Annotated in this window: 57 protein-coding genes (2 of these 57 running past the window's edge); 18 read left to right on the plus strand and 39 right to left on the minus strand. The window is 69.0% G+C overall.

Annotation, left to right across the window (positions count from 1 at the left end):
* The 9 genes from mgtE to SLW55_RS17360 all read right to left on the minus strand — a co-directional run.
* Positions 1-235, minus strand: partial view of a magnesium transporter gene (gene mgtE / locus SLW55_RS17320; RefSeq protein WP_017913818.1) — the 5' portion only. It extends 1124 nt beyond the left edge of the window; only the first 235 of its 1359 coding nucleotides appear in the window; it begins with the start codon at positions 233-235; its stop codon lies off the left edge, out of view.
* Positions 236-712: 477 nt separating this feature from the next.
* On the minus strand, positions 713-2431 hold the full coding sequence (gene ptsP, locus SLW55_RS17325) for a phosphoenolpyruvate--protein phosphotransferase (RefSeq protein ID WP_267092552.1): 1719 nt from the start codon (positions 2429-2431) through the stop codon (positions 713-715).
* Positions 2432-2489: 58 nt separating this feature from the next.
* On the minus strand, positions 2490-2759 hold the full coding sequence (locus SLW55_RS17330; protein ID WP_010344110.1) for an HPr family phosphocarrier protein: 270 nt from the start codon (positions 2757-2759) through the stop codon (positions 2490-2492).
* Positions 2752-3144, minus strand: coding sequence for a PTS sugar transporter subunit IIA (locus tag SLW55_RS17335; protein WP_017910659.1), 393 nt, complete (start codon positions 3142-3144; stop codon positions 2752-2754). Before SLW55_RS17335 ends, SLW55_RS17330 begins: the two co-directional genes overlap by 8 nt.
* 144 nt (positions 3145-3288) lie before the next feature.
* Positions 3289-4167: an RNase adapter RapZ gene (rapZ, locus tag SLW55_RS17340; RefSeq protein WP_017913816.1), complete on the minus strand. Its 879-nt coding sequence runs from the start codon at positions 4165-4167 to the stop codon at positions 3289-3291.
* Positions 4164-5114, minus strand: coding sequence for an HPr(Ser) kinase/phosphatase (gene hprK, locus SLW55_RS17345; protein WP_017910661.1), 951 nt, complete (start codon positions 5112-5114; stop codon positions 4164-4166). Before hprK ends, rapZ begins: the two co-directional genes overlap by 4 nt.
* Positions 5111-5563 (minus strand): PTS sugar transporter subunit IIA, encoded by a 453-nt coding sequence (locus SLW55_RS17350; RefSeq protein WP_152182014.1) that lies wholly within the window; start codon positions 5561-5563, stop codon positions 5111-5113. Before SLW55_RS17350 ends, hprK begins: the two co-directional genes overlap by 4 nt.
* Before the next feature lie 21 nt (positions 5564-5584).
* A complete protein-coding gene (gene raiA / locus SLW55_RS17355) occupies positions 5585-5902 on the minus strand; it encodes a ribosome-associated translation inhibitor RaiA (protein WP_010344105.1) in 318 nt (105 codons plus the stop codon).
* A 50-nt stretch (positions 5903-5952) separates the two neighbouring features.
* A complete protein-coding gene (locus SLW55_RS17360; RefSeq protein WP_295919964.1) occupies positions 5953-7416 on the minus strand; it encodes an RNA polymerase factor sigma-54 in 1464 nt (487 codons plus the stop codon).
* Positions 7417-7904: 488 nt separating this feature from the next.
* Here SLW55_RS17360 and SLW55_RS17365 point away from each other — a divergent pair, with 488 nt between their 5' ends.
* On the plus strand, positions 7905-8573 hold the full coding sequence (locus SLW55_RS17365) for a hypothetical protein (protein ID WP_157835485.1): 669 nt from the start codon (positions 7905-7907) through the stop codon (positions 8571-8573).
* 2 nt (positions 8574-8575) lie between these two features.
* On the opposite strand, the gene lptB is transcribed toward SLW55_RS17365, so the two are convergent.
* The 5 genes from lptB to SLW55_RS17390 form a co-directional block, all read right to left on the minus strand.
* On the minus strand, positions 8576-9295 hold the full coding sequence (gene lptB, locus SLW55_RS17370) for an LPS export ABC transporter ATP-binding protein (protein ID WP_295919966.1): 720 nt from the start codon (positions 9293-9295) through the stop codon (positions 8576-8578).
* Positions 9295-9888: a lipopolysaccharide transport periplasmic protein LptA gene (gene lptA, locus SLW55_RS17375; RefSeq protein WP_267099351.1), complete on the minus strand. Its 594-nt coding sequence runs from the start codon at positions 9886-9888 to the stop codon at positions 9295-9297. The genes lptB and lptA overlap by 1 nt, the downstream gene beginning before the upstream one ends.
* Positions 9866-10432 carry an LPS export ABC transporter periplasmic protein LptC gene (gene lptC, locus SLW55_RS17380; RefSeq protein ID WP_152182017.1) on the minus strand — a complete coding sequence of 189 codons (567 nt, stop codon included), beginning with the start codon at positions 10430-10432 and terminating at the stop codon, positions 9866-9868. The genes lptA and lptC overlap by 23 nt, the downstream gene beginning before the upstream one ends.
* Positions 10429-10977 carry an HAD hydrolase family protein gene (locus SLW55_RS17385; RefSeq protein ID WP_017910666.1) on the minus strand — a complete coding sequence of 183 codons (549 nt, stop codon included), beginning with the start codon at positions 10975-10977 and terminating at the stop codon, positions 10429-10431. Before SLW55_RS17385 ends, lptC begins: the two co-directional genes overlap by 4 nt.
* Before the next feature lie 87 nt (positions 10978-11064).
* Positions 11065-12066 carry a KpsF/GutQ family sugar-phosphate isomerase gene (locus SLW55_RS17390; protein WP_017910667.1) on the minus strand — a complete coding sequence of 334 codons (1002 nt, stop codon included), beginning with the start codon at positions 12064-12066 and terminating at the stop codon, positions 11065-11067.
* A gap of 52 nt (positions 12067-12118) precedes the next feature.
* On the opposite strand from SLW55_RS17390, the gene SLW55_RS17395 reads away from it, so the two are divergent.
* The 3 genes from SLW55_RS17395 to SLW55_RS17405 are packed head-to-tail and all read left to right on the plus strand — an operon-like array spanning position 12119 to position 13993.
* Positions 12119-12361, plus strand: coding sequence for a BolA/IbaG family iron-sulfur metabolism protein (locus SLW55_RS17395; RefSeq protein ID WP_017910668.1), 243 nt, complete (start codon positions 12119-12121; stop codon positions 12359-12361).
* 46 nt (positions 12362-12407) lie between these two features.
* Entirely contained in the window at positions 12408-13682 is a 1275-nt protein-coding gene (murA, locus tag SLW55_RS17400; RefSeq protein WP_017910669.1) for a UDP-N-acetylglucosamine 1-carboxyvinyltransferase, read from the plus strand.
* On the plus strand, positions 13679-13993 hold the full coding sequence (locus SLW55_RS17405) for a hypothetical protein (protein WP_010344096.1): 315 nt from the start codon (positions 13679-13681) through the stop codon (positions 13991-13993). Before murA ends, SLW55_RS17405 begins: the two co-directional genes overlap by 4 nt.
* Before the next feature lie 424 nt (positions 13994-14417).
* Here SLW55_RS17405 and SLW55_RS17410 read toward each other — a convergent pair whose 3' ends face one another.
* The 6 genes from SLW55_RS17410 to purM form a co-directional block, all read right to left on the minus strand.
* Positions 14418-15101 (minus strand): DUF3108 domain-containing protein, encoded by a 684-nt coding sequence (locus SLW55_RS17410; RefSeq protein WP_017910671.1) that lies wholly within the window; start codon positions 15099-15101, stop codon positions 14418-14420.
* 2 nt (positions 15102-15103) lie between these two features.
* Entirely contained in the window at positions 15104-15958 is an 855-nt protein-coding gene (locus tag SLW55_RS17415; protein WP_320745484.1) for a DUF3108 domain-containing protein, read from the minus strand.
* 63 nt (positions 15959-16021) lie between these two features.
* Positions 16022-16675 (minus strand): phosphoribosylglycinamide formyltransferase, encoded by a 654-nt coding sequence (gene purN, locus SLW55_RS17420; RefSeq protein ID WP_320745485.1) that lies wholly within the window; start codon positions 16673-16675, stop codon positions 16022-16024.
* Positions 16672-17118, minus strand: coding sequence for a hypothetical protein (locus SLW55_RS17425; RefSeq protein ID WP_017913806.1), 447 nt, complete (start codon positions 17116-17118; stop codon positions 16672-16674). The genes purN and SLW55_RS17425 overlap by 4 nt, the downstream gene beginning before the upstream one ends.
* A gap of 8 nt (positions 17119-17126) precedes the next feature.
* On the minus strand, positions 17127-17756 hold the full coding sequence (locus SLW55_RS17430) for a DUF2238 domain-containing protein (protein WP_295963576.1): 630 nt from the start codon (positions 17754-17756) through the stop codon (positions 17127-17129).
* A 5-nt stretch (positions 17757-17761) separates the two neighbouring features.
* Positions 17762-18820, minus strand: coding sequence for a phosphoribosylformylglycinamidine cyclo-ligase (gene purM, locus SLW55_RS17435; protein ID WP_320745486.1), 1059 nt, complete (start codon positions 18818-18820; stop codon positions 17762-17764).
* A 106-nt stretch (positions 18821-18926) separates the two neighbouring features.
* Between purM and SLW55_RS17440 the strand changes: the two genes are divergently transcribed.
* From SLW55_RS17440 to hda, 3 genes are read left to right on the plus strand one after another with little or no spacing between them, the layout of a single operon-like run.
* Positions 18927-20030: a DUF2066 domain-containing protein gene (locus SLW55_RS17440; protein WP_017913803.1), complete on the plus strand. Its 1104-nt coding sequence runs from the start codon at positions 18927-18929 to the stop codon at positions 20028-20030.
* On the plus strand, positions 20027-21196 hold the full coding sequence (locus tag SLW55_RS17445; protein WP_017915780.1) for an AI-2E family transporter: 1170 nt from the start codon (positions 20027-20029) through the stop codon (positions 21194-21196). The genes SLW55_RS17440 and SLW55_RS17445 overlap by 4 nt, the downstream gene beginning before the upstream one ends.
* Complete coding sequence (hda, locus tag SLW55_RS17450; protein WP_320745487.1) at positions 21193-21912, plus strand: DnaA regulatory inactivator Hda; 720 nt, start codon at positions 21193-21195, stop codon at positions 21910-21912. The genes SLW55_RS17445 and hda overlap by 4 nt, the downstream gene beginning before the upstream one ends.
* Positions 21913-22083: 171 nt before the next feature.
* Here hda and murU read toward each other — a convergent pair whose 3' ends face one another.
* The 4 genes from murU to SLW55_RS17470 form a co-directional block, all read right to left on the minus strand.
* Positions 22084-22815, minus strand: a complete 732-nt coding sequence (gene murU, locus SLW55_RS17455; protein WP_267118258.1) for an N-acetylmuramate alpha-1-phosphate uridylyltransferase MurU — start codon at positions 22813-22815, stop codon at positions 22084-22086.
* Entirely contained in the window at positions 22812-23840 is a 1029-nt protein-coding gene (locus SLW55_RS17460) for a phosphotransferase (RefSeq protein WP_267084409.1), read from the minus strand. Before SLW55_RS17460 ends, murU begins: the two co-directional genes overlap by 4 nt.
* A gap of 73 nt (positions 23841-23913) precedes the next feature.
* Complete coding sequence (locus tag SLW55_RS17465; protein WP_010344083.1) at positions 23914-24183, minus strand: GlsB/YeaQ/YmgE family stress response membrane protein; 270 nt, start codon at positions 24181-24183, stop codon at positions 23914-23916.
* A 249-nt stretch (positions 24184-24432) separates the two neighbouring features.
* Entirely contained in the window at positions 24433-25923 is a 1491-nt protein-coding gene (locus SLW55_RS17470) for a M20 family metallopeptidase (protein WP_017909202.1), read from the minus strand.
* Between the two features lie 204 nt (positions 25924-26127).
* Here SLW55_RS17470 and SLW55_RS17475 point away from each other — a divergent pair, with 204 nt between their 5' ends.
* From SLW55_RS17475 to SLW55_RS17485, 3 genes are all read left to right on the plus strand, one after another.
* Positions 26128-26460: a ComEA family DNA-binding protein gene (locus SLW55_RS17475; RefSeq protein WP_017909203.1), complete on the plus strand. Its 333-nt coding sequence runs from the start codon at positions 26128-26130 to the stop codon at positions 26458-26460.
* A 230-nt stretch (positions 26461-26690) separates the two neighbouring features.
* Positions 26691-27299, plus strand: coding sequence for a HutD family protein (locus SLW55_RS17480; protein ID WP_148829380.1), 609 nt, complete (start codon positions 26691-26693; stop codon positions 27297-27299).
* Between the two features lie 132 nt (positions 27300-27431).
* Complete coding sequence (locus tag SLW55_RS17485) at positions 27432-28124, plus strand: response regulator transcription factor (protein ID WP_017913796.1); 693 nt, start codon at positions 27432-27434, stop codon at positions 28122-28124.
* A gap of 165 nt (positions 28125-28289) precedes the next feature.
* Here the strand turns inward: SLW55_RS17485 and SLW55_RS17490 are convergent, their stop codons facing one another.
* The 4 genes from SLW55_RS17490 to SLW55_RS17505 all read right to left on the minus strand — a co-directional run bounded on the left by SLW55_RS17490 (position 28290) and on the right by SLW55_RS17505 (position 34566).
* Positions 28290-29210, minus strand: coding sequence for an FAD:protein FMN transferase (locus SLW55_RS17490; protein WP_320745510.1), 921 nt, complete (start codon positions 29208-29210; stop codon positions 28290-28292).
* A gap of 169 nt (positions 29211-29379) precedes the next feature.
* The gene (locus SLW55_RS17495) at positions 29380-30072 is read right to left on the minus strand and encodes a Fe2+-dependent dioxygenase (RefSeq protein ID WP_267099345.1); all 693 of its coding nucleotides are present in this window, start codon (positions 30070-30072) and stop codon (positions 29380-29382) included.
* A 63-nt stretch (positions 30073-30135) separates the two neighbouring features.
* Positions 30136-32430, minus strand: coding sequence for a catecholate siderophore receptor Fiu (locus SLW55_RS17500; RefSeq protein WP_295910456.1), 2295 nt, complete (start codon positions 32428-32430; stop codon positions 30136-30138).
* A 639-nt stretch (positions 32431-33069) separates the two neighbouring features.
* Positions 33070-34566: an aminotransferase class III-fold pyridoxal phosphate-dependent enzyme gene (locus SLW55_RS17505; protein WP_295845989.1), complete on the minus strand. Its 1497-nt coding sequence runs from the start codon at positions 34564-34566 to the stop codon at positions 33070-33072.
* Positions 34567-34693: 127 nt separating this feature from the next.
* Between SLW55_RS17505 and SLW55_RS17510 the strand changes: the two genes are divergently transcribed.
* Positions 34694-35125: an Lrp/AsnC family transcriptional regulator gene (locus SLW55_RS17510; protein WP_017909210.1), complete on the plus strand. Its 432-nt coding sequence runs from the start codon at positions 34694-34696 to the stop codon at positions 35123-35125.
* Between the two features lie 102 nt (positions 35126-35227).
* Positions 35228-36310, plus strand: coding sequence for a tRNA preQ1(34) S-adenosylmethionine ribosyltransferase-isomerase QueA (gene queA, locus SLW55_RS17515; protein ID WP_267104395.1), 1083 nt, complete (start codon positions 35228-35230; stop codon positions 36308-36310).
* 498 nt (positions 36311-36808) lie between these two features.
* Here queA and SLW55_RS17520 read toward each other — a convergent pair whose 3' ends face one another.
* Entirely contained in the window at positions 36809-38620 is a 1812-nt protein-coding gene (locus SLW55_RS17520; RefSeq protein ID WP_295941928.1) for a DUF885 domain-containing protein, read from the minus strand.
* A gap of 419 nt (positions 38621-39039) precedes the next feature.
* Here SLW55_RS17520 and SLW55_RS17525 point away from each other — a divergent pair, with 419 nt between their 5' ends.
* The gene (locus SLW55_RS17525) at positions 39040-39702 is read left to right on the plus strand and encodes a DUF4349 domain-containing protein (protein ID WP_267119006.1); all 663 of its coding nucleotides are present in this window, start codon (positions 39040-39042) and stop codon (positions 39700-39702) included.
* A 371-nt stretch (positions 39703-40073) separates the two neighbouring features.
* On the opposite strand, the gene SLW55_RS17530 is transcribed toward SLW55_RS17525, so the two are convergent.
* The 5 genes from SLW55_RS17530 to SLW55_RS17550 form a co-directional block, all read right to left on the minus strand.
* Positions 40074-40367, minus strand: coding sequence for a hypothetical protein (locus tag SLW55_RS17530; RefSeq protein WP_017909065.1), 294 nt, complete (start codon positions 40365-40367; stop codon positions 40074-40076).
* A 66-nt stretch (positions 40368-40433) separates the two neighbouring features.
* Positions 40434-41864, minus strand: coding sequence for a DUF2867 domain-containing protein (locus SLW55_RS17535; protein ID WP_295941927.1), 1431 nt, complete (start codon positions 41862-41864; stop codon positions 40434-40436).
* A 30-nt stretch (positions 41865-41894) separates the two neighbouring features.
* Positions 41895-42209, minus strand: coding sequence for a metalloregulator ArsR/SmtB family transcription factor (locus tag SLW55_RS17540; RefSeq protein WP_017909067.1), 315 nt, complete (start codon positions 42207-42209; stop codon positions 41895-41897).
* 160 nt (positions 42210-42369) lie between these two features.
* On the minus strand, positions 42370-43149 hold the full coding sequence (locus tag SLW55_RS17545) for a LytTR family DNA-binding domain-containing protein (protein WP_267084415.1): 780 nt from the start codon (positions 43147-43149) through the stop codon (positions 42370-42372).
* Positions 43146-44381 (minus strand): histidine kinase, encoded by a 1236-nt coding sequence (locus SLW55_RS17550; protein WP_267104432.1) that lies wholly within the window; start codon positions 44379-44381, stop codon positions 43146-43148. The genes SLW55_RS17545 and SLW55_RS17550 overlap by 4 nt, the downstream gene beginning before the upstream one ends.
* Before the next feature lie 83 nt (positions 44382-44464).
* Here SLW55_RS17550 and SLW55_RS17555 point away from each other — a divergent pair, with 83 nt between their 5' ends.
* Positions 44465-44851, plus strand: coding sequence for a hypothetical protein (locus tag SLW55_RS17555; protein WP_320745488.1), 387 nt, complete (start codon positions 44465-44467; stop codon positions 44849-44851).
* Between the two features lie 100 nt (positions 44852-44951).
* Here the strand turns inward: SLW55_RS17555 and SLW55_RS17560 are convergent, their stop codons facing one another.
* Complete coding sequence (locus tag SLW55_RS17560; protein WP_017908809.1) at positions 44952-45893, minus strand: LysR substrate-binding domain-containing protein; 942 nt, start codon at positions 45891-45893, stop codon at positions 44952-44954.
* Between the two features lie 216 nt (positions 45894-46109).
* On the opposite strand from SLW55_RS17560, the gene SLW55_RS17565 reads away from it, so the two are divergent.
* Positions 46110-47036, plus strand: coding sequence for a DMT family transporter (locus SLW55_RS17565; protein ID WP_052250765.1), 927 nt, complete (start codon positions 46110-46112; stop codon positions 47034-47036).
* A 78-nt stretch (positions 47037-47114) separates the two neighbouring features.
* Positions 47115-47627, plus strand: a complete 513-nt coding sequence (locus SLW55_RS17570; protein WP_320745489.1) for a DinB family protein — start codon at positions 47115-47117, stop codon at positions 47625-47627.
* Positions 47628-47657: 30 nt separating this feature from the next.
* Here the strand turns inward: SLW55_RS17570 and SLW55_RS17575 are convergent, their stop codons facing one another.
* Both SLW55_RS17575 and SLW55_RS17580 read right to left on the minus strand, forming a co-directional pair.
* Positions 47658-48578 (minus strand): peptidylprolyl isomerase, encoded by a 921-nt coding sequence (locus tag SLW55_RS17575; protein ID WP_295941924.1) that lies wholly within the window; start codon positions 48576-48578, stop codon positions 47658-47660.
* Between the two features lie 101 nt (positions 48579-48679).
* Positions 48680-50449, minus strand: a complete 1770-nt coding sequence (locus SLW55_RS17580; protein WP_320745490.1) for an XVIPCD domain-containing protein — start codon at positions 50447-50449, stop codon at positions 48680-48682.
* Between the two features lie 171 nt (positions 50450-50620).
* Here SLW55_RS17580 and SLW55_RS17585 point away from each other — a divergent pair, with 171 nt between their 5' ends.
* On the plus strand, positions 50621-50986 hold the full coding sequence (locus tag SLW55_RS17585; RefSeq protein WP_017908804.1) for a PadR family transcriptional regulator: 366 nt from the start codon (positions 50621-50623) through the stop codon (positions 50984-50986).
* Complete coding sequence (locus tag SLW55_RS17590) at positions 50983-51909, plus strand: sensor domain-containing protein (protein WP_295970117.1); 927 nt, start codon at positions 50983-50985, stop codon at positions 51907-51909. Before SLW55_RS17585 ends, SLW55_RS17590 begins: the two co-directional genes overlap by 4 nt.
* Before the next feature lie 45 nt (positions 51910-51954).
* Here SLW55_RS17590 and phaZ read toward each other — a convergent pair whose 3' ends face one another.
* Positions 51955-53271, minus strand: a complete 1317-nt coding sequence (gene phaZ / locus SLW55_RS17595; RefSeq protein ID WP_226978616.1) for a polyhydroxyalkanoate depolymerase — start codon at positions 53269-53271, stop codon at positions 51955-51957.
* A 63-nt stretch (positions 53272-53334) separates the two neighbouring features.
* On the minus strand, positions 53335-53440 hold the final stretch of the coding sequence (locus SLW55_RS17600; protein WP_295961420.1) for a class I SAM-dependent methyltransferase. 500 nt of this gene lie beyond the right edge of the window; the window shows 106 of its 606 coding nt (coding positions 501-606); its start codon lies off the right edge, out of view — the gene reads right to left on this strand; its stop codon occupies positions 53335-53337.

Below are 53440 nucleotides of genomic sequence, written 5' to 3' on the forward strand. Positions count from 1 at the left end.
TCTCGCGCACTTCCTCGCCGACGTGGACCAGCACCTCGCCGTCGTCCTCCGGATCGACCAGCCCCCACACCACCTCGCGCTTGCCCGGCGGCAACGACTCCAGCAGGTTGCCGATCTCGGCCGGCGCCAGCGTATTGACCAGCCGCCGCACCGGGCCCAGGCGCCCGCTGTCCAGCGCATCGGACAGCATGCGCAGCTGCCGCGCGGTCTTGTCGTGGCGGACGGCGTCGGCCATGCGCTGCTCCCTTGGGGTGAGGCCGCGCTCCGGAGAAACGCGGTGGGTCAGATGTTCATCCCAACATTATCGCCTGCATGTTGCGGGAAGCACAGTGTTGGTGGAGCCGGGAGTGGGAAATGGGGAATCGGGAATCGCAAGTGCAGAGCGAAGCAGCGTCAGTGCGCGGGGAGAAAAGCGACGGGGTAGCAAGCGAAAAACTGCTCTTGGGGAAGCGGGCGAGAGGCAAAGGGCAGGGGGCAGGAACAGGGGAGCAGGGGAATAGGTAGCACCGAGAAGGAAGCAGAGAGCAGTACAGAAGCCAGGAAAAAAGAAGGCAGAAAGCCAGGGAGAGGAATGTCGATGGGAATGACGCATCTACGCCGGCACGCGGGCGACGGTTTCTTTGTGGGAGGGACTTCAGTCCCGACGCGATAAGGGTTCGGGCGTCGGGACTGAAGTCCCTCCCACAAGGCAATGCCGCAACACGCACGGGAACTACCCGATCGCGCAACCCAGCCAGCGCTCGATGCCCTTGCGGTCGCGCGCCTGCAGCAGTTTGGCGCCGCGCTGGCGCAGGGTCTGCAGGTCGGTGTCGCGGATCACCTGGCGTACTTCCAGCATCGTCGCCGGGTGCAGGCTGAACTCGCGCAGCCCCAGCGCCAGCAGCATCGGCGTCAGTGCCGGGTCGCCGGCGATCTCGCCGCACACCGCCACCGGCTTGCCATGGGCCTGGCCGGTGGCGATCACCTGCGCGATCAGCCGCAGCACCGCCGGATGCAGCGGCGAATACAGCGCGGCCACTGCTTCGTTGTTGCGGTCGGCGGCGAGCAGGTACTGCACCAAGTCGTTGGTGCCGATCGACAGGAAGTCGATCGTGTCGATGAAGGTATCCAGGGCCAGCGCTGCGGCCGGCACCTCGATCATCGCGCCGAGTTGCACCTGCTCGGCGATGGCATGACCGTCGCGGCGCAACTGCGCGGCGATGCGCTTGAGATGCCGGCGCATCGCCAGCAGTTCCTCGCGCGTGCTGACCATCGGCACCAGTACCCGCACCGGGCCGTAGGCGGAGGCGCGCAGCAGCGCGCGCAACTGGGTGTCGGAGACCTTGGGCCGGGCCAGCGACAGGCGCACGCCGCGCAGCCCCAGCGCCGGGTTTTCTTCGTTGCTCATGGTCAGGCCGGTGCGATCGGCCTTGTCCGCGCCCAGGTCCAGGGTACGGATGGTCACCGGCCGCCCGCTCATGCCCAGCACCGCGTCGCGGTAGGTGTGGAACTGCTCTTCCTCGTCGGGCAGCGCGTCGCGCTGCAGGAACAGGAATTCGGTGCGGTACAGGCCCAGGCCGTCGGCGCCGAGCGCATGCGCACGGGTGACGTCGTCGCGCGACTCGGCATTGGCCAGCAGGGTGATGTCCACGCCGTCGCGGGTGCGGCTGGGCTTGGAGCGCAGCTTGCCCAGGCTGCGCTGCAGCCTGGCCTGCTCGCGCACGCGGCTGCGGTAGTCGCGCAGGTCGTCCGGGGTCGGGTCGACCAGCACCGCGCCCTGGGTGCCGTCGATGATCAGCACGTCGCCGTCGTTGATCTTCTGCAGCGCGTCGGCGACACCGACCACCAGCGGCAGGTGCAGGCTGCGCGCCAGGATCGCGCTGTGCGACAACGTGCTACCGGCGCTGGTGACGATGCCGACCACGCCCTGCGCCTGCAGTTGTGCCAGTTCCGACGGCGCCACGTTCTCGCACACCAGGATCTCGCCGGCCAGGCCTTCGCTGTCCGGCTGGCGCTTCTGCAGGAACGCATGGATCCGCCCGATCACGTGGTCCAGATCGTCCATGCGGCTCTTGAGGTAGGCGTCCTCCATGTCGTCGAACACGGTCGCCAGGCGGTCGCGCTGCAGGCGCAGCGCGTAGTCGGCGCTGTAGCGGCCGGTGCGGATCAGTTCGTCCAGGCCGTGCAGCAGTTCCGGGTCGTCGAGCAGCAGCGCGTGCAGGTCGAGGAATTCGCCGACCTCCTTGGCCAGGGCGCCGTGCAGGCGCTGGCGCAGGCCGTGCATCTCCTCGCGCGCGGCGTCCACCGCGCGGTGCAGGCGGTCGAGTTCTTCGGGGATCTGCGCGGCGCCGATACGTTGCTCGGCCACTTCCAGCGCATGCGGCAGGCGCACCCGCGCCCGGCCCAGGGCATTGCCGCGCGAGGCGCCATGGCCGGCGATACGCACGCTCACCGCGCGTGCCCCGTGCGGCGGCACCGCGTCCCTGCCTGCGGCCGCCGGCAGCGCATGCTCAGCTGTCCTCGTCGAAGCGCCGCTCGAACAGGTCGACCACGGCCTTGAGCGCCTCGGCTTCGTCGGCGCCGTCCACCCGCACCGTCACCGGCGTGCCCTGTGCGGCGGCCAGCAGCATCACGCCCATGATGCTCTTGGCATTGACCTCGCGGCCCTTGGCCGCCAGCGTGGCGTTGCAGCGGAACGAGGACAGCGTCTGCACCAACTTGGCAGTGGCGCGGGCGTGCAGGCCGAGGCGGTTGGAGACCAGCAGTTCGCGTTCAAGCATCGTCGATCACCACGCCGTTGCGCGAGCCGGCGGCGGCGGTCGCGGGCAACTGCTCCAGTCCTTGTTCGGGGTAGTTCATGATCCGCAGCAGCATCGGCAGGCTCAACGCCGAGACGCGCCGCACCGGCGTGCCCAGGCGCGCCAGCCGTGCGGCGAGGTTGCTCGGGCTGGCGCCGTACAGATCCGTCACCACCAGCACGCCATCGCCGTCGTCCACCCGCCGCAACGCGGCAGATGCGTTCGGTAGCAGCGCGTCGAGGTCGGCGTCGAACGGCACCTCGAAGGCTTCGGTTTTCAGCGGCAATTGCCGCAACAGCCGGGTCGCCACGCTCAGCAGCGCGGCGCCGATCCCAGGGTGGGTGATGAGGAGAATGCCACAGGCCATGGGAGAACGTTAACAGGTCAGGCAGGGCGCAGGGAATGCCTGTGGGGAGCGGAGATTGGGGATTCGGGATTGGGATTCGCAAGAGCCAGAGCAATGCCGCTTTTGCCAATCCCGAATCCCCGATCCCGAATCCCGGCTTTTCGATCAATCCTGCTCGCGATGGAAGGTCGCCACTTCCGGCCAGCCCTGTTCGCGGGCGTGGCGGGCCAGGCGTTCGGCCAGGTAGACCGAGCGGTGCTTGCCGCCGGTGCAGCCGAAGGCGATGGTCACGTAGCTGCGGGTGTCGTTGCGCAGCCGCGGCAGCCAGGTGTCGAGGAAGTCGATCAGTTGCGCGGTGTAGCGCTGCACATCTGGTTGCGCGTCCAGGTACTCGCGCACGCCGCTGTCGCGGCCGGTCATCGGCCGCAGTTCCGGGTCCCAGTGCGGATTCGGCAGCACCCGCGCGTCGAACACGAAATCCGCCTCGGCCGGCACCCCGCGCTTGTAGGCGAAGGACTCGAACAGCAGCGACAGGGTGTTCTCGCTGGACAGCGCGAACTCGGTGGTGACCCGCCGGCGCAGCTGGTGCACGTTGAGCGTGCTGGTGTCGATCACCGCATCGGCCGCCTCGCGCAGTGGCTCGGTCAGGGCGCGCTCGCGCTCGATCGCTTCCGGCAGCGACAGGCCCTGACGCGACAGCGGATGGCGCCGGCGCGTGTCGGCGTAGCGCTTGATCAGCGCCTCGTCGTTGGCGTCGAAGAACAGCAGTCGCGCATCCAGGCCGAACTGCGCCACCGCCTCGCGCCAGCGCGAGAGCTGACTCAGGTCGCTATGGCGGCTGCGCACGTCGATGCCCACCGCCAGTTTGCTGGGGCCGGCATCCTCGCGTACCAGGCTCTTGACGAAGGCTGGCAGCAGTTCCACCGGCAGGTTGTCGACGCAGTAGTAGTCCAGGTCCTCGAAGGTCTTCAGCGCCACCGACTTGCCGGAGCCGGACAGGCCGCTGACGATGACCAGGGTGGAGGTGGGGGCGCCGTCGGTCATGGGCTGCGCCGCTCCAGCAGGTTGCTGTGGCGGGCGATGAACATCGCCGCCGGATCGATGCCCTTGGTGCGCAGGATGTGCAGGCGCGTGGCGGCCTCGGTCAGCACCGCCAGGTTGCGGCCGGGCATCACCGGCAGGGTGATCAGCGGCACGTCCAGGTCCAGCACGTGGCGGGTCCCAGAATCGCCGGTGAGACGTTCGTAGCCATGGGGCGTGGGCTCGGTCATGGGCCGGGTCAGGTGCACGATGAGCCGAAGGTACTTGTTCTTCTTTACAGCCGTGTCGCCGAACATCTCGCGCACGTTGAGCACGCCGAGCCCGCGCACTTCCAGCAGGTCCTGCAGCAGTTCCGGGCAGGTGCCGTCGAGCACGTCGGGGGCGATCTGGGTGAATTCGGGGGCGTCGTCGGCGACCAGGCGGTGGCCGCGGCTGAGCAGTTCCAGCGCCAGTTCGCTCTTGCCCGAACCCGCCTCGCCGGTGATCAGCACGCCGATCGAGTAGATTTCCATGAACACGCCATGCAGGATCACCCGCGGCGCCAGCGTGCGTGCCAGGTGGTAGGACAGGTGATTGAGCAGTTCGTGGCCGCGCTTGGGCGAGACCCACAGCGGCGTGTCGGATTCGTCGGCGGCCGCGCGCAGGTCTTCCGGGCACGACTGGTTCTTGGTGACCACCAGCGCCAACGGCCGCACCTGCACGATCTTCTCGATGGTCTCCCAGCGCTGGCGCGCGTCCAGCGAGTCCAGCCAGGCCAGTTCCTCGGTGCCGAGGATCTGCACCTTGTTGGGGTAGATGGTGTTGAGATAGCCGGCCAGCGACGGGCGCCGCGAGACCGCATTGCCGGCCTCCAGCACCCGGTGTTCGCCCTTGTGCCCGGCGATCCAGCGCAGGCCCAGGCGGTCGCGCTGCTGGTCGAACAGCTCGCGTGCGTCGATGCTGGTGTTCATGCGGCGGCCCGTGGCGCGCCGCCGAGCAGCGCATACAGTGCGGCGGCGTCCGGCGCATTGCGCAGGGCGTCGCGGAATTCCTCGATGGAGAACTGCTCGGCCAGTTCGGACAGCAGCATCAGGTGTTGGTGGGTGTAGTGCGCCGGGACCGCCATGGCGAAGATCAGGTCGACCAGGGTGCCCTGGCCGTCGAAATCGATCGGCTGCTGCAGGCGCAGCAGCGCGCCACGTGGGGCGTCCAGGTCCGGCGCGCGGCCGTGCGGGATGGCGATGCCGTGGCCGATGGCGGTGCTGCCGAGTTGTTCGCGCTCGCGCAGGCTGGTGAAGAGTTCATCGGCGCCGGCCTGCTGGCAGGCCAGCAGGCCGGCGGCGGTGTGCAGCAGGGTGTCGCGATCGGCGGCCGGAAGCACCTGGGTGCTGACGGCCGCCATCAGATCGGTCAAGGGCATGGCGGCGCAACGTGGGGAGGATCACGCGAGATTGTCGCGCACCTCGGCCGCATGGTGGTCGTGCTTCTTTTCCTTGTGCTTGATGATCAGCCGGTCCAGCTTGTCGGCGAGCAGGTCGATCGCCGCGTACATGGTCTGCGCGCTGGCGTCGGCGTGCAGGGTGCGGCCGGGGACGTTGACGGTGGCCTCGACGTGATGGTCGGGCTTGCGCAGCGCCAGCTGGGCGCGGACCTCGATGGTTTCCTCGTAGTGTCGCTTCAGCCGTTGCAGCTTGGTCTCCACATACTCGCGCAGGGCGGGGGTGACTTCGATCTGCTGGCCGTAGGTCTCGATACGCATCGGATACTCCTTGGTTCGGGTTTCACACCTATGAACCATCGCCGCCGCCGCTAGCCGATTCGAACGCGTTCGTGGGAGGCGGAAATGTTCATGGCCTCACGATACTTCGCCACGGTGCGGCGCGCTACAGGCACGCCGGCACTTTTCAGCAGGTCGGCCAGCTTGGCGTCAGAAAGTGGCTTGCGCGGATTCTCCGCATCGATCAGCCGGCGGATCATCGCCTGGATCGCGGTGCTGGACGCCTCGCCGCCGCTGTCGGTGTCGATGCCCGAGGCGAAGAAGGCGCGCAGCGGGATGGTGCCGCGCGGGGTGCGCACGTACTTGCGGGCGATGGCGCGCGAGATGGTGCTTTCGTGCAGGCCCAGTTCGCCAGCGATCTCGCGCAGGGTCAGCGGCCGCAGCGCCTGTTCGCCGAACTCCAGGAAGCCGGCCTGCTGCTTGAGCAGGCACCGGGTCACCTTGAGCAAGGTCTCGCCGCGCGCCTCCAGGCTCTTCAGCAGCCAGCGCGCTTCCTGCAGTTGCCCGCGCAGGTAGCCGGCGTCGCTTTCGCCGCACTGGCGGATCAGCCGCTCGTAGCCGCGGTGGATGGTGACCTTGGGTTGCGCATGCGCCGACAGCGCTGCATGCCAGACGCCGCGCTGACGCCAGACCACGCAGTCCGGCACCACGTAGGTGTCGCTGCCCAGTTCGCCGATCTGCTTGCCCGGGCGCGGGTCCAGCGAGCGCAGCAGCGTGACCGCGGTGTCGACCTCCGCCGTCGGCCGCTTGAGTTCGTGGGCCAGTCCGGCCACGCCGCTGCGCGGCAACCGCTCCAGCGGACCGTTGGCGATGATGCGGGCCAGCGCCAGCCCCGGCGTGTCCTCGGGCAGGATGTCCAACTGCAGGGTCAGACACTCGCCCAGGCTGCGCGCGGCGATGCCGGCCGGGTCGAAGCGCTGGATCTGGTGCAGCACGGTGAGGATCTCGTCCTCCTCGGCGGCGATGTCCGGGCGCAGGGTCTCGGCGATCGCGGCCAGCGGTTCGCGCAGGTAGCCATCGTCGTCCAGCGCGTCGATCAGCGCCGCGCCGATGCTGCGGTCGCGCGCGGACAGCGGCGACAGGTGCAACTGCCACAGCAGGTGGTCGATCAGGGTGTCCGGCTCGGCCACGCGCTCGGCCGCGCTGCCGAGGTCGTCGTCGTCGAACGAACCGCCGCTGCCGCCGGCCCAGGCCGGCTCGGCGTCGGCCCAGTCGGCGCCGTCGGCGGCCTGCGTGGCTTCGCCGCGGTCGCCATCGCCGTCGCTACGTGTCTCGCCTGCCGCGTGGTCGCGGTCAAGGCCGTGGTCGGCGCCTTCGCTGCGTTCGAACGCCGGTGCAGCGTCCTCGGACCACTCCAGCAGCGGATTGCTCTCCACCGCCTCGGCGATCTCCACCTCCAGCTCGGCGCTGGACATCTGCAACAGCTTGATCGCCTGCCGCAACTGCGGCGTCATGACCAGGTGCTGTCCCAGCGATGTCTGCAGCCGTGCTTTCATCCGTCGTGTGTACTCAGCAGTGAAGCGGTTCTGAATCTTAGCGTTGTCTCAGAGAAGTTACCTGCGCTTGGCGGTAGGGGCTCCTGTGATCGCACTTAACATTTTTGTTGACGATGGATTAATTGGTGTGATATGTATCACGGGCGCGAGCTTTGCAATGGAGTTTGCGCGGATAATCAATGGCTAATACAAAAGGAGTTTGTTTACTATGGCCGTGCCAGTTTTTGCTAAGAAGCTTGCAGGTGTTTTATTGCTTGCGGTTACGACGACAGCGTTTGCAGACTCCGTTAGCATCAATGGGGTTAATTATAGTTGTACCAATAGTTGTGTCGTTACTATCAGTGGCAGTAATGTTCATGTCGCCGATTGTTGTGGCGGTCAAGTAACGATGCGGTTCAATACTCCGGGCACTCCTAAGCCTGGGAATTAATAAACAGTTGCGCCCCTGAAATGGGGTGCCTATACGTCTTGTGCCAATCGGGAGTGCGATGAAAAAGAAGCGGCTTTTGTTTTTCTCTTCCATCGCGCTCCTTGTTTTTGGGGTATTTTATTTTTTTGGGTCTTCTTTGCTTTCTGTTGGAAGCATTGGCGACATGCCCGGGTCGGCTGCCCGACTGCGGCAGTCCGTTGATGCGGTTAATGCGGGGGATGATTCAGGTGGAATTCGAGCTGGAGTTCCTAGTAATCCCGTAGTTGGGGAGGGACTCAATGCTGTTGATGGCGGGAGTAAGGAAAATAAAGCGGAAGTGCCGATCGGTGAGAGTGCTGTGCTCTCCGGCGATGCTCTTTCTTTAAGTAAGGCAAAAAAGCTTCTCGATAAAGATAATTTCCCGGCGCTGCTGCGTGGTTTCGCGGGTAAGTATGCTGGCGATCCGGAGGCTCAGGAGTTAAAGAAAATTTATCTATCTGCGATGAAAGAGAAGCTTGCAGCGCGCAATGATGTCAGTGGTATCGATTTTGAGTGTGGCACATCTGTCTGCGTTGGTAAGGTAAATATGTCTGGAAATAAAGATGATGAGGGTCTTGTTTCTGGAATTTTTGGTCCTCCTACTCCGGCTTATGGGTTGCTGGAAACGTCTGAGGTCGTTGGGGGAGGGGTGGAAAAAAGGTTTGTTTTTTCCACCGATCCTAAGGTCAATGCGATATCCTCAAACTAACATCAAAGTTTGAATGTTTCTCCGAGGTAAACTCTTCTCACCTCTGAGTTCGCAAGAAGCATTTCCGGGGAGCCCTGCGCCAACACGCTGCCTTCGTTGAGGATATACGCCCGGTCGCAGATTCCCAAGGTTTCGCGCACGTTGTGGTCGGTGATGAGCACGCCGATGCCGCGCTGCTTGAGGTGAGTGACGATGCGCTGGATTTCGCCGACCGAGATCGGGTCGACGCCGGCGAAGGGCTCGTCGAGCAGCATCAGCCGCGGCTTGGCCGCCAGCGCGCGGGCGATCTCGCAGCGACGGCGCTCGCCGCCGGAGAGGCTGGCGCCGAGCTGGTCGGCGACGTGGCTGATCTGCAGTTCGTCCAGCAGCGCCACCAGTTCGCGTTCCTGGCCGGCGTTGTCCAGATCCTCGCGCAGTTCCAGCACCAGGCGGATGTTGTCGGCGACGCTGAGCTTGCGGAACACCGACGGCTCCTGCGGCAGGTAGCCGACGCCTAGCTTGGCGCGCTTGTACATCGGCAGCGCGGTGATGTCGTTGCCGTCGAGCACGATGCGCCCGGCATCGGCGTCGACCAGGCCGACGATCATGTAGAAGCAGGTGGTCTTGCCGGCACCGTTGGGGCCGAGCAGGCCGACCACTTCGCCGGCCTCCAGGGTCAGCGCAAAATCCCGCACCACTTCGCGCTGCTTGTAGCGCTTGCGCAGGCCTTCGGCGAGCAGCATCACTGGCCTCCTTGCTTCGCAGGCTTGGCCGGCTTGGCTGGCGTCGCGGCCGGTTTGGCGGCAGGCTTCGCGCCGTTCGCAGGCGTGCCGGCCGGAGCAGCGCCAGCGTTCTTCGGCTGGATCACCGTGTGCACGCGGGTGCCGTCGCCGCCGCCCTGCATGTCGCCGGTCTTGGTGTTGTAGACCATGCGCTGGCCGGCATTCGTGCCCTTGGGCGAGGTCATGCGGTAATTGCCGGTGAGGATCACCGTGTCGGTGGGCACCTTGTAGTCGATGTTGTCCGCGACCGCGTCCATCGGCGAGCCGTCGTCCAGTTCCTGCTTCAGGGTGGCCTGCTTGCCGGTCAGCACGACGCGATCGATGTCGCCGTTCTTGCGGAACAGGTCGGCGGTATCGGCATGGATCTCCAGCGTGCCCTGGATGATGACGACATTGCCGAAGAAACGGACCTTGCCGTCGTCGGCCATCATGTTGCCGTCCTGCGCATCGGACTTGATGTCCATCGGCTGGTTGCGATCGGAAGACTTGGCCAGCGCCAGGGTCGGCAGCAGCAGGGCGAGCAGGGCGAGCTTAGCGGGCAGCATTCGGTTCATAACGGGACTTGACCTGTGAAAGGAGCTTGTACTGCCGGGATTTCAAGTCGACCTGGAAGCCGACGCCGGTCTGCATCATACCGGGCCGGGTCATGGTGACCGGGTCGGCGGTGCGTGCGCTGTTGGTCTGCGGGAAGACGTCCAGGCTCTGGGTACGGAAGGTGGTGGGCGGGATGCTGGGCACCTTGGGGCTGTCGCCGGCGACGTCGTCGCGCAGGCGCAGTTCGTCGCCGTTGGCGCTGACCCAGCCGGTCTTGCTGCGCATTTCCCAGTGCTGGCCGTTGGCGTCGGGCAGCAGGAACAGCGGGGTCACGATCGACATGGTCTGGTCGGCGCGGCTGCGTTCCATCTGCGGCGCGCGCAGGGTCATCGCTTCCTTGCCCTGCTTGTCCAGGCTGACGATCTCGAAGTCGCGGGCGATGTAGTCCACGCTGGCTTCGTCGGACGGATTGCGGCTGGGCTTGCTGCGCTGGTTCCAGGCCGACCAGCCGCTGATCAGGGCGCCGACCAGCAGCAGGCCGCCGAGAGTGGTACGCCAGTTCATGCGCCATGCTCCTGCAGCAGGGACGGGACGTGGCCTTGCGCCGCCAGCAGCACGTCGCACAGTTCGCGGGCGGCGCCTTCGCCGCCGCGGGCGCGGGTGGTCCAGTGCACGTGTTCGGCGGTCCAGGGATGGGCGTTGGCCGGTGCCACCGCCAGGCCGACCACGCGCAGCGGCGCCAGGTCGGGCAGGTCGTCGCCCATGAAGCAGACCTGCTCCAGGCCGATGCCGCGTTCGTCGCACAGGGCCTGCACGCCGGCACGCTTGTCCTTGACCCCGATCTGCACCAGCAGGCCCAGTTCCTGGCCGCGCTTCTCCGCGGCCAGGCTGGGCCGCGCGGTGATCAGCGCCACGTCGATGCCGTGCCGGCGCAACTGCACCAGGCCCTGGCCGTCGAGCACGTTGAAGGCCTTGCTCTCGTTGCCGTCGCGGTCGTAATACAGGCGGCCGTCGGTCAGCGTGCCGTCCACGTCGAAGCACGCCAGGCGGATCCGGGCGGCGCGGTCGATCAGGTCGGCGGGGAGGTCGGCCAGCGGGGAATAGGGCATGTTCGGGATATCGGGGCGGGGAGGCCGGCTTTCCAGCGGCCAGGGCCAGCGGCGTGGGCGCCCCTGGCAGTGAACGGGTTCAGCCTGTTAAACCACTCTGGCGCGCAACAGGTCGTGAATGTTGAGCGCGCCGACCGCGCGGCCGGCCGTGTCGACCACGATCAGGCCGTTGATCTGGTGGGTTTCCATCAGCCGGGCCGCCTCGGCGGCGAGCTGGTCGGCGCCGATGGTGCGGGGCTGCCGGGTCATCACCTCGGCGATACGGGTCTGGCGCACGTCCAGCGCGCTGTCCAGGGCGCGGCGCAGGTCCCCGTCGGTGAACAGCCCGAGCAGGCGGTCGTCGGCGTCCACCACCGCGGTCATGCCCAGGCGCTTGCGGCTCATCTCCACCAGCGCCTCGCTGAGGCTGGCGTCCTCGCGCACCTTGGGCAGTTCGTCGCCGCGGTGCATGACGTCGGTGATGTGCAGCAGCAGGCGGCGGCCGAGGCTGCCGGCGGGGTGCGAGCGGGCGAAGTCGTCGGCGGTGAAGCCGCGCGCGTCCAGCAGCGCTACCGCCAGCGCATCGCCCAGCGCCAGCGAGGCGGTGGTGCTGGAGGTCGGCGCCAGGTCCAGCGGGCAGGCCTCGGCCGGCACGCTGACGTCCAGGTGCAGGTCGGCCTCGCGCGCCAGCGTGGACTGCGCGCGGCCGGTCATCGCGATCACCGCGTTGCCTTGGCGCTTGAGCACCGGCAGCAGCATCAGGATCTCGTCGGACTCGCCGGAGTAGGACAAGGCCAGGACCACGTCGGCGTCGGTGATCATCCCCAGGTCGCCATGTCCGGCCTCGCCAGGGTGCACGAAGAACGCCGGGGTGCCGGTGGAGGCGAGGGTGGCGGCGATCTTGCGCGCCACATGGCCGGACTTGCCCATGCCGGTGGCGACCACGCGCCCGCGCGAACCCAGGATCAGCCGGCAGGCGGCCGCGAACTCGGCGCCGATGCGCGCGCCGACCGCCGCCAGCGCGGCCTGCTCGATCTCGACCACGCGACGGCCGCTGGCGACCAGGCCGGCGTCGTCGGGCGTCGTGGGAGACAGGGGCGATACATCCATGCGGGTGCCGGTCGGAGGGTAGAATGGCCGATCATTTTATTAGGAAAGCCCGGTGGACGCCGAAACCATCCGTAAACTCATCGAGGCCGGCCTGCCGGACGCGCAGGTGCAGGTGCAGGGCGACGACGGCGTGCACTTCGAGGCCACCGTGGTCAGCGCCGCCTTCGCCGGCAAGCTGCCGCTGGCCCGCCACCGCATGGTCTACGCCACCCTGGGCGAGCTGATGGGCGGCGCGATCCACGCGCTGGCCCTGACCACCCTGACCCCCGAGCAGGCCGGGCGCGCCGCCGGCTGAGCCGCCGCGCGCCCGTTTCTCCCCTTTCAATTCCCCCACGAGACCCATGGCCAAAATCGTAGTGACCGGCGGCAACGCGCTGCACGGTGAAGTGAACATTTCCGGCGCCAAGAACGCCGTGCTGCCGATCCTCTGCGCGACCCTGCTGGCCGATGCGCCGGTGGAGATCACCAACGTGCCGCAGCTGCACGACGTGATCACCACGGTGAAGCTGCTCGGCGAGCTGGGCGCGGAGGTCACCATCGACGAAGGCACGCTGTCGCGCGGCAGCGCGATCACCGTCGACCCGCGCAAGGTCCACCAGCACGTCGCCCCGTACGAACTGGTGCGCACCATGCGCGCCTCGATCCTGGTGCTGGGCCCGCTGCTGGCCAAGTTCGGCGCAGCCGAAGTGTCGCTGCCGGGCGGTTGCGCGATCGGCTCGCGGCCGGTCGACCAGCACATCAAGGGCCTGCAGGCGCTGGGCGCCGAGATCAGCGTCGAGAACGGCTACATCAAGGCCAGCAGCAACGGCCGGCTCAAGGGCGGCCGCTACGTGTTCGACATGGTCAGCGTCACCGGCACCGAGAACGTGCTGATGGCCGCGGCCCTGGCCGACGGCACCACCGTGCTGGAAAACGCGGCGATGGAACCGGAGGTCAGCGACCTGGCCGACTGCCTGATCGCGCTGGGCGCGAAGATCGAAGGCGCCGGCACTTCGCGCATCGTCGTGCACGGCGTGGAGCGCCTGTCCGGCGGCCGCCACGCGGTGCTGCCGGACCGCATCGAGACCGGCACCTTCCTGGTCGCCGCGGCGATGACCGGCGGCAGCGTGACCGTGCGCCGCGCGCGCGCCGACACCCTCGACGCGGTGCTGGACAAGCTCACCGAGGCCGGCGCCAGCATCGAGACCGGCGAGGACTGGATCCGCCTGGACATGCATGGCAAGCGCCCGCGCGCGGTCAGCCTGACCACCGCGCCGTATCCGGCATTCCCCACCGACATGCAGGCGCAATTCATGGCGCTCAACTGCGTGGCCGACGGCGTCGGCGTGATCAACGAAACGATCTTCGAGAACCGTTTCATGCACGTCAACGAACTGCTGCGCCTGGGCGCGGACATCCAGATCGAAGGGCACACCGCGATCGTGCGCGGCAGCGAGCGGCTCAGCGGCGCGCCGGTGATGGCCACCGACCTGCGCGCCTCGGCCTCGCTGATCCTGGCCGGCCTGGTCGCCGACGGCGACACCACCATCGACCGCATCTACCACCTGGACCGGGGGTACGAGAACATCGAGGAGAAGCTGGGGGCGCTGGGCGCGTCCATCCGGCGCGTCGCATGATCCTCAGCGGCCGCTTCAGCCGCCGGCGCAAGGTATTGCTGGCGATCGTGGTGGTGCTGCTGGCCTGGGTGGGCTATGCCTGGTACACCGGCATCGCCATCACCCAGGGCATCGAGGAGCGCGACATGGACTGGAACGGCGACGGCCAGGTCACCCGCGACGAGATCTGGCAGTCGTTCTATGCGGTCGGCGTCAGCCGCACCCAGAACGGCCCGCGCGAATGCAGCACCTTCTACTGGCGCAGCACCGGTGCGCAGATCCGCGTGGATTGCCGCACCACCTTCAAGGCCGCGCCGGCGGAGAAGAAGTAAGGACGTGGGGCAGGGCGCTGCCTGGGCGGCGCCCGCGTGGGGAGTGCTGTAGAGAAAGGCCCGTCTGTCGTCACGGTCCATGTGCCGTGGATAGGAGTCAACGCGCGCCGCTTGAGGGTCTGCTGCAAGTCGCCAACTGGTTTCCGCAAGACGATTCGCATCCGCGCGTCGGGGCTGAAGCCCCTCCCACATGGGAAACACCACGCCCGGGGAATTGCTGTTGTGATTCCCCAAGCCCGAATCCCAAATCACGGTTCACCGCGTCGCGGCTGAAGCCGCTCCTACATGGGAAAAACCGCAGGCGGGGAACCGCTTTTGCGATTCCCGAATCCCGATTCCCCAATCCCGGCCCTCACACGGGAACGATCAAGCGCGGGGAACCGCTTTCACGATTCCCGAATCCCCATTCCCCAATCCCGGCTTCTCAGCGCAACGCCTTGATCGTCAGGTCCAGCGCGTCCTGGCCGTTCTCGCGCTGCAGGATGCGCACCGGCACCGGCATGTCCGGCACGATCCAGGCGATGATTTCCTTGGAGCCGTCGGTGCGGCTGACCTTGGTCGCCTGCTCGGTCTTGCCGTTGACGGTGACCGCTTCCTTGCCGGCGACGCGGTAGGTCATCGGCTTGGCGCGGCCCTCGTCGACCATGCGGTAGCTCGGGGTCTTGCCGGCGTTGACGTCGCGCGCGATCGCCAGGTTGATCAGCAGCGCGTCCATGTCGCCCGGCTGCAGCTTCACCGGGCCGCGGCGGTCGGCCTTGAGATCGCCGCCCCAGGTCGCCTGGCCGGTGCTCCAGTCGTAGTTGGCGGTCACCGCCTTCTTCTTGATCAGGAACACCGAGCGGTCGTCGCTGCTGAGCGGACGCAGCTGTCCGCCCTTTTCCTCGAACACGGTGCTCTGGCTGAGGTCGGCGACCTGGTTCTTGATCGCCAGGCTGTAGCGCCAGCGGTCGGCGCCTTGCTTGGCCAGGGTCATCACGCCGTTGGCCTGCATGCCCATGTAGCTGGCCTGGTAGTCCGCGGTGAACGGCTCCAGGGCCAGGGCGGGCAGGCTCGCCGTGGCCAGCAGGGCGGCGGCGAGGGCGGTCAGCGGGCGGGCGATGCGGGTCATGGTCAGGCTCCTTGGTATTCGGTCAGGCGCAGGTCGATGCGGTCTTCGCCATCTTCGCGCTGCAGGATGCGCACCGGCGTCGGCACGCCGTTGGCGATCCACAGGATGGTCTCATTGCGGCCGCCATTGGTGCGCGACACCCGCAATGCGTCGTAGCTGATGTCGCCGACCTGCACGGTCTCGGTCTGGTCGGCGGCGCGGTAGACATGTTCGCGCACCCGGCCGACGTCGACGAAGCGGTAGGTCATGGTCTTGCCGGGCTGTGCGTCGCGCATCAGCGAGAGGTTGAGCAGCAGCGCGCTCTGGTCGCCGGGCTGCAGCGGGATCGGCGCCTGCCGGTCCTTCTTCAGGTCGCCGTCCCAGCGCGCCACGCCCTGTTTCCAGTCGTACACGCCGGTGACCTTCTTGCCGAAGAACACCGCCTTCTTGACCGTGCTCTGGCTTTGCGGGACGTAGCGGCCTTCCTGCACGGTGAACACCGTGCTCTGCTCGATGTTGAGGCCGAGGATGCTGGCGAAGCCGCTGCGGCCATGCACGCCCAGGTCGACCCGCCACTGGTCGCCGCCGGTATGCACCACGTCCATGCGCGCGTCGCCGGCCGGCTTGCCCTTGTACAGGGCATCGTAGGTGGCGACGAAGGGCTGCAGCGGCGGCGGCGTCCAGGCCTCGGCGGGCAGCGCCGGCGCCGCTGCGGCAGCAGGTGCTGGTGCGCCGGTGGCGGGCGTGGTCGGGGCGGGGGCGGTCTGCGGCGCCGGCTGCGCGGCGGGCGCCGGCGTGACCTGCGCAGCGACGATGGGCGCCAGCAGGCCGAGGCCGGACGCGACGAGGAAGGCGAACGGACGCGGAGCGAGCTTCATGGGATCGGCTGGCGTGAGCGGGAGGGAAGAGGGGGAGGGGCCGCGGAAGGTGCGGCAGCGCATTCAGGGAAGCAGCACGTCGTCGCAATCTAGGCGCAGCGGATTAAACCGGCACTGACCGTCCAGCCAGACCTTGCCGTCCCGTTCAGCCAGGCGGCCCGCCGCGGCCAGCCGCAGCACCGCGCACAGCAGCCGGTGTTCGCGCGGCAGCAGGCGCTGCGCCAGGTCGTCGGGACCGTCGCCGGGCTGCACCGGCACCCGCACCTGCGCGATCACCGCGCCGGCGTCCAGTTCCGGCACCACGAAATGCACGCTGGCGCCGTGCTCGGCGTCGCCGGCCGCCAAGGCCTGGGCATGGGTGTGCAGGCCGCGGTACTTGGGCAGCAGCGAGGGGTGGATGTTGAGCAGGCGCCCGCCGAAGCGCTGCACGAAGCCGGCGCCGAGAATGCGCATGTAGCCGGCGCAGACCACCCAGTCCGGCCGTGCCGCGGCGACCACGTCGCCCAGCGCCTGCTCGAAGGCGACGCGATCGGGGAAGTCCTTGGGCCGCGCCGACCAGCGCCGGTCCGGCGCCACCATCGCCAGCGCCGGCGCCTCCGGACGATCGCCGAACACGCCGACCACCTCGGCATCGAGGGTGCCGGCGGCGATCGCGGCGAGGATGGCCTGCAGGTTGGAGCCGCGCCCGGAGGCGAGGACAGCGAGGCGGAGCGTCATCGGGCGGGAGTCCGGAACAGGGCGCCCACGGCCGGGCGTTGCAATGTCAGCAGGGTGGCGATGCCCAGTGCGGTGCCCAGCGGGAAGCCCAGGCAGGTGATCACGGCGCCGGCGTAGCACAGCCCCAACTGGCGGCGGTGGCGCAAGGCGCGCGCAACCAGCACCTTGAGCAGCAGCGCGAGCAGACCGAAGCCGAGCAGGATCGACAGCATCACGATCGCTATGACGCCGCTCTGCGCCTGGTCCGGGCTCTGGCCGACGGCGTTGAGCTGCGCCTCCTCGTGCACGCCGTAGGCCAGCAAAGCGCCCACCAGCAGCACCACGACGACCTGCAGCCCCGCCATGACGGCATACAGCGTCGCCAGGGTGTTCAGGTCGGAGGTGGCACGCACCACATCGGCGGCATGGCCGCCGGGGGCGGGGAGGGGCGGTGGCAGCGACATCGTCGGTCTCAGCGCGGGGTGGAGGGAAGCGGGCGCGGGGTGCGCCGCCACGGCCAGGCGCTGGCGCAGCCCAGCGTGGCCAGCAGCATGTCCATGTGCGCATCCCAGGGATCGCCCTGCTGGCCGTTGTAGGACTCGGCCTGCTCTGGCGACAGCAGCAGCGCGATCAGCCATTCCAGCCATTCGTAGACCAGGCTGACGCACATGATCGCCATCGTCGCCAAAACGACGGCCTGCCGCGCCGACAGCGCCGGCCAGCGCTGGCGCACGTGGTCGCGTAGCGCCGGCGCGAAGCACACCCCGAACAGCAGGTGGATCAGCCGGTCGGTGTGATTGCGCTGCCAGCCGAACGCCGCGCTCGGCGACCAACCGCCGGTCAGCGCGCGCAGCCACTGGTCGTAGGGCACATTGGAATACAGCCAGTGCGCGGCGATGTTGTGCACGCTGATGAAGAGGCAGATGGCGGCGAAATGGCCGGTGCGCAGCGGCCATCGCCGGTCGTGCCAGACCAGCCAGACCAGGCCCAGCACTGCCAGGGAGCTGTGCATGGCCTGTTCCGCCGGCCACAGCGGCCGTAGCCAACTGGCGGCGAACACCGCCAGCGCCAGCGTCAGCCAGGCGCGCTTGGCCGCCGCCATGCGACTCAGCCGATGTGCACGCGTTCGCCGGCGTCCGCGGCGGCCACCACCGCGCCGATCTGCCAGTGCGCCAGGCTCAGGGTGTCCAGGCTGCGCTCCAGCGCGGCCACCTGCTCTGGCGCGGCGACCAGCACGAAGCCGATGCCGCAATTGAAGGTGCGCCACATCTCGCTGTCGGCCACCGCGCCTTCGCGCTGCAGCCACTCGAACACCGGCGGCATGGTCCAGGCACTGGCGCGGATGTCCAGGCCCAGGCCGTCCGGGATGACCCGGATGATGTTCTCGGTCAGGCCGCCGCCGGTGATGTGCGCCATGGCGTGGATGGCTTCGTCCTGTTCGCGCAGCAGCGACAGGATCGGCTTGACGTACAGCGCGGTCGGCGCCATCAGCGCGTCGGCCAGGGCCACGCCGCCGACCTGCAGGTCGGCCGGGCGCCCGGCGCGGTCGTAGATGCGGCGGATCAGCGAGTAGCCGTTGGAATGCGGGCCGGAGGAGGCGATGCCGATCAGCACGTCGCCCTGGCGCACCCGGGCGCCGTCGAGCAGCTGCGACTTCTCCACCGCGCCGACGGTGAAGCCGGCCAGGTCGTACTCGCCCGGCGGGTACATGTCGGGCATTTCCGCGGTCTCGCCGCCGATCAGCGCGCAGCCGGCCAGTTCGCAGCCGCGGGCGATGCCGCCGACCACCGCCACGGTGGTCTCCACGTCGAGCTTGCCGGTGGCGAAGTAGTCCAGGAAGAACAGCGGCTCGGCGCCCTGCACCAGCACGTCGTTGACGCACATGCCCACCAGGTCGATGCCGATGGTGTCGTGGCGGCCGAGCTGCTGCGCCAGCTTCAGCTTGGTGCCGACGCCGTCGGTGCCGGACACCAGGACCGGCTCGCGGTACTTGCCGGACAGGTCGAACAGCGCGCCGAAGCCGCCCAGCCCGCCCATCACTTCGGGGCGGAAACTGCGCTTGACCAGGGGCTTGATGCGTTCGACGACGGCGTTGCCGGCATCGATGTCGACGCCGGCGTCGCGGTAGGTCAACGGGGCGGCGGCGGGGGGCTGGGAAGTGGTCACGGGCGGCGGGGTCGGCGGAAAGGCGGCGATTTTAACAGGCCGCATTGGCGCTAGGCCCGCATTCGGGCAACAATTCGCCCCGGATACGCCGAGTACTGGACCCTTCATGCGCCGCAGCCTTGCCTTCCTCCTGTCTTTCGCGCTGTGCCTGCCCGCCGCGACCGCCCTGGCCCAGGCCGAGCTGCGCACCGAGGGCGACGTGGCCGGCGCCACCGGCCCCTACGATGCCGAGGTGCCAGTCAACAGCCAGAGCGAGGCCGACCGCAACGGTGCCCTGTCCCGCGCGCTCGGCGTGGTGCTGGGCAAGATCTCCGGCGACAAGGGGGTGATGTCGCGGCCCGGGGTGACCCAGGCGCTGCGCAACGCCAAGAACCTGGTCGACACCTTCGACTACCGCCAGGACCAGGGCACCTCGCCGAGCGGTGCGCCCACCTTCCGCACCATCCTGGTGGCGCGCTTCCGCCCGCAGGACGTGGACGGCCTGGCCGCGGCGCTGGGGCTGCCGGTGTGGCCGCAGCCGCGGCCCAAGCCGGTGGTGTGGCTGGCCATCGACGACGGCAGCGGCCCGCGCCTGGTCGGCGTGCAGCAGTCCAACGCCGCGCGCAGCCTGCTCGATCGTGCGATCGAGCGTGGCTTCCGCCTCGGCCTGCCGACCGGCAACGCCGCCGAGCAGGCCCTGGCCGGCGCGATCTGGCGCCAGGACACCGCGGCGGTGGCCAGCGCCTCGTCGCGCTACAGCCCGCCGATGCAACTGATCGGCAAGCTGTACCGCGGCAAGGCCGGCGGCTGGACCGCGGACTGGACCTTCGTCGATAGCGGCAAGGTGCTGTCGACCTGGTCGTCCAGCGACGCCGACGCGCGCCGCGCCATGGCCAGCGGTGCCGACGGCGCCGCCGACGCCCTGGTCAAGCGTTATGCCAAGGCGGTCAGCGCCGGCCCGGCCGGGATCTACCGGGTGGTGATCACCGGCATCCGCAGCGCCGACGATTACCTGCGCGCCTCCGCCGCGCTGCAGAACGCCTCGGTGGTGCGGCGCATCGTGCCGGTCCGCGCCGACGGCGATCGCCTGGAACTGGATCTGGATCTGCTCAGCGGCGTGTCCGGTCTGAACCGCATGCTCGGCCCGGACGGCGCGCTGCAGCCGGTGGTCGCGCCGGTCGACGGTCCGGTGATCCTCAACAGCGAGCCGACGGAGTACCGCCTGAAATGACGTTGTCGCCCGAAGCCGAGATCGCGCTGTTCCTGCGCCGCTTGAAATGGACGGCGGTGATCGTCGGCGTGCTGTGGGTGGTGTGGCTGCTGGCGCCGATCCTGACCCCGTTCGTGCTGGCGCTGCTGCTCGGCTGGCTCGGCGACCCGCTGGTGGACCGCCTGGAGCGCGCCGGGCGCTCGCGCAACATGGCGGTGACCCTGGTGTTCGTGCTGATGGTGTTGCTGCTGGTGCTGGCGCTGGTGATCCTGGTGCCGATGCTGGAGCGGCAGATCGTCACCTTCATCGACGTGCTGCCGCAGGCGCGCGACTGGTTCATCGGCACCGCGATCCCGTGGGCCGAGCGGAAGACCGGGCTGGAGCTGATGGGCTGGCTGGATCCGGAGCGGCTGATCGACTGGATCCGCGGGCACTGGCAGCAGGCCGGCGGCGTCGCCGCGACCTTCTTCGGCTACCTGTCGCGCTCGGGCTTCGCGATGGTGACCTGGGTGGTCAACCTAGTGCTGCTGCCGATCCTGACCTTCTACTTCCTGCGCGACTGGGACCTGCTGGTCGCGCGCGTGGCCGCCACCATCCCGCGCAATCACGTCGGCACCATCACCCGCCTGGCGCAGCAGTCCAACGAGGTGCTGGGCGCGTTCATTCGCGGCCAGTTCCTGGTGATGCTGGCGCTGGGCGTGATCTACGCCGGCGGACTGACCCTGGTCGGGCTCAAGCTCGGCCTGTTGATCGGTATCGTCGCCGGCCTGATCAGCTTCATCCCGTACCTGGGCGCGACCACCGGCATCCTGCTGGCGGTGTTGGCCGCGCTGGTGCAGGCCAAGGGCTTCGACCTGCAGTTGCTGATCCTGGTCGGCGTGGTGTTCACCGTCGGCCAGTTGCTGGAAAGCTACGTGCTGACCCCGCGCATCGTCGGCGACAAGATCGGCCTGCATCCGGTGGCGGTGATCTTCGCGGTGATGGCCGGCGGCCAGCTGTTCGGCTTCCTCGGCATGCTGCTGGCGCTGCCGGTGGCGGCGGTGGCCAACGTGCTGCTGCACTACCTGCACGAGCAGTACCGGCAGAGCGACCTGTACGCGGGCGAGAAGTCGGCGATCCTGCTGGATACGGTCACCGAGCGCACCACCATCATCGAACTGCCGCCGCGCAGCCCCGACCAGCCGTGAGCGTGCCGCAACTGCCGTTGGCCCTGCGCTATCCGCCGGAGCAACGCCTGGACCGCTATCTGGCCGCGCCGGACGGACTGCTGGCGCAGCTGCAGGCGGTCGCCGACGGCGCCGCCGACGACTGGGTGTACCTGTCCGGCCCCGCCGGCACCGGCAAGACCCATCTGGCCCTGGCGCTGTGCGCGGCCACCGAGCAGGCCGGGCGCAGCGCCGCCTACCTGCCGCTGCAGGCCGCCGCCGGCCGTCTGCGCGATGCGTTGGAAGCATTGGAGGGCCGCGATCTGGTCGCCCTCGACGGCCTGGAAGCGATCGCCGGGCAGCGCGAGGACGAGGTGGCGCTGTTCGATTTCCACAACCGTGCGCGCAGCGCCGGGGTGACCCTGCTGTACACCGCGCAGGCCATGCCCGACGGCCTGGCGCTCAGCCTGCCGGACCTGCGCTCGCGGCTGTCGCAGTGCACCCGCATCGCCCTGGCGCCACTGGACGACGCCGGCCGCGCCGCGGTGCTGCGCGAGCGCGCCCAGCGCCGCGGCCTGGTGCTGGAGGATGCGGCGATCGATTGGCTGCTGACCCACGCCGGCCGCGACCTGGCCGGCCTGATCGGCCTGCTGGAGCGCCTGGACCGCGAATCGCTGGCGGCGCAGCGGCGGGTGACGGTGCCGTTTTTGCGGAGGCTGGGAATCGGGAATGGGGAATCGGGAATGGGTAAAAGCTGAAGCGCGAGGACTGAAGCAGTACGTAGAAGCCAGAAGAACAAAAAGTAGCTTGCAATCGATGCACTGGTTGCCGCTGCAGACAAAGATGGTTGCGGGGGCAGGATTTGAACCTACGACATATGATGGGCGACGACGTATGCCGTGGTTGAGGCTGCCGAAGCTCGCGGGAAATCAGCTTTTCCCGATTCCCGATTCCCGTTTCCCCATTCCCAGCCCCTCATCCAACTCCGCCAGCCGCTGCGGCGTCCCCACGTCGGTCCAGCGGCCAGGGTGGTGCAGGCCGTGCAGCTGGCCTCGTTCGGCCTGCGCACGCAGCAGCGGCACCACCGAGAAGCGGGGCGGCACGCCCGGCGCGGTCGGCGCCGGGGCGGCGATGGTCTGCCAGTCGCGCAGCAGGGCGGGGCGGTACATGCCGATGCCGGCGTAGGTGAGCAGCGGGTCGCCGGCGTTGTGCACGTGCCCGTCCTCCTGCAGGGCGAAATCGCCGTGCGCCGCATAGGCCGGCGGATCCACCAGCACCAGTTGCGCCAGGCCCGGCGGTTCGGGCGCCAGTCGGGCGAAATCGAAGTCGGTCCAGATGTCGCCGTTGACCAGCAGGAACGGCGCCTCGCCGAGCAGCGGCAGCGCGTGCAGCATGCCGCCGCCGGTTTCCAGCGGGGTGGCGCCTTCGTAGGAATAGGCGATGCGCAGCCCGAACGCGCTGCCGTCGCCGAGCGTCTGCGGGAACTGTTCGGCCAGCCACGAGGTGTTGATCACCACCTCGCGCACCCCCAGCGCGGCGAGCTTGCGCAGGTGCCAGACGATCAGCGGCGTGCCACCCACCGCCAGCAGCGGCTTGGGCGTGTGCGCGGTCAACGGACGCATGCGCTCGCCGAGGCCGGCGGCGAAGATCAGCGCCTTCATGCGCCGGCCGCCGCGCGCTGCGCCAGGGCCGGCTTGATCCGCGTCTGCAGCAGTTGCGCCAGCGGCTGCAGGCTGGGGTGCCGCGGCAATGCCTCGTCGAGGTAGGCGATGAAGCGCGGCACGTTGTCCAGGTACCAGGCCTTGCCGTCGCGGTAGTTCAGCCGCGCGAAGATGCCCAGGTTCTTCAGGTGGCGCTGCACGCCCATCCACTCGGCGTCGCGCAGGAATTGCGCCAGCGGCGGCACCGGAATCCCGGCCTGCAGCGCACGCGCGTGATAGCTGGCGAGCCAGGCGTCGACCTGCGCCAAAGGCCAGCTGACCGTGGTGTCCTTGAACAGGCTGACCGGGTCGTAGGCCACCGGTCCGGTCACGCAGTCCTGGAAATCCAGCACGGCGGGACCGTCGGCCGCCGGCATCAGGTTGCGCGGCATGAAGTCGCGATGCACCAGCACCTGCGGCTGGGTCAGCGCGTTGTCCATGAGCTGGCGCTGCACGCCGTGCAGGGCCGCGCGTTCGTCGGCATCCAGGGTGATGCCCAGGTGGCGTTGCAGGAACCACTCCTCGAACAGTCCCGCGTCGCGTTGCAGCAGCGCCTCGCCGAACACGCCCATGCCTGGCGGCGGCGCGATCGCCTGCAGCCGCAGCAACTGGCCGAGCGCGGCGTCGAAGTGCGCGTCCGCCGTGCTCGTGTCCAGGCATTGCGCCAGGGTCGGTTGGCCCAGGTCTTCCAGCAGCAGGAAGCCGGCCTCCGCGTCCTGCGCCAGGATCGTCGGCACCCGCACGCCGCCGCCGTGCAGCAGCGCGTGCATGCGCAGCCACGGCCGCACGTCTTCCAGGTCCGGCGGCGAATCCATCACGATGCGACTGACGCCCTGGCCATGGCTGCGCCAGTAGCTGCGCTGGCCGGCGTCCACCGAGGCGCGCTGCAGCGTCGCCTGTGCGTCGTCCAGGGCCGTGCGCGCCCAGGCCAGGCGTTGCGCGGCGCGTGCCGCAAGGACATCGGGAACCATCGGGCTGGCGCTCATCGGCAGGCTGCGGCGGAAATGAGCCGCACAGCGTAAACGGGCGCCGCCGCCGTGGCGAGCGGCGCGCCGTGCCTCAGCGCTTGCTGGAGAACAGCCGCAACAGCGCGAGCAGGGCGATGGCGCCGAGCAGCGCACCGAGGAAGCCCGCCGGCTCGCCACGGCTGTACCAGCCCATGTAGTGGCCGAACCAGCCGGCCAGCAGCGCGCCGGCGATGCCCAGCAACACGGTGAACAGACAGCCGGAGCGTCCGCTGCTGGGGCCGAGGAAACGCGCCAGCAGGCCGACCACGAAGCCCACCAGGATGATGTAGAGCCAGCTGTCGCTGCCGAACAGAGTGTGCATGGAGAGCGTTCCGGACGCGGAAGGGAATCAGCGTCGGATCGTGCCAGATCGACTGTGATGGCGTCGATGCTTGCGTACGCCGCGCAGTCGGCACGCCCATGGAAGGCGGCCGCCCGCGCTGCGCGGATGACACCATCGGAAAGGCGCCGCGTCGGAGCCGACGCCTCTCCCACCGCAAATAGGGGACGGATCAGTCACTCAGGAAACCGGCGTCGCCAATCCCGAATCCCGACTCCCCAGTCCCCCCCCTCAGCAGCACCCATGCCCGCCATGCTGCTCGCCGCCGGCCACCGCCGCGCTGCCGGTGGTCTCGCCGCGCAGGCTGGCGGCATGGTGGGCGGCGATCACCCGCGACACGCAGGCAGTCACCCGCTTGCCCATCGGGATGTGCAGGAACTCGTTGGGGCCGTGCGCGTTGGAATGCGGGCCGAGCACGCCGGTGATCATGAACTGCGCGCCGGGGAACTTCTCGCCGAGCATGCCCATGAACGGGATCGAGCCGCCTTCGCCCATGTACATCGCCGGCTTGCCGAACGCCGCCTGCGAGGCCGCTTCGATCGCATCGGTCAGCCACGGCGACTGCGCCGGGGCATTCCAGCCGGAGGAGGACTTCTCCAGCGCCAGCGACACCTCGGCGCCGTACGGCGGATCGCGCAGCAACACGTCCTTGAGCAGTTCGCCGGCGTGCTTGCCGTCCAGCGTCGGCGGCAGGCGCAGCGACAGCTTCACCGCGGTCTCGGGGCGCAGCACATTGCCGGCCGAGGCCAGCGGCGGCAGGCCGTCGGCGCCGGTCACCGACAGCGCCGGGCGCCAGGTGCGGTTGAGCACCAGCTCGGACAGGTCCTCGTGCATCGGCCGCATGCCGGGCAGGAACGGGAACTTGCTGTAGACCTCGTCGCCCAGCACCTCGGCGACCTTGCGCGCCTGCGCCAGCCGCTCCTCGGGGATGTCGGCGTACAGGCCGTCGACCTTGATCTTGCCGGTGGCCTCGTCCTCCAGTCGCGACAGCAGGTCGCGCAGCACGCGGAAGCTCGACGGCACCACGCCGGAGGCGTCGCCCGAATGCACGCCTTCGCTGAGCACCTTGACGCTGAAGTTGCCGCCGGCCAGGCCGCGCAGCGAGGTCGTGCACCACAGCTGCTCGTAGTTGCCGCAGCCCGAATCCAGGCACACCACCAGCGACGGCTTGCCGATCCGCGCCGCCAGATGGTCGACGTAGGCGGGCAGGTCGTAGCTGCCCGATTCCTCGCAGGCCTCGATCAGCACCACGCAGCGCGCGTGCGGGATGCCCTGGTCCTGCAGCGCCTGGATCGCCGCCAGCGAACCGAACAGGGCATAGCCGTCGTCGGCGCCGCCGCGGCCGTACAGGCGGTCGCCCTTGAGCACCGGCGTCCACGGGCCCAGGTCGGCGTCCCAGCCGGTCATTTCCGGCTGCTTGTCCAGGTGCCCGTACAGCAGCACGGTGTCCTCGCCGGTCGCGTCGCTGCTGGCCGGCACCTCGAGGTAGATCAACGGGGTGCGGCCTTCCAGTTGCACCACCTCCACCTGCAGGCCGGGGATCGCCTGCGCGCGCGCCCAGCGCTCCATCAGCGCCACCGCATCGGCCATGTAGCCATGCGCGACCCAATCGGCGTCGAACATCGGCGATTTGTTGGGGATGCGGATGTAATCGACCAGTTGCGGGACGATGTCGTCATCCCACTTTTCGCTCAGGAAACGGTCGATCTTGGCACTGTCCATGAAAAGCTCCGAAGTGATTGCACACGTGTGCAGCCATTCTACGCCCCGGTGCCCGTGTAGGGTTTTTCCTACACGGCGACGCGCCGTTTACCTGCTGTTTGTGACGCGTTCCGACGATAGGCTGTACCCATGTGGCGAGCGATGCTGACAACGCCGGCAGGAAAGGCCGGCGATGTCCCCATCCAAGTCACAAGGAGCGTTGCCATGCAGTCTTTTATCGTGGTCCTGAAGTCGCTGGTCGTTGCCCTGATGCTGTCCGGTTCCGCGCTCGCCGCGGACAAGGTCAACATCAACTCCGCTGGAGCGGAGGAAATCGACCAGGTGTTGGTGAACGTGGGGGCCTCCAAGGCCCAGGCGATCGTCGACTACCGGCAGGCGCACGGACCTTTCAAGAGCGCCGAGGAACTGGCACTGGTGAAAGGCATCGGACTCAAGACGGTCGAGCGGAACCGCGACCGGATCGATGTGGGCGCCACGAAGGCACCCGCACCGACAGCCGCCAAGCAGGCAGCTGCCAAGCCGGTGGAAAGGCGTTAAAGGGATTTGCAACGAAAGGATAGGGCCGGCGCTGGACGCGCGGCCGCAGCCTCACTGAGCAGGATGCGAAGGGGGAAGGCAGGAAGCCGACAGGGAGGTACATCGTCGCCCGGCGTTGCACAGTGACGTGCAGCCGGGCGATGTTTTTTTGGGCGCCATGGCGCCTCCTGCGTCGCATATTCGGGCTGGCCAAGGACCGGCCGCTTGCCTTGATCGTGCAGAATGCGCGCATGGACTGGTGCACGCTGCCCGCGCGGGTGATCCCCGCCAATGAGTATCGCCGCGAACGCTGGCGCAACGGCCTGGGCTGGACCCGGGAGATCCTGCGACTGCCGGCCGCCGGCGATGACTGGGTGCTGCGCCTGTCCATCGCCGAGATCGAGCAGGATGCCGCCTTCTCAGCTTTCCCCGGGATCGACCGCGAACTGGTCCTGCTGCGTGGCAACGGCGTGCGCCTGCGTTTCGACGACGGCGAGGAACAGGTGCTGCAGGATCCTTGCGCGCGTCTGCGCTTCGCCGGCGAGCGGCCGTTGCGTGGCGAGTTGCTGGACGGGCCGACCCACGATTTCAACCTCATGTGGCGACGCGACCGGCTACGCACGCAACTGCTGCACCGGCCGCTGGTCGGGCCGATGCTGTTCTTCGCCGAACCCGCTGTCGCCTGGGCCGTTCATCTTCTGGCAGGGCAAGCGCAGTTCGATGCGGCCAGCGGACTGCCGCCATTGGCGGCCGGCGACAGCGCCTGGTTGGCCGCCGATGCCAGGCGCCGCTTTGCTTTGAGCGGGGGCGGGGAGGTGTTGGCGATGCGCATCGAGGCCCTGCCGACGCCCGCGGACTGAGCCCGCTCCACCACGCGCGCGGCTCTTGCAGCGTCGACGCCGACCGCGTCCAATGCGCGAACGCGGCCATCCGGGCCGTACAGCGGAAGCCGACAGGTGCTCTCGGACAACAGGTGGTTGGCGAAAATTCTGGTGGCGGACGCGGACGCGGTCTTGCGCGACCGGATTCGCGATTACCTGGCGTGTTTCAACCTGCAGGCCCACGACGCCGACAGTGCGCCGCACCTGCAGGCGCAACTGGCGGCCGGGCATTACGACGCGGTGGTGCTCGATGCCGGCCTCGACGGTGCCGAGGGCCTGCGCTTGTGCCGGCAGCTGCGCGACCGCGGCGATATCGCCATCGTGATGATGGCCGACCGCGCCGAGCCGGTGGACCGGGTGATCGGGCTGGATCTGGGCGCGGACGACTTCCTGGTGCGGCCGCCCGACCTGCGCGAACTGGTGGCGCGGCTCAACGCGGTGCTGCGTCGGGTGCGTGCGACCCAGCCGCCGGCAGCGGCGCATGGCGGCTGGCAGGTCGATGCCGCGCGGCACCAGGCGGTGGCGCCGGACGGGCGGACGATCCCGCTGTCGCCCGGCGAACTGCGGCTGATGGCGGTGTTCCTGGAGCAGCCGGGCGAGGTGCTCACGCGCGAGACGCTGCGCACCGCGCTGGGCGACGGCGAGGCCAGCATGCCTGCGGGCAGCCGCGGCATCGATCTGCAGGTCTCGCGGCTGCGCCAGAAGCTCGGCGACGACCCGCTGGTGCCGCAATGGATCCGCACGGTACGCGGCAAGGGCTATGTGTTCGAGCTGCAGCGCATGGGGTTGCCGGCGTCGCGCTGATGGCGCGACGGCGTGGCGTTGCTGGCGTCGCCGCGGCCGAAGCCGCAACCGTAGCAGTGGCGGTCGGGTCGCGGCGCGTTGTCCGGAACACGCCGGCGCCAGGTCTCGCGCGGTGCCCTGGTGTTCTCCCGGCCGCGGCTCATCGAGCAGCGTGCCGCGCTCAGCTCAGCCCCGTGCTAACGCCGCGAAGCCGCTGCTGAGCCGTTCCTGCACTGCGCCGTCGTGGCGCACCAGGAAGCGCACCGCCAGTCCTTCGCGCTCGGCGCAGGCCAGTCCGGCCTCCACACCGAGCACGCTCAGAGCAGTGGCCCAGGCATCGGCACGCATGGCATCGGCGGCCACCACCGTCACCGCGGCCAGCGTCGCGGCGATCGGTCGGCCGCGACGCGGATCCAGCAGGTGTCCATAGCGTCGTCCGTCCTGTTCAAAGTGGTGCCAGCGGTCGCCGGAGGTGGCCACCGCCAGGCCGTCGACCGCGAGCGCGCGCGGCGATGCGTCGCCATGCACCTGCTCGTCCGCAGCGGCCTCGATCAACACCCGCCACGGCTGCGCGTCCGGCTTGCGACCGTAGCCATAGAGATCGCCGCCGACTTCGGCCAGTGCGCTTTCCACGCCACGCGCACGCAGCGCCGTCGCTGCCAGGTCGACGCCGTAGCCCTTGGCGATCGCCGACAGATCCAGATGCAGCCCGCCCGGCTGGTGCCAGCGGCCCGCGTCGTCGACGGTCAGCCGGCGCCAGTCGCCCGCGGCGCGGGCCTGTTGCAGGGCGGCGGGCTCCGGCACCCGCCGATCTCCGGCGGTGGCGCCGAAACCCCATGCGCCGACCACGGCGCCGATCGTGGGATCGAAGGCGCCGTCGCTGCGTTGCGCCACCTCCAGCGCGCAGCGCAGCACCGTGTCGAACGCGACGGGCAAGGCATGCCAGGTATCGGCGTCGGCGCGGTTGTAGCGGCTGAGATCCGATTGCGCGTCCCACGTGCTCATCTGCGCGACGACCAGATCGAGCTGCGCCTGGATCGCATCGCGCAATGCGTGCAGGTCGCTGCGTTGGGGCGGCAGCAGCCTGGCGCTCCAGCGCGTGCCCATGCTGCTGCCGTGCAGCGTGGCGATGCCGGCGCTGGCGCGGACTGCGGTCGGTGAAGCGGGGCGACTCACGCGTCGACGCAGCGCGACCGTACAACGGCAGCGCGCAGGTGCCCTACGCTGCGCGACCGTGTGCCGGCGGCATGTTCGGCGTTCCGGTCGCCACGCCCGCTCATGTCTCCGACCAGTCGCGCAGCAGGTTGTGGTAGACGTTGGTCAGGCGCAGCAGCGCCGCCGCGTCCGCGCCGCTGGCGGTCAGCGCCTGGATCGCGGTGTCCAGGTCGAACAGGGTCTGCCGCCAGCCGGCGTCGCGCACCAGGCTCTGCACCCAGAAGAACGATGCCATGCGTGCGCCGCGGGTCACCGGCGCGACCCGGTGCAGGCTGCTGGACGGATACAGGATCAGGTCGCCGGCGGGCAGCTTGACCTCATGCTCGCCGTAGGTGTCGTGGATCAGCAGTTCGCCGCCGTCGTACTCCTCCGGCGCACTCAGGAACAGGGTGCAGGACAGGTCGCTGCGCACGGTCAGCGCCGGCTGCGTAGCGGTGGCGGCCTGGGTCATCACCGCACCGTCGACGTGCAGGCCGTAGCTGCCGCCGCCGCTGTAGCGGTTGAAGCGCGGCGGGATGGTGCGCAGCGGCAGCGCCGCGGCGAAGTACAGCGGGCTGCGTGCCAGTGCGCTCAGCACCGCCTGGCCGAGGTCCTGCTTCAGCGGCGAGGCGTCGGCCAGTTGCAGGTTGCGCTTGACCTGCGCGCCCTGCGCGCCGACGGTCTCGCGGCCGTCCACCCAGTCGGCGCTCTCCAGTGCCTGGCGGAACCGCGCGACTTCATCGGCGCTGAGGATGTCGGGAATGTGCAGCAGCATGGGGCGCTCCGGCGATGGACGCCCAGGATAGGGCGTTCACCGCGCGTTGGCAGGCGCGGTCGCTCAGAAGCGGACCTCGGCAGTCAGCAGCACCGAGCGCGGCGCGCCGGGCGTGTAGCGGAAGCCGCTCTTGTTGATGGCGGCGACATAGTCCTTGTCGAACAGGTTGTAGGCGTTCAGGCGCAGCGCCACGTGGTCGTTGACCGGATAGCTCAGCACCGCATCCCACACCGTGTACGACTTCACGAACGCCGGCGTGCCGACCGCGCCGTCGCGGCCGCGCTTCATCTCGCCCGAGTAGCGCACGCCGCCGCCGACGGTCAGCCCGAACGGCAGGGTATAGGTGGTCCAGGCAGTGAACGCGCTGTCCGGCGTGTAGGCCAGATCCTGGCTGCCGTCCTGCGAGACGGTCGTGCCCTGGCGCACCCGCGCATCCAGCTTGGTGTAGCCGCTGGACAGCGACCAGCGCTCGGTCAGCTTGCCCACCGCCGACAGTTCGATGCCTTGCACGCGCTTCGCGCCGCTCTGGTAGTACAGCCCGTCGCTGCCCTGCACGATCTCGTTGTTCACGTCGGTGCGGAACAGCGCCAGCGTCGCGAACAGCGCATCGTCGAGGAAATTCCACTTCGTGCCGACTTCGGCGGTCTTGGCCTTCTGCGGATCGAAGCGCGGATTGTTGGCGTTGTTGGCCGAGGCGCTCAGTTCCAGCGTGCTGCCGCCGGGCGGCTGCTGCGAGGTGGCGAAGTTGGCGTACACGCTCACGTCCTCGTTGGCCTTGTAGACCGCGCCGAGTTTCCAGCTGAACAGCGTGTCGGCGATGTCGGTGTCCAGGCCGACCACGGTGGTGCAGGGCGCGGCGGTGGAGGTGGCTGAACTGCACACCAGGCTGTCGAAGTCGGTCTTGTAGCGATCCGCGCGCACTCCGGCGGTGACCAGGAAGCTGTCGCCGAACTTCAGCGTGTCGAAGGCATAGGCCGAGTAGGTGGTGGTGGTGCCATGGCTGCGCGCGCCGTTGCGCGCGGTGCGCAGCGGCGTGGTGTTCCAGTCCGGCGCATAGAGGTTGGCCGGATTGGCCGCCAGCCAGGCGGCGCGGTCGACGATGTTGTGGCCCCAGCTGCGCAGTTCCTCGCGCGAGGCTTCCACGCCGGTGCTGAGGTTGTGCTGCACTGCGCCGGTGGCGAAGTCCACGCGCAGGTTCAACTGGTCGGCGAGGGTGGTGTACTGCTGATCCTTGAAGGTCGGCAGGCTGCGCAGCACCGTCCAGGTCGCAGGATCCGCCGGATTCGGCGTGCGCAGGTTGGCGGCGTTGGGCATGAACGCGAACAGCAGGTAGTCCTGCTCGTTGCGGCCCCAGCGCGCGGTATTGGTCAGCTTGACCGTGTCGGACACGTCGTGCTCGATGCGGAAGGTCGCCATCTTCGCGGTCACGTCGTCGTGGTCGTCGCGGGTGCCGTAGAAGTTGCTGCTGTCCACGCGCGCCGCGCCGCCGAGCCACGGCCGTGCGGGGTCGGGCGAGCTGTAGCCGGGCAGGCCGAGGGTGGGCACGCCGCCGTCGGGCACGTTGTCCTGCTTCACGTACAGCAGGTCGAGCAGGTAGCGCGTGTCGGTGCCCAGGCCGAACGCCAGCGACGAGGCCAGGCCCCAGCGCTTGTTGGCGACATGGTCGCGGCCGATGGCGTCGCTGTCCTGGCCCATCACGTTCAACCGCAGCGCGCTGCTGGCGCCGAGCGCCTGGTTCCAGTCTGCGGTGGCGCGGCGCTGGCCATGGTCGCCGCCGGACAGCGTGGCGCTGCTGGCGTTGTCCAGGTGCGCCTGCTTGCTGACCAGGTTGATCGCGCCGGTCGGCGCGCTGCGGCCGTTGTCGGTGCCGGCCGGGCCTTTCTCGACCTCGATCTGCTCGATGTTGAACACGTCGCGCGAGATCGAGCCGAGGTCGCGCAACCCGTCGACGAAGATGCTGCTGGAGCTGTCGAAGCCGCGCATGTAGATCGCATCGCCGGTGCTGGTGTTGCCGTTCTCGCCGACATAGAACGTGCCCACGCCCGGGCTGTTGTGCAGCGCTTCGGTGAGGGTGGTGGCGCCCTGTTCGTTGAACAGGTCCTTGCCGATGATGTTGAGGGTCTGCGGGGTATCGATCAGCGGCTGGGTGAACTTCGGCGAGTCCGGCACTTCCACCAGGTAGCGCTTGGCGCGCTGGGCCTGCACGTCGACCTTGTCCAGGGTGGTGGGCTGGTCGCCGGTGTCCGCATGCGCGGGGGAGAGCAGGCTCAGCCCGCCGAGCAGCACGACGGTGGTGAGGGTCGGTGCGGCGGCCTGGCGGGTCACGGCATGTTTGCGGCGCTTGATCGGAGAGGTCATGGGCGGTTCGGTTTGCAGGAGGGGCGGCACCCCGATCGCGGGCAGCGGCCGTCCCCCAGTGGGAGCGGCCGCGGCGGCGAGATCGGGCGGCTGGGCGAAACGGTGTCTGCCGCGCATGCGATGCAGGCAGCGCATTCATTTTCCATGCAAATACGAATTGTTTGCAATCTCTTTGTCATCGGTGCCGGTCCGCCGCGGTTCGGATAGCCGGACTCGCCAGAAAATGCGGACCATCGACCGAGGCGCGCAATCGGCCAAAGGACCCGGCACTGAGTGGTTTGGGGCCCGTCCGTGCGGGCGCGCGACGCCAGCGCCGACCAGACGGGCGCTGCGGGTAGGTGGAAGTCCGAACTAGGGGCGGTAGAGAGGCGCGCCGGTGTCAGGCAGCCGATGCTGCCCGGAGATGGCGTGGTACCGACGGCGCACTGTCGCTGCCGGATCGTCGCACCAGGTGCGTTTCAACGTATGCCGAAGGAGCGGGTGGTGCAGTGCCAGATTGCGTGTCGCCATGAGCGTCGCCAGTGTCGGCGGACCACGAAGCCAGGCCGATACTCGCCCTCTGTGCAAGGGCGGCACGCGCCAATGCTGTCGGGATTGGCCGCTTGCGGCGCCGTCCCGCGGCACCGCAAGCAGCGGGGTTCAGGCCGCCGCGGCCTGTGCCACGCGCGGGCCTTCGCGCAGGGCGCGGCCGATCAGCCCGACCAGCAGATCCAGCTCTTCGCTGTCCATCGCGAAGTGCGGGGTGAAGCGCAGCGAATTCTCGCCGCCGTGGATCACGTTGACGCCGTGCTGGCGCAGCCACTCCTCGGTGGAGCCGGCGCCGTAGCACTTGTACTGCGGGGCCAGTGCGCAGGAGAACAGCAGGCCGGTGCCCTGGACCTGGGTGATGGCGCCGCCGAGTTCGGCCTTGAGCTTCTCCAGCTTCTGCACCGCCTCGGCGCCGCGCTCGCGGATGTTGGCGCGCACCTGCGGGGTCAGCTGCGCCAGGGTCGCGGTGGCGACGTCGAGCGCGCGCGGGTTGCTGGTCATGGTGTTGCCGTAGGTGCCCTTGCGATACACCTGCGCCGCGTGCTCGGTCACCGCCAGCACCGACAGCGGGTACTGCGCGGCGTTGAGCGCCTTCGAATAGGTTTCCAGGTCCGGCGGGTCGAGCTGCTCGAAGCCGGGATAGTCCACCACCGACAGCACGCCGTGCGCGCGCAGGCCGGCCTGGATCGAGTCGACCAGCAGCAGGCTGCCGTGGGTGCGGGTCAGTTCGCGCGCGGCGGCATAGAACGCCGGCGGCAGCGCGCGGCCGGGGTCGCCTTCGCCCATCACCGGCTCCAGGAACACCGCCTCGATGAACCAGCCGTGCTGCTCGGCCTCGGCGAATGCGCGGCGCAGCGCGTCCACGTCGTAGGGCGCGATGGCGATCAGCCCATCGTCGCCGCGGTAGCTGGCCAGGTGCTGCAGATAGGTCTTGCGGCTGGAGTCGGAGTACATGCCGGGCCGGTCGGTGCGGCCGTGGAAGCTGCCCTTGACCACCAGGCGCTTGATCTTGGCGCCGGCGTGGCGTGCGCCCGGATCGGTCTGCAGCTTGGCGTTGATGTCGACGATGCGCGCGGCCAGGCCCACCGATTCGGAACCGGAATTGAGGCACATGAAGCGGGCGTACGGACAGCCGCCGCGACGGTGGCCGATCTCCGCACGCAGCGCGCGTTCGAAGCGCAGCTGCGACAGGTTGGGGGTCATCACGTTGGCCATCACCTGCGGCCGCGCCATCGCCTCCAGCACCGCCTCCGGGGTGTGGCCGAAGCCGAGCATGCCGTAGCCGCCGGCGTCGTACAGCACCGCGCCCTTCAGCGTGACCACCCACGGGCCGCGCGCGCTCAACGCCACGTACGGGGTCACCGCGTCGTCGGCGTAGAAATTGACGAACCCGGCCTGCAGGCGCCGGATCTGCTCGGCCTCGTCGAGGTCGAGCAGGTCGCCGAACTCCGCGGCGATGCGCGCGTAGTCCGCACCGGCCGCGTCGATCGCCGCGCGCAGCGACGGATGCGAGGCCGCCAGGCGCTCGATGCTGGCGTCGTCCAGGCCATGGGTCAGGCGATCGCCGGCGTGGGCACGGAGCGGGGCGAGGGGGCCGAGTACGGTCATGGAGATCTCCTGAAGGCGGGCTGTCTGGCGACGATCCTGTCTATTATCGGGACAGGATCGTCGAATGGCAGCGTGAATCCGTGCAGGAATTGACGCATTTTCGTCGATTCGACGAAAATCGGTGGTCATGAAGATCACCGCCTCCGACGACGCCCTGCTGTCGCTGCTGCGCGAGGACGCGCGCGCCTCCACCGCCCAGATCGCCCGTCGCCTGGGCGTGTCGCGGACCACCGTGCAGAGCCGGATCGAGCGCCTGGAGCGCGAGGGCGTGATCTGCGGCTATACCGTGCGCACCCGCGACGACTACGAACAGGGCCATATCCGCGCGCACATCCTGATCACCGTGCTGCCGAAGAAGATGACCTCGGTGGTCAAGGCACTGCGCGAGATCGATGCGGTGCGCGTGCTGCATTCGGTCAGCGGCTCTTTCGACCTGATCGCGCTCGGCGTGGTACCGGGCGTCAACGACATGGACGAACTGACCGACCGCATCGGCGCGCTGGATGGTGTGGAGCGCACCACTTCGTCGATCATTCTGTCCACCAAGTTCGAGCGGTGAGAGGTCGGGATTGGGGACTAGGGAGTGGGGCTCGCAAGAGCGCGATCCCGCTTTGCTTCAACGAATCCCCAATCCCGAATGCCCAATCCCGGCGCCGCTACAATGGCCGGCCCATTCCCGATCTCCCCCGGCGCCTTGAAAAAATCCGATTTCCATTACGACCTGCCTGAAGACCTGATCGCGCAGGAACCGCTGGCCGAGCGCTCGGCCAGCCGGCTGCTGCTGGTGCCGCCGGCGCCGGCGGCCTTCGCCGATGGGCATGTGCGCGACCTGCCCGAGTTGCTGCGTGCCGGCGACCTGCTGATCTTCAACGACACGCGGGTGATCCCGGCGCGGCTGTTCGGGCAGAAAAGCACCGGCGGGCGGGTCGAGATCCTGATCGAACGGCTGCTCGGCGGCCAGCGCGCGCGCGCGCAACTTGGCGTGAGCAAGTCGCCCAAGGCCGGGGCGCGCATCGCGCTGGATGCCGGCGGCGAGGCCGAGGTGCTGGGCCGCGACGGCGAGTTCTACCAGTTGCAGTTCCATGTGGACGGCGCGCTGGAACACTGGCTGCAGCAGGCCGGACGCTTGCCGTTGCCGCCTTACATCCGCCGCGAGCCGGGCCTGGACGATCGCGAGCGCTACCAGACCGTGTTCGCGCGCGAGGCCGGTGCGGTCGCCGCACCGACCGCCGGGCTGCATTTCGACGCGCCGCTGCTGCAGGCGCTGCAGCAGCGCGGGGTCGAGGTCGGGCATGTGACCCTGCACGTCGGTGCCGGCACCTTCCAGCCGGTGCGGGTTGAAGCGCTGGAGCAGCACCAGATGCATCGCGAGTGGCTCAACGTCGGCGCCAGCCTGGTCGAGCAGGTACGGCGCACGCGTGCGGCCGGCGGCCGCGTGATCGCGGTGGGGACCACGGTGGTGCGCGCGCTGGAGAGCGCGTCCAAGGACGGCGAACTGCATCCGTTCGCCGGCGAGACGCAGATCTTCATCCTGCCCGGCTACCGCATCCGCAGCGTCGACGCGATGGTGACCAACTTCCATCTGCCCGAGAGCACACTGCTGATGATGGTCTCGGCCTTCGCCGGCCGCGAGCGCATCTTCGCCGCCTATCGCCACGCCATCGCCGAGCGCTACCGCTTCTTCAGCTACGGCGATGCGATGCTGTTGTGGAGCAGCGAGACGCCGGCAGACCGCGTGGGCTGACCCGCGTGAGGTCGTGCGGTCGTGGCGGCCGTCGATCGAACGCGTTGGCGAAGATGGTGGCGTTGTTACGCCCAGCCGGTGAACGCATCGACGACGCGTGCGCCGCGCACCGATGAGCAGGCATCGCCGCGCTGGCGGTGCATGACCTCGCGCCTCACCTCTGGCCTGCCGCTGCACAAAATGCAAGCCACCGCGAAGCGTCGCGAAACCAGCCTGCACCCGTGTGATTGCACGAGGCGGCGCCCGTACCCTCATCCGCCCCTTCGGGGCACCTTCTCCCGAGGGGAGAAGAGAGAGGCCAAAGCCCCCCTCCCTCCGGGAGAGGGGTTGGGGTGAGGGGGAGGCAGCGCGCAGCGACAGCCCATCAACCCCGCATCGCGCAGACACGGTATCGCGCCCGTATCAACGACCATGCAGCAGCAGGGGCCAGACGTGCTTGCCAATCCTCAAGAGCTTCACCACGGCCGCAGGCCCGTCATCCCGACTCCCCAATCCCGACTACTTGATCGGCTCGTCCAGCATCAGTTCGCGCACGAACCGCACCGGTGGCGCGCCGTAGGACAGCACCTGGTCGTGGTAGGCCTTGAGGTTGAACTTGGCGCCGAGCTTGTCCTGCATCGCCTTGCGCAGGTCCAGGTGTTCCTGCACGCCGACGAAGTAGGTCGGCAGCTGCGCCGAAGTCAGCTGCGCCCGCACCCACTTGCCCTCGGCTTCGCTCTGCTGCTGGAAGGTGTCGTGGACCATCAGATGCAGCGCCTGTTCCTTGCTCCAGCCGTCCACGTGCACGCCCTGGTCGATCAGTGCGTTGGCGATGCTGCGCAGGTAGAACTTCAGCTGCACCAGGTGGAACAGCGGATCGTTGTTCAGATAACCCTGCTCCTGCATCATCCGCTCGGTGTACACCGCCCAGCCTTCGGCGAACACGCCCGAGCGCAGCACGCCGCGCAGCGTCGACGGGAACTTGGCCGAATGCCAGCCTTCCACGTAATGCCCGGGCACGCCCTCGTGGATGCTCAGCAGGTGGATCATGCGGCTGTTGTACTCGCGCAGGAACGAGTCGGCCTGCTGCGCGGTCCAGTCGTCGGGAATCGGCGACACCGCGTAGAAGGTCTTCAGGTTCTTGTCCAGCGGACCGGGCGAATCGCAGTACGCCACCGCCACGCCGCGTTGGAATTCGGGCATCAGGATGATGTCCACCGGCGCGTCGGGCAGGGTCACCAGGTCCTTCTTGCGCACGAAGTCGGTGGCATCGGCCAGCGAGGCCTTGGCGGCCTCGACCACCTTGTCGCGCGCCGGATGCTGCGCATAGGCCAGCTCCAGCGCCGCCTCGATCGCCTTCTGCTGCTGTTCGTCGCTGGGCGCATCGACCAGGGCCGGCGCACCGGGTTTGTCCTTGAGCACGGTGCGGGCGATGCCGTACATGTCCTGGCGCACGCGCGAGAGCTCGGCCTCGGCGCGCTGTTTGATCTCGGCGCGCGACAGCGAGGAGTTGAGCGCGAACTTCAGCTTCTGGTCGTACTTCTCCGCGCCGAGGCGGAAGTCGCCCTTGGCGTTGGGCACCAGGGTCTGGTCCAGCCAGGTCTGCTGTTCGGCCACGGCCTTCTTCAGTCCGTCGATCGCCGCCTGCAGGCGCTGCGCGTCGGCCTGCGGCAGTTCCTGGATGTGCGGGACGATGAAACTGTCGACGATGCTGAGGATGCCGCGGTTCTGCTTGGCCACGGTCTTGGCGCTGATCTCCGACACGCGGGCCGGGTCCAGGTTGGCGCGCGCCTGCGCGAACAGCGCCGGGATCTTCTCCATGCGCGCGGTGGCCGACTTCAGCCGCTCCGGCAGCGGCGCGAACTCGCGCGCCATCAGCCCGTAGATCGCGCCGCCGGCCAGGCCGTTGTAGACCTGCGGATCGGTCGCCCAACCTTGTGCCACCTCGCTGTTCCAGATGTCCGACTGCAACTGGTTGCGCAGGATCGCCGCGTCCACCTGGTTCTCGCGCGAGAGCTTGGTGACGTCGAGCTTGTCCAGCTCGGCCAGCAACTGCTTGCTCGCGTCCAGGCTCTTCTGCCGGCCGGCGGCGCTGAGGTCGTCCAGTTCGCTGTCGTAGCGGTGATCGCCGGTCTGGGTGGCGCCGACCGGGGACAGCTGCATCCAGGTGTCGACGGCGCGCTTGGAGAGCGCGGCGAACGCAGTGTCGGCCGCCGGGACCGCGGCGGCGGCCGAGCCGGGGGCGGCGGTGCTGGCGGCAGGCGCGTCGGCGGGTTTCTGGCAGCCGGCAAGGGCGGCGAGCAGGGCGGCGGCGAGCAGGTGCTTGCGCATCGGGGTTCCTGGAGTGGGTCGATCCACCAGGGTAGCTGCGCCGTGCTGCCAGCGCCCCTGCCATTGGATTACCCTGAACGCTTTCGCCATTCAGGAGCACTGCAATGCAGGACAAGGGACGTCGCCATCGTGGCCATGTCGTACGCGACACCGCGTTCGATCCGGATGGCGTCGCAGCAGCGGCTGGCACGCTCGATGTCGTAGCGCCTGCGCGTGGGCGCTGGTGTCGTTGGGGCGCTTCCCTGGCGCTGGCGGTGTCGATCGCTGCCTGCAGCCGGGGAGGCGAGAGCGCGGCGCTGCCGGCCGCTCATCTCTATTCCGCCGATGCCGCCAGTAGCGCGGCCAGTGCCGCCGAGGCCGCAGCGCAGGCGGCAGAGGCAGCCGTCGCAGCGCCGCCGCCGAGTCCCGGCGCTTTCGCCATGCCGTCCCTGGCCTATGAGCACGAGGTCGATGTGGCATTGCCGGTGGCGCAGATTCCCGCACGCCTCAAGCAACTCCAGGAAAGCTGCCTGAAATCCAGTTTCGGCGCATGCACGGTGTTGCAGGTCGAGCAGCGCGGCGGCGAGCAGCCGCGCGGTGAGCTCAGCGTGCGGATCGCGCCGGCCGGGGTCGAGCCGTTGATCGCGCAGGCGGGCCAGGACGGCCAGATCGAAAGCCGCACCACCCATGCCGAGGATCTGGCGCAGGCGGTGCAGGACAACGACGCGCAGCGCCAGCGCCTGCAGGCCGAGCAGCGGCGCCTGCAGGAGTTCCAGCAGCGCCGCGATCTCAGCGTGGCCGACATGATCGCGCTGTCGGAGAAACTGGCCGCCGTGGAGACGCAATTGCTCGCCACCAGCCAGGAAGCCGCACAGCAGCGCCGGCGCCTGGATACGCAGCGGGTGACGCTGACCTTCGCCGCGCCGACCGCCGAGCGGAGCCGCAGCGACATCGGCGAGGCGCTGCGCGACAGCGGCGAAATCTTTGCCGGATCGATCGCCTGGGCGATTCGCGCGGTGGTGGGGTTGGCCCCATTCGTGCTGCTCGGCTATGCGCTGTGGCGGCTGATCGCCTGGCGCCGACGTCGGCGTCGTTCGGCCTAGGAGACAGGCGCGGTTCCCGTCCGATGAAATCGGGCGGGAGCGGATGGAGGTGAGCGCGCGCGGTGTTGCCACGCGTTGCCGACGGAACGGTGGCATGTCATCCAGGAGCCGTGAACGACGATGGGTGGCGGGTCGCGGCTGAAGCGGCTGCTACCGTTCTTCTCGTCTGACCCTCAAGCTTGAGCAACAGCAAAACGACTCCTGCCGGGGCTCGCGATACATTGGCTGCGAGCACTGTGGGAGGGACTTCAGTCCCGACGCCTTGAAGTCGGGTACCTGAGGCACGGCTGGCGCCTCTAGAAATCCAGGATGCTGGCCATGGGCACGCCAGGACGCTGCGCCATGCGGCGCAACGTCCCGGATGCAGGCCCTCAGCCTTCGTCCTGTTCGAACTCCACGACCACGTCCAGTTCGAACGCCAGGGCTTCCACGGCCTCGCGCACCTTCTGGGCGGTGGCGGCGTTGCCGGCCTCCACTTCCACTTCGTGGGTGCCCGGTCCCTGGTCGTCGGGCAGGCCGGCGGAACTGGAATCGTCGTCGTCCATGTGCGGCATCAGGTCGTCGATTTCCTCGACGTGTTCGATGCCATCCAGGCTCGACAGCAGGTTGATGATGGCGCGGGCATCGTCCTCGCTACCGGTGATGCGGATGCGGAGCTGGGGCATGGGCCTTCCTCTTGGGGGGAAGGCGCAGGCTAGGCAGGCATCGGCTAAGGCGGGGTGATGACGCGCTCAATGCATCGGCGCGACCGCATCCGGCCCGGCATGTTCGGCCACGGGCAGCAGCGCCTCGGCGGCCGCGCGCAGCAGCGTCGGGGCGATGTAGCGGCGGTGCGCGGCGGCGATCAGCGCCATGTACAGGTGCCCGAAGCGGTTGCGGCAGGTCACCCGCGTTTCCAGGCTCAGTTCGGCGCTGCCGTCGTCGCGCAGCGTCACCCCGACGCAACTGCGGAACACCAGGTGGCGATCGTCGGCACCGAGCAGCACCTGCACGCGCCGCGCTTGTGCTGATGATGCCTGCGCCAGCACGGGGAAGCGCCCAGCGAACAGCTGATCGCGCTGCGGCGACAGCAGCGAGGACACCGGGCAGCCCAGCGGCGAGGTGCGCAACCGCAGCGGCGCCACCAGCAGGTTGCGCAGGCGCATCAGCCATGTCACGCCACGCGGCGGGTGCTGCAGGAAACCGTCCAGCAACGCCGTCATCAGCGCATGCGCACCCAGCGGCCGCAGCGCCTGCGCCGGCACCGTCAGCCGCACGCTGTCCTGGTGATGGTGCGCAGGCAGCTGCGGTTCGAGCAGCGAGCCGGGCAGCAACTGCGGCGTCACCCGCGCCCGCGGCAGGCGCGGCGCCAGTGCCGCGAAGCCGGCCGGATGCCGCCAGGCACCCAGCCGCTGCCGCAGGCGCCCGCTGAGGGCGCGCAGGCCGGCGCACCAGGCCAGGCGTCGGCTGCCTGGCGAGGCCGCCAGCGACAATCGCACGGTCGGTACGGCCAGCCCCTGCGCCTGCGGCGACGCCAGCAGGGTCGCGACCGGCGCCGGCAGCAATTCGGTGAGCGTGGCGATATCGGCGGTGCCGGCCAGCACCTGCGCGCGCACGTCCTCGGCCAGCGCGCCGCCGGCTTCGTCGCTGTGGCAGGACAGGGCGAAGAACGCCGGGTGCCCCGACTGCGCGCGCAGCGGCGCGAACTGGTGCCAGGTGCCCCCGCCGAAGCGCACGCTGAACAGGCAGTCGGCGGGCAATTCGACATGCCGCAGCGCGGCGAGGAAATGCTGTGGATCTTCCGCCAGCTGTGCCGGCGACGCGGTGCTGAAACGCAGCAGCGCGCCGCCGCTGCCGGTGATCGCGGTGAACATGCGATGCCCGGCATGGCAATGGAACGGATGGCCGCCGCTGCCGACCGCGAACGAGTACAGCGCGGTGGACTCGCCGTTGCCGAAATCGGTGCCGGCCAGGCGCGTCGAGGGTTCGTCCAGCGCGTCGCGGAACTGCGGATGCGCGCGCTGGCGCAGGCAGGCCTGGGCGATCAGCGGATCGCCGGCGCCGACGCCGAGCTGGGCGATCAGGATGACCTCCACCGGCAAGCCACCGCTGTAGGAGGGCAGGCGCACCGAGGGGAATCCGGTTTGCGCGGCGGCGTGTTCGCTGAGCGGTGCGGCGGTCATCGGCGGACTCCTGTTGCCGTGGCGGAAGGATCAGGCGGTGCGCTTGGCCTGCCTGCGCGACTCGCGCTTGAGCGGGCCGGCGCTGGGGCAGATCTCGAAGGCGAAACCGCTGAGGGTGTTGACCAGGTTGTCGGGGGTGAGCCGGTAGACCACGAACTGGCCGCGACGCTCGCTCGCCACCAGCCCGGCCGCTTCCAGTACCGACAGGTGCCGCGAGATCGCCGGCGCGCTCATCGCGAAGCGCTGCCCGATCTCGCCGGCCGTGAGTTCCTGTGCCGACAGGTAGGCCAGGATCTCGCGGCGCGGGCGCGAGGCGAGGGCTTCGAAGACGCGGTCGATGGACATTGGGGATTAGCTAATTAACGAATTAGTTAATTAATGACGTGTTGCCTTGTCTATGTCAAGTGCCGAATCGACGCGGTGACGCGGTTTCCCCCAAGGAGGTTCGCCATCCATGAGAAGAGCCGCCGTGTTGAAGAGGTGACGGGCGCAGCCCCCCCGTTCGTCAACCTTCCTTGTGCGTCGTTACCAGGCGCAGGAAGGCTTCGTGCTGGTAGCGGCTCATGCGCAGTTGCTGCCCCGTCTCCATGGTGACCACGTGGTGACCGTTGAACCAGGGGTGGATCGCCCTCACCCGACGCAGGTTGACGATCGCCGATCGATGCACGCGGGCGAAGTGGCGCGGGTCCAGCCGCGCGGCCAGCGTGGCCATGGTCTCGCGCAGTTCATGGGTGCGGTCGGCCAGGTGGATCAGCACCGTGTTGCGACTGGCCTTGATCCAGACGATGTCCTCGACGGCGACCAGCACCACCGCTTCGTCGACGCGTACCGGAATCCGTTGCAGATAGTCGTCGCGTTGGCGCAGCGCATCCAGGGTCTGCAGAATGCGTGCCTCGACAAAGGAACCCGCGCCGCTGCTGAAGGACAGTCGTCGTTTGGCGCGTTGCAACGTCTCGGCGAAGCGTTCGCGGCTGAAGGGCTTGACCAGATAGTCCACCGCATTGGCCTCGAACGCACGGACCGCGTACTGCTCGTAGGCGGTGACGAAGATCGTCGCCGGCATGTTGGCCGCGCCGATCGTGGCGACGACGTCCATGCCGGTCATGGCCGGCATCTGGATGTCCAGGAACACCAGGTCGGGCGACTGGCTGCGGATCGCGATCACCGCAGAGGCGCCATCGCCGCATTCGCCCAGCAGTGCGATATCCGGATCGGCGCGCAGCAGTCGCACGATGGCGTGGCGCGCAATCGGCTCGTCGTCGATGACCAGCGCCGTGATGCTCATGCAGCGACGTGCTCCGGGGCGTCCTCGGCGTCCAGTTCGCGGAACGGCAGCCGGATACGGCAGGACACGCCCTGCGGATAGAGCATGTCGAGCCGGATGTCGGCGTTGTCGCCGTAGAGTTCCTTCAGCCGCAGGCGGCTATTGGAGAAACCGATGCCGTGTCCGCCCGCACTGCTGTTGTCCTGCAGCGTGCTGTTGCCGTTGCGCACTTCGATGGACAGCGTTTCGCCTTCGCGTCGGCACTCGATCTCGATGCGGTCGCTGCCGACACGTTGGCCGATGCCATGGCGGATCGCATTCTCCACCAGCGGTTGCAGCAGCAGGCTGGGCACTGCGCAGTGCAGCGTGCCGGGCGCGACATAGAGCTTCGTGCTCAGGCGCTCGCCATAGCGCTTGCGCTGGATGCCGAGATACAGGTCGAGCAGGGCCAGTTCGCGTTCCAGGGTGATTTCCTGGCCGTCGTAGTCTTCCAGGAAGGCGCGCAGCAGTTCGCTCAACCGCAGCAGCATGTCCTCGGCGGCGACGGTGTCTTCATCCAGCAGGGTGACGATGGCATGCAGTGTGTTGAACAGGAAATGCGGTTGCAGCTGGCTCTTCAGCGCTTGCAGGCGCGACTGCGCGAGTTCGGCGGCCAGACGGCTGGCTTCCACCTCGCGCCGGGCCTTCTCGGCGTGGAAGTGCAGCGCTTGCTGGATCGCGAACAAGGTCCAGTAGGTCAGCAACCCGATGGCGAAGTGCTGCTCCAGGAAATACCCCAGTTGTTCAGCGAAACCGCTGGGCTCGAACAGGGTGGAGACCAGCGCGCCGATGACCATCGCGGCGAACGTCACGCACAGGCTTGCGGCTGCCTGCGCGCCAAGCCCGTGGAAGCGCTGGGCGCCGCGGACGGGGAAACGTTCGGCGAGCCGGAAGACGGTGGGCGCCAGGAGGGCCCAGCTGTACCACTGGATCAGCGACCACCGGATGAGCACCTCCAGAGGCCACCTGCCGGCAGACGCACCGTTGTTGATGATGTTCTGGAGCATGAACACCATGGCCACCAGCGTCCACAGCGCGACATAGCGCCATAGGCTGATTTCGGTACTGCCGAGTCGGACGTTCATCCAGCGATGGCCGAGGGGTGACGGGCGCATCCTAGGCGCAGCGACACGCCATGGAAAGCGCCGATGCGCGCGCACTACGATTGGGAGCGCGAGAACGACGATTCGTCCCGAATCGATTTGCAGCCGCACGGCCACGCGGCCTGATGGGCACGTCAGCACCAAGGGAATCTGTTCCCTCGCGGCTGGCGAATCCTTCCTATCGGAGCTCTGTCATGCCCTCGATCCGTGTCCTTGCCTTGACCCTTTCCCTGTCCGTCGCGACCGCAGCGGCGGCCGCCGCCGAGCCGGTTCGCTATCTGGAATTGAGCAACCGCGCCTACGACGCGCTGACGGCGCTGGCAGTCGCTGCCCCAGGCAGCCATGCCTTCCGTGACGTCGCGCTCGGTGCGCCGTTGCGGGGTGGCGGTGACGCAGCGACCTTCCCGCTCGCAGGCGCCGCATGCCGCTACGACCTCCGCTTCACCTTTCGCAACGGACGTTCGATGCTGTATCCGGATGTGGACGTCTGTGCCCACCGCGTGCGCATCCGGCCGTTGCCGCGCCTGCAGCCGGGCGCGCGTGCGGTGCAGGTCGCGGGAGCCGCAGGAACGTCGCCCTGACGCGCGCCGCGTTCGGCTTCGTCGCCGTGCGACTGTGTCGTCGCAAGGCGCTCTCCGTCGCGGCGGAGGCCGCGCCTGCGAATGCGTGCGGAGAGGGGCGCTAGCCCGCCTTCGGTGGCAGCCCGAGCAGTTCCGCCGGCAGCGCCGGCATCGGCGTGCGCTCGTCCAGCGCCTCGCGCTTGAGCCAGTCGACGAAGTGGCTGGCGGCCGGGCTGAGCAGGCGGTGGGTCGGATGCACGATGTAGTAGGAATAGCGCGCGGTCAGCGCCGGGCCGGGCAGGCGCACCAGTTCGTAACGCTGCAGGTAGGGCTGGGCGATGTGCTTGCGTGCCAGTACCGCGCCCACGCCGTACACCGCTGCGCGCATCGCATCGGTGCTGTCGTTGAAGGTGTGCATGGGCGGCAGCGCCACGCCGCGCACGCCGGCGGCGCGGAACCAGTCGCGCCAGCCCTGTGGCGACATGTCGGTGAGCAGCGGCAACTGCGCGATCTGCTCGGGTCGGCGCAGCGTCGCCAGTTGCGGCAGGGCGGGCGAGGCGACCGGGAACAGTTCGTCGTCCATCAGATGGTGCGAGGTCAGGCCCGGCCAGGCGCCCTGGCCGTAGCGGATGCCCAGATCCGGGCCGCCCTCCTCGAAGCGCGAGAACGCCGCATCGGTCTGGATGTCCAGCCGCACGTGCGGATACGCCTGGCAGAAGCGCGGCAGGCGTGGCAGCAGCCAGCAGTACGAGAGCGAGCGCAGCGTGGTGAGGCGCAGCGGCGCGGTGTCGGCCTGCGGATGCAGGTTGCCGGCGACCGCGGCGATGTCGGCCAGCGCCGCGCTGGCGGCATCGGCCAGTTGCCTGCCTTCGGCGGTCAGCTTGACCCCGCGCGCGTGGCGCTGGAACAGCGTGGCGCCGAGCAGGGCTTCCAGGCGCCGCACATGGTGGCTGACCGCGCTGGCGGTGAGATGCAGTTCCTCCGCGGCATGGGCGAAGTTCTGGTGGCGCGCCGCGGCGGCGAACACGCCGAGTGCGGGCAGCAGGGACGGGCGCAGTTGCATGAGCAGACACGCGGCAGATTTGTGGCTCGCGACGATACTACGCGCTTGTCGGCCCCGTGGTGCAGGGCGATGCTGGCAGCCGAACACGACATGCGCGGCGGGCAGCGGTGATGCGGAGTCGGTGCGGATGTGCCGCCCGGCGTCCTCAGCCGGCAGCGGATGCGTGGCGTCGCACGACCGCTGCGGCGCGTGTCCGATCGACCGCGAGCCTCTTCCATGCCCACCTCCGATCCTTCCCTGCAGCCGGCCATCGCCTCCGCGGCTGCTGCCTCCGCATCCGACGGCGCGCCCGCCCGCGACTGGCGCACGCCGCTGGAACTGGGTTTCCTCGGCGTCGTCTGGGGCTGCTCGTTCCTGTTCATGCGCGTGGCCGCGCCGCAGTTCGGCGCCTACGCGCTGGTGGAACTGCGCCTGGCGCTGGGCGCGGCGGTGCTGCTGCCGTTCCTGTGGCTGGCGCGGGCGCGCTTCCCGTTGCGGCGCTGGCCGACCCTGGCGGCGATCGGCTTGCTCAACTCGGCGCTGCCGTTCCTGCTCTTCGCCTGGGGCGCGCAACATGCGCCGGCGGCGATCGGCGCGATCTGCAACGCGATGACCGTGCTGTTCACCGCCTTGATCGCCTTCCTGTTTTTCGGCGAGAAGATCGGCACGCGCCGCGCGCTGGCGCTGTTGATCGGCTTCGCCGGCATCGTGGTGCTCGCCACCGGCAAGTCGGCCGGCATCAGCGTGGGCCCCGCCGCGCTGGCCGGCACCACTGCCTCCCTGCTGTACGGCATCGGCTACAGCCTGGTGAAGCGGCACATGAGCGATCTGCCGCCGGCCGCGGCGGCCGCGTCGACACTGGGCTGCAGCGCGTTGCTGCTGGCGCCGCTGGCCTGGACGCACTGGCCAGCCGCACCGGTGCCGGCCGCCGCCTGGGCCTGCGCCGGCGGCCTGGGCGTGCTCTGCACCGGCCTGGCGTTCCTGTTGTACTACCGGCTGATCCAGCGCATCGGCCCGGCGCGCGCGTCGACCGTGACCTATCTGGTGCCGGTGTTCGGCGCGCTGCTGGCCTGGGCGATCCTCGGCGAGCCGCTGACCTGGACCATGTTGCTGGCCGGCATGCTGATCCTGGGCAGCGTCGCCTTCAGCCAGCGCGCGCGGTAGCGGCGCAACTGGCAGGCGTGCGCGAGGACGTCGGCGCGCCGCAAATTCCGTGTCCACACTTTGCCTGAGAACGACGCAATGACCGATTCCCTGCTCGCATCGCAGTTCGCCTTCAAGGCCTGGGCCAACGCCGAACTGCTGCAGGCGCTGGCGCAGATCGATGGTGCGGCGTTTCCGGCGCAGCGGCAGCGCGCGATCCGGCTGTTGAACCATACCTACGTGGTGGACCGGATCTTCGCTGCGCACCTGGAGGGCGGCACGCATGCGTTCACCGCGAGCAATACGCCGCAGACGCCGGAACTGGAGGCGCTGGGTGCGGCGGTGGCCGAATCGGACCGGTGGTATGCCGACTATGTCGCCCGGATCGACGCGCCCGCCTTGCAGCAGACACTGGCCTTCCATTTCACCGATGGCGATGCCGGCCGCATGCGCCGAGAGGAAATGCTGTTCCACGTGCTCGCGCATGGCGCTTTCCACCGCGGCAACATCGCCATGCTGTTGACCGAGTGCGGCGTGGAGCAGCCGCGCGAACTGTTCACCCGCTTCCTGCACGCGCAGCAACTGCAGCGGCGCAGCGTCGGCGGCGCCTGAGCGCGCACCGTCCGGCGCGCGCATGACGCGTCACTTCGGCGGCGTACGCACCGGCAGCGGCACATTGCACAGGTCGATGTGCCCGGCCGGGCGCTTGTAGAACGCGTCGCGGCGGTTGCGTCGCGCCTCGACGACCTCGCGGAAGGTGCGCGTATCGGTGCGCAGCAATTGCAGCGGGGTGCGTTCGTTCTCCGGCACGTCGCTGGCCAGGCGGATGGCGCGGATCGGGGTGCGTTGTTCGGGTTTTTCGTAGAAGCCCATCGGGTCAGGTCCGCGCGGGATCACGCTGAGCAGTTCCATGCCCTTGACCACGCGGCCGACCACGGTGATGTTGCGGTCCAGTTGCCGCGGCGACTGCCCGGTGACCACGTACAGTTCGGCGCCGATGCTGCTGTCTTCGTCGTTGTTGCGGCCGGCGCCGAGCGTGCCGTAGCAGTGCGCCAGCCATGCGGTGCCGGCCTTGGGATCGCGCGCCACTGGAAAGCCGTCGACGAAGCCCACCTGCGGCGCCCAGCCGTCGCGGTCGGGCAGGGGCTCGAACGCCAGGCCCGCGGCCGGGCGCTGAAATTCGGCGGGCAGGTGGGTCTTGGCACTGCCCAACGACTTGGCCTTGCCCGCTTCCTCGCCATCGGGGTCGCCGAACTGCACCACGAAATTGTCCTGCGCGCGGTAGATGCTCAGGCCGTCCCAGAAGTGCTCGTGGGCCAGGATGCGGATGTTGCCGACATGCTGCGGCGCGAACGCCGGCGCCAGTTCGATGATCACCCGGCCGGTGTCCAGCTCCAGGTACAGCGTGTTGGCCGGATCCAGCGTGCGCCAGTCGCTGGGCTTGGATGCGTCCAGGATCTGTTGCGGGCTGCGGTAGGGCACGGCCGGCGGCGGTGCCCCGGCCGACGCGGCGAAGGTGGACAGCGACAACGCGAGGGCGAGCAGGGAAGTGCGCAGCGGCATGAGGGCGGCCCGGTCGGTGAGCGCCCGATTCTCACCGAAGCGGCGGCCGCTGCCAATGTGCCGGCGGCATGGCGCGACCGCCGTGCCGCCGACAGCGCTGTCTACGACAGCGCGCGCTTCTGCGGTTCCTGTGTGTCCTGCACCGGCGCCTGGTTCGGCAGCGGCGGCAGCGCGGCCAGTTGCCTGGCGCTTTCCGCCGCCGGGATGGTGGCCGCCTGCGCGGCGTCCACGTAGGCCACCCGCTTGTCGCCGGCGCTGGGGTCGCCCTGCACCGCGAACACGCGGCCGTTGTCGTTGCGCAGCACGTGATCGACCTGGGTCAGGCCGTCGCGCCTGGCTGCCAGCAGCAAGTTGCTGGCGACGTTGGCATCGTACGGGGTGAGCTTGCGCTCGATCGCCTGCTGCATCGCCTGTTGCCGCGGGTCGGCGGCGGCAGCGGCGTGCGGCTCCGGCCCGCTGCCGGTGGCGCGTGTCGGCGCCGTCGGCGACTTCTGCTCTGGCGTTTCGGCCTTGGCGTCGATGCGTTGCAGATCGCCGCCCGGCGTGCCGCCGGCGCTGTCGGCCACGCGGAAAAGGCGCTCGCTCAGACCGTACTGGGAATTGCCCAGGTTGCGCGCCAGGCTGATCGCGAAGTCCGGCGGACTTTGCTTGGCGTACTGCGCCGCCTCGTGCGCGGTCATCGGGCTGGCCTGCGCCGCGCGCTGGTACTGCTGACGCAGCGCATCCATCTGCCGCTCGGAGAAGTGTAGGGTGAGGTCCTGGCCGGCCTTCGCCGGACCCGCGGCACCGGCCTTGCCGGCGAGCACCGAGTTGAGCAGCTGCGCCTGGTTCTCGTCGACCTTGTCGAACTTGAACTGGTAGCTGCGTTCGTCCACGCGCTCGTTGTTCGCGGCGTCGAACTGGCGGGTCATGGTCATCGGCACGTTGCCGGCGTACTGCACCTTGCCGACCAGGCTGTAGCTGCCGTCGGCATAGGTGGTGCGCACGTTCTCCCCGGTGTTGCGCTGGCCGCCCAGCTCGGCCTTGAACGGGCCTACCCCGAGTTGGGCGCGGGTTTCCGAACTCATCGTGAGGCTTTCGACCTTCTGTACGTCGCTGACGCCGGGTACGTTGGCGGCGAGCTTGCCGCTGGCCAGGAAGTCGCGATAGGCGGCTTGCGCCTGCGGCTCGCGCAGGTCGAAGGTGGCGGTGCGCATGGTCGCCTGGCCGAGCGCGTCCTGGCGGCCGAGCATGGCCTGGGCGATGTCGGTCTTGAATCCGACCGCCTCCAGCCGCTCCAGCGCCTGGGTCGGGCCGACCGCCACGCGCACGCTGTGCTCGTCCACGCGCTGCACGGCGTAGCTCATGCCGGCCGCATCGGTGCGCTCGCTGGAGGTAGCCAAGCCGCGAAACGTCGCCTCCATCGAGGTCTTGGCGAAGGCCTGGCCATCGAGCTTGACGCTGCCGTCCACCGGGATGGTCTGCGGGTCGAACGGATTCACCTGGGTAGCGGCTTCGGCCTTGGCCTCGCCGGGCAGGCGCACCTCGTAGCGGCCGCGCTCGCCGACCGCCTGGGTCAGGCTGCCGTCGACGGCCAGGCGCCCGGCCTTGAATGCGCCCTCGATGCGATGGCCCTGGGTGAACTCCATCTCCACGTTGAACACGGTCTTGCCGTCTTCCTGTTTGCTGCCGGCGCCGACCTTGCCGGTCTGCACCAAGGCGTACTCCAGTGGGCCACGCCTGGCTTCGGTGACCGTACGGCTGTACTCGAGCGAGCCTGCGCCAGCGTTCGGATCCCGCTTGATCGGGCCAGCGGAGTATTGGTTGCCGGAACTGGCGAAGCTCGGGTCGGTGGCTTGGCCGGGTTGCTGTTCGGTGGGGGACGGGCTCATGCGATACCTCCTGGAATGCATGTGGAACGGAACCGTCACGAGTGTAGGGCGCGCGACGTTGTCGAAACGTTTGCCGCGGCAATCGCGGCGCCTGGGCGGCGTGCATGACCAATGGCACGATCACTATGTCGAACTCGGTACTAGTATCTAGATCAACCTAGCGAGGGCGCCATGGTCGAGCCGGATGCACAGCTGAAGAAATTCCAGAAGGAGCTGAGCGCCGGCACCGTGTCGTTGGCCCTGCTGGCGGTACTGGCCGCCGCCGAGGCGCCGCTGTACGGCTACCTGATCGCCAAGCGCCTGGAGCAGGTGGGCGAGGGTGTGCTCAGCGGCAAGCAGAGTGCGCTGTATCCGGTGCTGCGCAACCTGGAGGCGGCCGGCCTGCTGTCCAGCCATGTCGAGCCGTCGGTGGCGGGGCCGCCACGGCGTTACTACCGCATCACCGCGGCGGGTCTTTCCACGCTGCGGCAATGGGCCGCGGCGTGGCGCGCCACCCGCGATTCCGTCGATTCCGTGCTGAAGGGGATTTCAGAATGAGCAGCGCACACACCGCACCGCGGCCCTTGCCGACCACCATTCCCGACTACCTGGCGCAACTGCGCGCGGCATTGGGCGGCGCCGACCCCGCGCTGATCCAGGACGCGCTGTACGACGCGGAGGAATACCTGCGCTCGGAGCTGGCCGAGCAGCCGGGCAATAGCGAGGCCGAGGTCATCGCCGGCGTCGCCGGCAGCTACGGCGCGCCGGACGAGGTGGCCGAGATCTACCGCGATACCGAGGTCACGGTGAGCCGCGCGCTGAAGCCGCCGGCGCCGCCCAAGCGCAAGTCGCTGGCCGGGCGCTTCTTCGGCGTGATCGCCGACCCGCGCGCCTACGGCAGCCTGTTCTACATGCTGCTGTCGCTGGTCACCGGCATCTTCTACTTCACCTGGCTGGTCACCGGCGTCAGCGTGTCGGCGGGCTTGCTGATCCTGATCGTCGGGGTGCCGCTGCTGGTGCTGTTCTTCGGGTCGGTGCGGCTGCTGTCGCTGGTGGAGGGCCGCGTGGTGGAAGTCCTGCTGGGCGAGCGCATGCCGCGCCGGCCGCTGTACAGCGCCCCTGAACAGCCGTGGCTGCAGCGCATCGGGCAGATGTTCACCGATGCGCGCACCTGGACCACGATGCTGTATTTCCTGCTGATGCTGCCGCTGGGGATCGCCTACTTCACCGTGTTCGTCACCCTGCTCAGCACCGCGCTGGGGTTGGCCGCGGCACCACTGGGCCTGCTGTTCCCCGAGCACTTCTATCTTGGCGTGGCGTTCGGCGATCTCGGCGCCGCCGGTGCAGGTCTGTGGCTGCTGCCGCTGTCCACCGCATTGGGTGTCGTGTTGCTCTTTGTCACGCTGCACCTGGCGCGGGCCGTCGGCAAGCTGCACGGCCTGCTGGCCAAGCAACTACTGGTGCACAGCACGGGGCAATGACGAGGCGTCGCGGCCGGCGACCGCCGGCCGCGGGCGCGACGCGGCTCAGCCGGCCTTGCGGCTGCCGCGACGCTTGAGCGGGGTGACGTTGCCGGCCGCCGGCGCGCGGCTGGCGCCGGCGTTGGCGTTGGCGGCGATGAAGCTGCGCACCTGCGGATACACGATGTCGCGCCAGCGACGGCCGCTGAAGATGCCGTAATGGCCGGCGCCTTGCACTTCCAGGTGCTGGCGGCGCGCGGCGGGGATGCCGGTGCACAGGTCCTGCGCGGCGGCGGTCTGGCCCAGGCCGGAGATGTCGTCCAGTTCGCCTTCGATGCTGAGCAGCGCGGTGTCGCGGATCGCGGCCGGGTCGACGCGTTCGCCGTCGATCACCCATTCCCCGCGCGGCAGCAGGAATTCCTGGAACACCACGCGGATGGTGTCCAGGTAGTAGGTGGCCGGCATGTCCAGCACCGCGTTGTACTCGTCGTAGAAGCGGCGGTGCGCCTCGGCGTCCTGCAGGTCGCCCTTGACCAGGTTGGCGTAGAAATCCCAGTGCGACATGAAGTGCCGGCTCGGGTTCATCGCCAGGAAGCCGATGTGCTGCAGGAAGCCCGGGTAGACGGCGCGGCCGTGGCCGGGGTAGGCCGGCGGCACGGTATGGATGACGTTGTGCTCGAACCAGGACAGCGGGTTGCGCGTGGCCAGGTTGTTGACTTCGGTGGGGCTGCGACGCGCGTCGATCGGCCCGCCCATCATCACCAGCGAGCGCGGCGTGGTCTCGCCGCGCCCGGCCATCAGCGACACCGCGGCCAGCACCGGCACGGTCGGCTGGCACACGCTCATCACGTGCAGCGATTCGGCGCCGATGTGGCGGATGAAGTCCTGCACGTAGCGCACGTAGTCGTCCAGGCCGAAGTCGCCTTCGGACTGCGGCACCATGCGCGCGTCGATCCAGTCGGTGACGTAGACCTTGTGGTCGCGCAGCAGGGTGCGCACGGTGTCGCGCAGCAGCGTGGCGTGGTGGCCGGACAGCGGCGCCACCACCAGCACGGCCGGCTGCTTCTTGAGTCCGTCCACGACCTTGGCGTCGTCGCTGAAGCGCTTGAAGCGCAGCAGGCGGCAGAACGGCTTGCGCAGCACTTCCTGCTCGACGATCGGCAGGGCGTGGCCGTCGACCTCGACATGGTCCAGCGCCCAGGCCGGCTTCTCGTAGTCCTTGCCGAGGCGGTGCATCAACTCGTTGCTCGCGGCCAGGCGCTCGGCGCCCGGCAGCGTCGACCACAGGCTGTTGGGGTCGGAGAAGATCTTGGCGTTGGCTTCGGCCTGGTGCACCCAGGGGGCGAGCAGGTTACGGGTCAGTTCGTGCCACTGGTAGAGCATGCCGGTGTTTCCATCCTGAGCGTATGCTGCCGTGCAGCATAACGCATCCGCGCGGTTTGCACCTTAATGGGGCACCAGACCAATCGTCTCCAGGGCCGCCGCATCCCCCGTCAGCGCTGGCGCCAGCCAGCAATGACTGCCCACCGGGCGCAGCCCGAGCGCACCGAAC

The organism is Xanthomonas sp. LF06-19 (genome assembly GCF_034105425.1).
GTDB lineage: Bacteria > Pseudomonadota > Gammaproteobacteria > Xanthomonadales > Xanthomonadaceae > Xanthomonas_A > Xanthomonas_A sontii.

Coding starts and splice junctions, on each gene's coding strand:
- SLW55_RS17330 (WP_010344110.1), bottom strand. CDS start 2,759: ATGCTTGAACGCGAACTGCTGGTCTCCAACCGCCTCGGCCTGCACGCC.
- SLW55_RS17335 (WP_017910659.1), bottom strand. CDS start 3,144: ATGGCCTGTGGCATTCTCCTCATCACCCACCCTGGGATCGGCGCCGCG.
- rapZ (WP_017913816.1), bottom strand. CDS start 4,167: ATGACCGACGGCGCCCCCACCTCCACCCTGGTCATCGTCAGCGGCCTG.
- hprK (WP_017910661.1), bottom strand. CDS start 5,114: ATGAACACCAGCATCGACGCACGCGAGCTGTTCGACCAGCAGCGCGAC.
- SLW55_RS17350 (WP_152182014.1), bottom strand. CDS start 5,563: ATGCCCTTGACCGATCTGATGGCGGCCGTCAGCACCCAGGTGCTTCCG.
- raiA (WP_010344105.1), bottom strand. CDS start 5,902: ATGCGTATCGAGACCTACGGCCAGCAGATCGAAGTCACCCCCGCCCTG.
- SLW55_RS17360 (WP_295919964.1), bottom strand. CDS start 7,416: ATGAAAGCACGGCTGCAGACATCGCTGGGACAGCACCTGGTCATGACG.
- SLW55_RS17365 (WP_157835485.1), top strand. CDS start 7,905: ATGAAAAAGAAGCGGCTTTTGTTTTTCTCTTCCATCGCGCTCCTTGTT.
- lptB (WP_295919966.1), bottom strand. CDS start 9,295: ATGCTGCTCGCCGAAGGCCTGCGCAAGCGCTACAAGCAGCGCGAAGTG.
- lptA (WP_267099351.1), bottom strand. CDS start 9,888: ATGAACCGAATGCTGCCCGCTAAGCTCGCCCTGCTCGCCCTGCTGCTG.
- lptC (WP_152182017.1), bottom strand. CDS start 10,432: ATGAACTGGCGTACCACTCTCGGCGGCCTGCTGCTGGTCGGCGCCCTG.
- SLW55_RS17385 (WP_017910666.1), bottom strand. CDS start 10,977: ATGCCCTATTCCCCGCTGGCCGACCTCCCCGCCGACCTGATCGACCGC.
- SLW55_RS17390 (WP_017910667.1), bottom strand. CDS start 12,066: ATGGATGTATCGCCCCTGTCTCCCACGACGCCCGACGACGCCGGCCTG.
- murA (WP_017910669.1), top strand. CDS start 12,408: ATGGCCAAAATCGTAGTGACCGGCGGCAACGCGCTGCACGGTGAAGTG.
- SLW55_RS17405 (WP_010344096.1), top strand. CDS start 13,679: ATGATCCTCAGCGGCCGCTTCAGCCGCCGGCGCAAGGTATTGCTGGCG.
- SLW55_RS17410 (WP_017910671.1), bottom strand. CDS start 15,101: ATGACCCGCATCGCCCGCCCGCTGACCGCCCTCGCCGCCGCCCTGCTG.
- SLW55_RS17415 (WP_320745484.1), bottom strand. CDS start 15,958: ATGAAGCTCGCTCCGCGTCCGTTCGCCTTCCTCGTCGCGTCCGGCCTC.
- purN (WP_320745485.1), bottom strand. CDS start 16,675: ATGACGCTCCGCCTCGCTGTCCTCGCCTCCGGGCGCGGCTCCAACCTG.
- SLW55_RS17425 (WP_017913806.1), bottom strand. CDS start 17,118: ATGTCGCTGCCACCGCCCCTCCCCGCCCCCGGCGGCCATGCCGCCGAT.
- SLW55_RS17430 (WP_295963576.1), bottom strand. CDS start 17,756: ATGGCGGCGGCCAAGCGCGCCTGGCTGACGCTGGCGCTGGCGGTGTTC.
- SLW55_RS17440 (WP_017913803.1), top strand. CDS start 18,927: ATGCGCCGCAGCCTTGCCTTCCTCCTGTCTTTCGCGCTGTGCCTGCCC.
- SLW55_RS17445 (WP_017915780.1), top strand. CDS start 20,027: ATGACGTTGTCGCCCGAAGCCGAGATCGCGCTGTTCCTGCGCCGCTTG.
- murU (WP_267118258.1), bottom strand. CDS start 22,815: ATGAAGGCGCTGATCTTCGCCGCCGGCCTCGGCGAGCGCATGCGTCCG.
- SLW55_RS17460 (WP_267084409.1), bottom strand. CDS start 23,840: ATGAGCGCCAGCCCGATGGTTCCCGATGTCCTTGCGGCACGCGCCGCG.
- SLW55_RS17465 (WP_010344083.1), bottom strand. CDS start 24,183: ATGCACACTCTGTTCGGCAGCGACAGCTGGCTCTACATCATCCTGGTG.
- SLW55_RS17470 (WP_017909202.1), bottom strand. CDS start 25,923: ATGGACAGTGCCAAGATCGACCGTTTCCTGAGCGAAAAGTGGGATGAC.
- SLW55_RS17475 (WP_017909203.1), top strand. CDS start 26,128: ATGCAGTCTTTTATCGTGGTCCTGAAGTCGCTGGTCGTTGCCCTGATG.
- SLW55_RS17480 (WP_148829380.1), top strand. CDS start 26,691: ATGGACTGGTGCACGCTGCCCGCGCGGGTGATCCCCGCCAATGAGTAT.
- SLW55_RS17490 (WP_320745510.1), bottom strand. CDS start 29,210: ATGGGCACGCGCTGGAGCGCCAGGCTGCTGCCGCCCCAACGCAGCGAC.
- SLW55_RS17495 (WP_267099345.1), bottom strand. CDS start 30,072: ATGCTGCTGCACATTCCCGACATCCTCAGCGCCGATGAAGTCGCGCGG.
- SLW55_RS17500 (WP_295910456.1), bottom strand. CDS start 32,430: ATGACCTCTCCGATCAAGCGCCGCAAACATGCCGTGACCCGCCAGGCC.
- SLW55_RS17505 (WP_295845989.1), bottom strand. CDS start 34,566: ATGACCGTACTCGGCCCCCTCGCCCCGCTCCGTGCCCACGCCGGCGAT.
- SLW55_RS17510 (WP_017909210.1), top strand. CDS start 34,694: ATGAAGATCACCGCCTCCGACGACGCCCTGCTGTCGCTGCTGCGCGAG.
- queA (WP_267104395.1), top strand. CDS start 35,228: ATGGCCGGCCCATTCCCGATCTCCCCCGGCGCCTTGAAAAAATCCGAT.
- SLW55_RS17520 (WP_295941928.1), bottom strand. CDS start 38,620: ATGCGCAAGCACCTGCTCGCCGCCGCCCTGCTCGCCGCCCTTGCCGGC.
- SLW55_RS17525 (WP_267119006.1), top strand. CDS start 39,040: ATGCCGTCCCTGGCCTATGAGCACGAGGTCGATGTGGCATTGCCGGTG.
- SLW55_RS17530 (WP_017909065.1), bottom strand. CDS start 40,367: ATGCCCCAGCTCCGCATCCGCATCACCGGTAGCGAGGACGATGCCCGC.
- SLW55_RS17535 (WP_295941927.1), bottom strand. CDS start 41,864: ATGACCGCCGCACCGCTCAGCGAACACGCCGCCGCGCAAACCGGATTC.
- SLW55_RS17540 (WP_017909067.1), bottom strand. CDS start 42,209: ATGTCCATCGACCGCGTCTTCGAAGCCCTCGCCTCGCGCCCGCGCCGC.
- SLW55_RS17545 (WP_267084415.1), bottom strand. CDS start 43,149: ATGAGCATCACGGCGCTGGTCATCGACGACGAGCCGATTGCGCGCCAC.
- SLW55_RS17555 (WP_320745488.1), top strand. CDS start 44,465: ATGCCCTCGATCCGTGTCCTTGCCTTGACCCTTTCCCTGTCCGTCGCG.
- SLW55_RS17560 (WP_017908809.1), bottom strand. CDS start 45,893: ATGCAACTGCGCCCGTCCCTGCTGCCCGCACTCGGCGTGTTCGCCGCC.
- SLW55_RS17565 (WP_052250765.1), top strand. CDS start 46,110: ATGCCCACCTCCGATCCTTCCCTGCAGCCGGCCATCGCCTCCGCGGCT.
- SLW55_RS17570 (WP_320745489.1), top strand. CDS start 47,115: ATGACCGATTCCCTGCTCGCATCGCAGTTCGCCTTCAAGGCCTGGGCC.
- SLW55_RS17575 (WP_295941924.1), bottom strand. CDS start 48,578: ATGCCGCTGCGCACTTCCCTGCTCGCCCTCGCGTTGTCGCTGTCCACC.
- SLW55_RS17580 (WP_320745490.1), bottom strand. CDS start 50,449: ATGAGCCCGTCCCCCACCGAACAGCAACCCGGCCAAGCCACCGACCCG.
- SLW55_RS17585 (WP_017908804.1), top strand. CDS start 50,621: ATGGTCGAGCCGGATGCACAGCTGAAGAAATTCCAGAAGGAGCTGAGC.
- SLW55_RS17590 (WP_295970117.1), top strand. CDS start 50,983: ATGAGCAGCGCACACACCGCACCGCGGCCCTTGCCGACCACCATTCCC.
- phaZ (WP_226978616.1), bottom strand. CDS start 53,271: ATGCTCTACCAGTGGCACGAACTGACCCGTAACCTGCTCGCCCCCTGG.